We start from the raw sequence: 57,671 nt of genomic DNA on the forward strand, positions 1-57,671 counted from the left end.
GCAAAATACACGGTTTTCATGTATTATATTAAGTATTGACTAGCAAATGATTAATGTGGTGAATTGAATGAAAAAATATCGTAAATATCTCGGATTGGCTGTCCTCACGGTAACAGTCATGTTAGTTTTGACTGGTTGTGCGCAAAGTGGCAGTGCTGCTAATAAACCGCCTACAGATGTCTTCTATGGAACAATCTTCAGGTTCATTGGCAAACCTTTACAAAATATTATGCTTTATTTCTCAAGCGCCATTGGCGGCGCCAATGGGGCTGGCTGGGCCATTATTCTCATGACTTTTGTCGTCAGAATGGTGCTTTTGCCGCTGATGCTGAACCAGCAAAGAAAGTCAACAACTCAGCAAGAGAAGATAGCTCGTCTGCAGCCCCAGATGAAATTGATTCAGGAAACAATGAAACGCAAAGACTTGACCCAGGACCAGCAAATGACTTTGGCTGGCTGGCAACGTAGTCTCTATTCACAAAACAACCTGTCTATAACGGGGGGAATGGGGTGTCTCCCGCTGATTATTCAGTTTCCGATTATGATCGGGATATACCAAGCCGTAATGTATTCCAAGTTTTTGGCTAACTCTACCTTCTTTGGTATCTCACTGAGTGAGCGATCTATTGCCGTGACAATTGTAGCCACCATCTTTGCCTTCGTTCAAGGCTATATTTCCTTGATTGGAATTGCCCCCGAACAAAAGAAGCAAATGCAGTCCATGATGTTGCTGAACCCTGTAATGACCCTCTTTATTTCAATGTCAGTTTCGGGTTCAGTCGCTTTATACTGGGCCGCTGGTAACTTCTTCACAGTCATCCAGCAAGTAATCGTTACTTTCATTATTATGCCGAAGGTAAAGAAAGAGGTCGACGAAGAGCTAAAGCACGAACCAATTAAGGAAATTGTCTCCGCCGCCAAGATTGAGGCTCTGCTCAACCAGCAAACTAGTGCGCCGGAACCAGCCGAGCATGACCAAAAGGCACATGAAAACCTGCGCAACCGCAACAAGGGGAAACAAAAACGCCGGTAACTTAACAACTTAAATAAAAGACCTGCTTAGTGAATTACTTGGTTCACTGAACAGGTCTTTTTATCTTATTTACTTTGCGCGTTCCCCGTTGCTTCACGCTTACGCAAGCGCGCAGCCTGTGACTTAGTTAGGGCGGGGAAGACAATTACAAATTGACTACCTTGATCAACTACCGAGTCCACACTAATTTTGCCATGGTAACTCGTCACTAATTTTTGAGCAATCGACAAGCCTAGACCATTTCCGCCCTTTTCACGCGTTCTGGCTTTGTCCACCCGATAGAAGCGGTTGAAAATTTTCTTTTGTTCTTCTTTAGAAATACCTTCACCAAAGTCCTGAACAATAATTTGAACTTCTGCTTGACCCAAACCGGCGGAAATATTCAGCTCCTTGCGATCAGTGGAATACTTGATACCATTATCAATTAAAACCACCAATAGTTGTTCCAGGTGCCCCTGGTAAATTTGAATTTCTGTATCTTCTGGTAGGTCATCCATATCAAGCCTAATGACAAAGTCCTGGTGCACCATGGCCAGGTCTCCAACAACACGTTTGAGGACATCCGCAACCTTGGTAACTGCATTCGGATACTGCACATTAATCTGTTCGGCCCGGGTCAAGTCAAGCATTTCTTGAATTAAATGTTGCATCCGGTCCGCTTCTTGAAGGGAAGCCGTGATTGATTCATTCAAAATTTCGGGATCATCCTTGCCCCAACGTTCAAGCATGTTTAAATGTCCTTCAATGACTGCCACTGGTGTCCGTAACTCGTGAGAAACATCCCCCACAAACTCTTTTTGCTGGTCAATGTACCGCTGCATGCGATCAAGCATCTGATTAAACGAGACAGCCAGTTCTTGTAATTCATCGTGGCGATGAAAATCCTTAATTCTGGCCGTACTATTTGGGTCATCATTGACTTCAAGCGCCACCCGGGACATCTCCTTGAGCGGCTTAACTATTCCGCGCACAATAACAAAGGCCACCACCGCAAAGAAAACAATTGCTATTACTGAGATACGTGTCATCCAAGTTAGCAGCTCCTTCATCAAGCCGTTGTAGTATGACATTTTATTGGCGACAACAATGTAACCCGTCACTTGGCCTGTCCTGACTGACCTAACTTTTTGATAAGTTAGTAAGTATTGTTGCCTTTTCTGGTTTTTTTTCTCCATCAAGTAGTTGCCCTGAAAACTTTTGAATTTCGGAATTTCACCGCCATTATCAAAGACCACCTCTTTTTCCAAATTATAAACAACCACGTTCAAATCAGGATTAGTCAGCGAGGAAAGCAAGTCATCACTAAAGGCACTGCTACTATGCACATTTTCACTAATTGCTGGATCACCCTGCATAATTTTTCGAGCAGAAGGACTCAGTGCTGGAACAACATTGGCAATCTCAAGCTCAGTCGGGATTTGCTTTAAATTTTCATTGAGCTTAACCACCATTTCTTTTGATGTCTCCTTTTGTTGGATCATTGACTGTTGTCCCACAAAGGAGTAAATAACTACTGAGAATACAATAAAAGAGACCATAATCGTCAATGCCAACACACTTACCCAGTGCACAATCAATGACGTATGTTTGGTCTCTTTTTTGCTTTTAGTTCTTTTCATCGTCCTCATCTCTTACCATATATCCGGTACCGCGGACAGTCTTGATATATGATTGTCGACCCGGTATATCGATTTTGTTACGCAGGTAGCGCACATAAACTTCAACCACATTGGTTTCAATATTTGAACCAGGACCCCAAATTTTTGATAACAACTGATCGCGACTAACAACATTGTTCTTATTCTTGATTAAGGTCATCAGCAAGTTATATTCCCGCTTAGTCAAATCAACCGCCTTGCCGTCTCCGCGACGCACAATTCGATTAGCAGTTTCAATGGTCAGATCCTTAAACTTAACGACCTTCTTTTCAATCGTATCATCAGAGGCCTCTTTTTCAATCTTAACGCGTCGCAGAACTGCACGCAGGCGTGCCAAGAGTTCTTCAATCGCAAATGGTTTAACGATGTAATCATCAGCACCGTGATCCAAGCCAGAAACCCGGTCAATGACTGAATCTCTGGCGGTCATCATAATAATTGGCGTACTCTTAACTTGACGAACCCGACGGGCAATTTCTAATCCATTCAAATCAGGTAACATTAGATCGAGTAGAATTGCATCAAAATTCTCGTTTAAAGCTAACTCTAGGGCTCTACGTCCATTACTTTCAACAACCGTATCATACTTTTCATGCTTTAATTCCAATTCAACAAAGCGAGCTAAGTTCTTTTCGTCTTCAACAATTAAAATTTTTGCCATTTTATATCCTTTTCGTAATCAATAATTGCTAAACAACTTTAAATTCTTATTAATAAGTACAGCATACTTTAAAAGCGCTTTTAAAACAAGATTAAAGAGTTTTTGCTTTACCACAGATTTTTCATAATGTCTTGTCCTATTTATGTTTTGTCGTTAATATCCTGCTTTAACAACTCCTTAAGCTTGGCAAAAGCCGGATTAATCCGCTCTTTTCTGTCCTCAGCGTATTCTGCTTCCGAAATAACTGACCAGCCCGCACCACTTGGGTATTGCCCCTGTTCCTCCTCGGCTGCAGTGAGGATGGTAGTGGGTAGGTGCAATAGAATATTATCTTCTACTGCCGTTTGCAAGTCAATTGTATCATGGTCCACCTTGACCAGCGTAATTTCGCTCTCTTCAAGCTTTTTAGCCGGTATTTCGGCTTCAGTATAGTTTTCTCTGAAGGTAAAATCAGCTTGATAAGGGACCGGTTTTAAACTTCGGCTTGAAGGTACCACCAAATCTGCCTTAACCTGATAATTTCCGGTTACATACGGCTCCTCATAGAAAAACACGCCGGTCAATTGAATATCTTTCACCTGATAGATTAATTTCTGGCTTCGAGCCAAAAACTCAGGGCGGATTTCTACTTTGTCTGTTACTTTAATTGCTGCTGCAGCATTGTTTTTTACTTGAGAAAACTTAATTGCTAACATCCTAAACCTCCAACGGACGCCGACCAAAATTTTGATCAGTTGCTAATATCTGTTCGTATAGACGATCCACCCGCAATTGCAAGCACAAGGAGCCGCTCTTGGTATTCTTCTGATCAACCTTAGAAATAATATCAGCAGTAGTTTCCTTTCTGGTTTGTTTCAAGTATTTCCGGCCAAGTTTACTATATCCAAGTAAAAGCAACGATTCCTGATTAAAACTGGCAATCATATCTGTTTGTCTAACATTTAATAAAGTATACAAGCATAGCCTACGTAGCCTGGAATAAGTATAACGCTTTGATTTAACTCGACGCAAGAAATTTGTAAAATTCTGGGCTCGATGAATTTCTTGTTTCATTTTGTATTCCAAGCCCTCACTCATCTGATAGACTTCGTGTAGCTCCTCAAGGGAGGCCGATTCAATCCGATACTTTAAGAAAGGAAATAACAAATTCCAGTTGGGATAACTTTTTTGCTGGGATAATAACTGCACTTCTTGCGGAGGCATCCACTGCTCCAATTCATCACTTGTATGTTTATGTAAAATAATGTTACGGATTGCACTAGCACTCTGAACAATTTGCTTATTCTGCAACAAGTCATCGTGGCCTGCACCTACCCGGTTAATCGGATGAAGTGTCAGGGGGGAACCCAAGTTATGGTTAGCTACCGCATATGCAAGTGCTAAGATTGAGTTAGGTTCATTAACTTCATGGCCCACTTCACGCGCAACCATCTGGTTATACTGGGTTGAATAGGTTTGACTATAGTCACTAAAGTCCATATGACTATGCGGAATTTCAGCAATTTTACTGCCCAAATAAGCAAAATTCTGGGTGGCATCTTCAACCCCAAAGACCAGGTCACTAACCCCTAATTTGACCAACTGATCAATGCTGCCAAGGGCAAACAGGTCAGCTGGTTCAACCGAAGTCGAAAAAGGCAACTCAAAAACGAGGTCAGCGCCACTAGCAAGTGCCGCTTGGGCGCGCGACCACTTGTCCATAATTGCCATTTCGCCCCTTTGAACGTAGTTTCCCGACATTACAACAATGATTGGATCCTTACTGCCAGCTAAGTAGCGCGCTTTATTCATCAAAAATTCGTGCCCGCTATGAAAAGGATTGTACTCGGCTATAATTCCGACAACACTCATTCTTGGCTATTCTTCCTCTAATGCTAGCTTTTTGCCATCAGTCCATAGTTTTTCAACATTATAAAAATCACGGGCTTCCGCAGTAAAGACATTGACAACAACATCACCAAGATCAAGCAAAAGCCAGTTAGATTCACTATTCCCCTCAACCCGGTAGTTATAAAAGTCAGCCTTGTGCGCTTCGTCAATAATGGCATTAGCAATTGCATGCAATTGTCTATTTGAACCTGCACTGGTGACAACATAGTAATCCGCCAAAATGCTATAACCCTGCATGTCATAAGCAGTGGTATCCTCGCCGTGGCGGTCACTAATTGCTTTTAATGTGAAGGCTAAAATCTCTTTATTAGTCAATTTTTCTCCTTATTTATTTTTGATACTCCACACATTGTATGCATCTAATGTGCGGGGATAGATCTTATCTCTTTGCTTGATTAAAAAGTCAAGCGTGTGCGCCAGTTGGTAGCCCACGCCTTCGTCTAGGTCAGCATAAGTGACGGCGCTTGCCTCTTCCACACCAGGGAAGTCCCGGCCAGGTTCAATATAGTCGGCCATAAACACAATCTTGTCCAAGGTCGTCATTGTAGTGTCGCCCGTAGTGTGGCGGCTGACCGCCGTTAAAATTTCCTCATCGGTGATCTTGAGGTCACGCTTGATGAAGTAGGTGCCAACCATACCATGCCAAATGCGGCGCCCCCAGACCAGTAGGTCTGGATCAAAGCCCTGGGTCTTGATGACCTCGCGGTACTCCTCAACCGGCACCTGCTTGGCGTAGTCATGGACAAAGCCAGCCAGCGCTGCCTTGTCCTCGTCATAGTCATTCAGCTGCGCCAGTTTGCGGGACGTTTGACTGACCCGCACGCAGTGGCCAAAGCGGTCTTCAGCCATATTGCCCCTTTCTTGGGCAATCAGCTCGCTACTAGTCAGGGGTGAGTAGGTGTTTTTAAAGAATAAGTCAGTCATGATACAGCCCCTTTTTTTGAATATAATTGCAAACTGCTGCCGGTACTAGGTACCTAATTGAGCCACCACTTGCAATCGCTTGCCTAATTGCAGTTGAACTTAACTCAACTGCTGGCACATCTACCCAAATCATTGGTAATGGCGCCTGTTGAGGATAACCTGCCCGTTGCACGCCAACCAGAGTGGCCATTTGGGCTAGCTGGGTTGGCTCCTTCCATTTACCTAGTGCATTAACCTGGTCACTGCCCATAATCAAGTAATAGTGGTTGGCTGGCTGGGTTTTGCGCAAGTACCGCAAAGTATCAACGGTATATGAGACACCCCCGCGCTGCAACTCAAATAGCTTTACTTGAAAATGCGGATTATCCTGTGTTGCCAATTCCAGCATATTCGTGCGGTCTTGCACAGAAACCGTTGGGGCATCTTTCAAGGGCGGAATATTGGTGGGAATGAACCAAATTTCATCAAGATGCAACTTGATCAGCACCTGCTCGGCTACAATCAAGTGACCAATATGAATCGGGTTAAAAGTGCCGCCTAGCAGGCCGATTTGTCTTCCCTTATCTGCCACTACTGCTCTTTCTGCTGCCACTGCAACCGTGGGATTTTCTGCCAAACTTTTCGCTATCGCAATCATTTTTTCTCCTAAATCAATGCGCGTCTGATACCTAAACCAATTCTAGCAGGAGTGTAGATTTTTACTAAGCAATCTGCTGCAACCGTGACAAAGCCGATTCCACCAAATAATAGGTCACTTTTACTGCTAGTGTGAATTTCTTGCCCCTGCAAAGGTGGCAACTTATCCTCACTTGCAGGAGGCGCAAGCAGTTCACCTAGGTGTCTGGCATAAAAGTCGTCTGCCTGCACAGTTTTTGTCCGGTGGACGTAAAGTCCTCGAGCTGCATACACGGTGAAGCTCGTCGGTTCACCGTGTAAATAGTCGATCCGCCCCAACCCAGCCAAAAAGAGCGTATTGCCTGGCTTTAGCTGGTAAGTTGCGGGCTTTAGCGGTTTTTGCGGAGAAACGACCGCTAATTCCTGTGCATTTAAGCGCGTGGCCAACTGATTTTCTGTCATAATTCCCGGTGTATCTACCAGGTAGTGACCATTGTCGAGCGGAATTTCAATCTTGTCCAAAGTGGTTCCCGGAAAGCGTGACGTGGTAATTAAATTCTTCACGTCGCCCATTTGGTCAATAATTGCATTCAATAGCGTTGACTTGCCAACATTCGTCATCCCAACAAAGTAGGCGTCTTGGTTGCGAGTTCTCCGTTCCAAATAGGCGATTAAATCCGCTAGATTTTTTTTGTTTTTGCCACTAACTAAAAAAATCTTTTTGGGAAAGAGACCAACGCGGTTAGCCTCTTGTCTCATCCAGTCCTTAATCCGGCTTTGCCGTGAATTTTCTGGAAAAAGATCAAATTTATTGCCAACCAAAATGAAGTCATTATTACCAATAAATCGTTTAAGTGACGACAAGAGTGAATTGGTAAAGTCAAAGAGATCCACAACATTGACTACCAGTGCCTTTTTGGCGGCTAATGAGTTAAGTAAAGCCAAAAAGTCGTCGTTATTAGCACTGACCGGTATAATTTCATTATAATGGCGCAAGCGAAAGCAACGTTGGCAATAAACATCAATATCCTCTTCAGCGCTAGCCTGCTGCAGCCGGGCGGGCGGTAAATAACCCGCTTGGTCAGGCTGGTCTGCTTGCAAGACTGCTCCGCAACCAATGCAAATAATATCCTCATCCATTTTTTAACGTCTCCTTAAAAGTTACCGGGCGGAAAATCCCCAAAATGCCAAAAATGATTTTTTCAAAGAACCGATTAATTCGGGTATTCCATTTATCCGTCTCAACCAAAGGTTTAACTAAGACAGATTCGACGCCGGCCAAATTGCCAGCCTGAATATCAGTAATCAGTTGATCGCCGACCATCATCACTTGCTTTTTAGTTAAAGCTAATTCCTGCCGCTTGCGGCTAATCGCAAATGGTAATGGCTTACGCGCCTTAGCAACAAAGTCAATGTGGTACGGATTGAGAACCTGGCCTACTCGTTGAGCATTATTATTAGAAATAACAACCAACTTGATTCCGGCATCACCCAGCCGGCGATTCAACCGGTCCATTTCCTTAGCCGTTTCAACTTCATTCCAGGCCAAAAGCGTATTGTCCAAGTCCGAGAAGACTGCCTTAATTCCCATTTGCAAAAGCACCTCTGTCTTTAGATGGTAGATTGCATCAATCGTATAACGCGGTCTAAATAACATCCAACTTCCCTTTCGCTTACACTGCCTAGATTAATATATCAAACTAGGCCCTTTAAATGCTACTTTTAGCCATAAAAAATGACGCTTTTAGCGCCATCTTAAAGTTATTTTAAATTCTTCTTAGCTGTTGCAGCTAATTTTGCAAATGTCTCGGCATCGTTGTAAGCAATATCAGCTAGCATCTTGCGGTTAATGTCCACCCCAGCTAACTTCAAGCCGTGCATCAACTTCGAGTAAGAAAGATCGTTTTGCCTTGCTGCAGCATTGATTCTAGCAATCCATAACTTTCTGAAGTCGCTCTTGCGTCTTCTCCGGTCGCGGAATGCGTATCTGTAAGATACAAATAATTGGGTACTTGCAGCCTTAAACTGCAAATGCTTGGCGCCGCGGTAACCCTTGGCAAGCTTCATAACCTTCTTACGACGTTTACGTGTTACTGTTCCACCTTTAACTCTTGGCATTTAAAATTCCTCCTAAATCGTCTTTATTTCATGATTAACGCATTTGCGAGAGCATTTGTTTAATGCGCTTCAAGTCGCTACGTGAAACTAAAGCAGCCTTTCTCAAATGACGACGCTGCTTCTTAGTCTTACCATGGAAACGGTGACCAGTAAAAGCATGATGACGTTTCAGCTTACCAGTAGCAGTTCTTTTAAAACGCTTTGCAGAAGCGCGGTGAGTTTTCATTTTAGGCATTTTCTAATTCCTCCAAATTTAACTATTTACTTTTATCACTCTTGGGAGCGAGCATCAAGAACATTGAACGGCCTTCCATCTTGGGCTTGCTAATTACAGTAGCAATATCCGCGGTGGCTTCTGCCATTTTTTCTAGCACTTCGCGTCCTAATTCCTTGTGAGTGATAGCTCGACCCCTGAACCTAATCGAAACACGTACTTTAGCACCCTCTTTAGTCAGGAACTTTTGCGCATGCTTTAACTTCGTGTTGAAGTCATTGCCCTCGATTGTAGGACTAAGACGGATTTCTTTAACGTTAACCGTTTTGGACTTCTTCCGGGACTCTTTGACCTTTTTTTGCTGTTCAAAGCGGAACTTACCATAGTCCATAATCCGAGCAACTGGTGGCTTGGCATTGGGCGAAATCAGAACTAAATCTAAATTTGCACTGCTTGCTTGGCGCAAGGCTTCAGTCTTTGTTACAACACCAACTTGTTGACCATCTTCGTTAATTAAACGAACTTCGCGAGCACGAATTTGATCGTTTAATATCATATTCTTCGGTATAATTCTTCACCTCCATGATAATCGCGAGGACAAGAAAAGAGCGGGCATAAGTTACCCGCTCTTAATCAACAGAAAATATCGATTAGCCCAGAGGTTAACTTAACTTAGGCGAGAAGCGGGAGGCTCCTTCTTGTTCTCAACTATCATAATTATACACAGTTCACGCCGACCGGTCAATCAATTTAGTTAAAAGATCATCCCAGCTGACAGCAGCTGCTGGCTTTTACCGCTTTTTAGGAATAACTAACTTATTTACCCTGGTAGTACATTTTTCGGTAGTTAAAACCTGGAACTTTACTGAACCACTTCTTGATTAACTGATTGTACTCTCCGCTCCTCTGAATCTTGGCAAGGGCCCGATTAATGGCCTTAAGAAAGGCATCCTGATGCTTATTGACCGCAATACCATATGGCTCGTGGGTGAACGTGCCGCCGCGGACTGCTAAACCCGGATTTTGAACCGCTAAGCCGTACAGCACGCTATTATCACTAGTCAGTGCGTCCCCTTGGCCTGACTTCAAGGCTGAAACAGCCTGACCATAATCTTGCATAGTTACTACTTTGGCTTTGGGAACCAATTTTTTGATCATTTCAACTGAATTATCACCAACAATGCCAATGACAGTCTTGCGCGGGAGATCACGAATACCCCTGATTGGGGAATTACGCGCAACCAACAGAGACTGGCCGGCTTGAAAATATGGCCGCGAAAAATCAACTATTTTTGCACGGTCTGGAGTAATGGTTAACGTAGCAATAACCGCATCAACATTATGGTTCTTGAGCAAGGGAATACGCGATTGTGCAGTAGCCAGGACAAACTTAGCCTTGCCCTGCGAACCCAAAATTTCTTTCGTGACCGCTTTGGCCATATCAACATCAAAGCCCTTTTCAATATTATCCTTAGTGTCAGTCAAACTAAACAAGCGCTTATCACATTCAATCGCCCAAGTGATTGTTTTAGCTGCTTGAACGTTCTTTAATGTCGCCTGGTCTGCTTCTTTTTTTCCACAAGCAGTTAGCAAAATACTACAAAATATGATGATAGTTGGCCAAATCTTACTTTTCATGCTGCTTTCCTCGCTTAACCAAGTTATTAGTTGAATTCTATATCTACTTGGTCTTTATTACTCTCTTAGTCACCAGTCATCTAAACCTAGACTAATGGGCCGGATAAAGGCTTGAAAGAATATGTACTGTCAGTATTAACTCACTAATGTTTCCTTGAATATGCTTGAACGTCTTGAGCAATTTCTTGACTAAACTCGGTCAAACTCTTAGCCACTTCTTCCTCTGTGCCATAGCGGCGAACGTTGACTGAATTAGTCTTCATTTCCTTATCTCCCAGAACAAGCGTATATGGGATCTTTTGGGTTTGTGTCTCCCGAATCTTGTAGCCTAATTTTTCATTGCGCAGATCTGTCTCTGCCCGAAAGCCCTGCTTATTGAGTTCATCACGAACTTGTTTAGCATAATCAGAGTGAGCGTCCAAATTAACCGGAATAACTTCTACCTGAATCGGAGCCAACCAAGTTGGAAAGGCACCCTTGTAAATTTCCATCAAATAGGCAATGAACCGTTCCATTGTTCCAACAATACCGCGGTGAATCATCACCGGACGATGATCCTCGCCATCTTGTCCAACATATGATAGATCAAACTGTTCCGGCAACATAAAGTCTAACTGGATTGTTGACATTGTCTCATCTGCTCCCAGAGCAGTCTTAGTTTGAATATCGAGCTTAGGACCATAAAAGGCAGCTTCACCTTCAGCTTCAACATAATCGAGTCCCATATCATCCATAGCCTTCTTTAGCATTGACTGGCTGCGCTCCCACATCTCATCGTTGGCAAAGTACTTCTCAGTGTTCTTAGGATCACGATATGAAAGTCTAAAGTAGTAATCAGTAATATCAAAGTCTTCATAGACATCGGTAATTAACTTCAGCGTCTTGGCAAATTCCTTCTGTACTTGTTCCAAAGTAACAAAGGTGTGGCCATCGTTTAAGGTCATTTCGCGGACCCGCTGCAGCCCTGACAAGGCCCCAGACTTTTCATAGCGGTGCATCATGCCTAATTCAGCAATCCGAATCGGCAACTCACGATAGGAGCGGATGTGATGCTTGTAAATTTGAATATGGGACGGACAATTCATCGGTCGTAACTCTAACATTTCACCGTCACCCATATCCATCGGTGGAAACATGTCATCGCGGTAGTGCGCCCAGTGACCGGAAGTCTTGTAGGCATCCAGGTTCATTAGCACTGGCGTATTAACGTGTTGGTAACCAGCAGCCACTTCCTTATCAATAATGTAGCGCTCAACCACCCGGCGAATAGTTGCACCCTTAGGTAGCCAGTATGGTAAGCCTGCGCCCACTTTCGGGTCAACAAAGAAGAGGTCCAAATCGCGGCCAATCGTCCGGTGGTCGCGCTCCTTAATTTCAGCTCGGCGCTTGAGATCTTCATCCAAGTCTGCCTTTTTGAAAAAGGCAGTACCGGTAATGCGCTGCAGCATTGGATTAGACGACTGCCCTTGCCAGTATGCACCAGCCACCGACAGCAACTTAAATTGTTTGATTTTACCAGTATTAGGCAATAGGGCTTTAAAGCCAAAATCAACAAAGTCGCCTAACCGATATGCTTGCACTTCATCGGCTTCCTGGTCTAACAAGTCCAGCTTAAAAGGATCATCTTTGAAAAGTTCTGCTAGCTCTGCTTTTGGCATTAGTACGGCTTCAATCCGGTCGCCAGCCTTAATCGCTTTTTGAACCGCCTTTTCCAGTTCAGGTAACTCGCTAATCTTGATCTGATTTTTCTTATCAGTATCAACAAAAAAGCCCTCTTCATCTGCTGCATGTTCTCCCAAACGCATTTGCGGATATGCTTGCTTGGCCACCGCTTCTAACACGAATGCGACAGTTGCCCGCAAGACTGCAAGCCCGGCCTCATCTCGATCAGTAATAATTGCCACCTGGGCAGCATGCGTAATCTCAAAGTCAACTGGCCGCAATTTGCCGTCAACGGTGCCGGCAAGTGCCGCCTTACCTAAAGAAGTTGAAATGCTACGTGCTACTTCACCGATGGTGACTGCCTGGTCATAGTTCTTTTGGGCGCCATCTGGCAAAATAATTGAAAAACCCATAATTACCTCCAAAATAATCAAAAAAGCGTCCCAGTGCAATCTGCACTGGGACGCTATTAACGTGGTTCCACCCATAATTAGGTTAAACATGTAACCTATCTCATTACGAATTGATAGCGGAATTCACCCTTTTAATAACCATTACTAGTGAAATGAGTGGGGTGCGGACTCTTTTGAAAAACTTCCAGAAGCTGTCTCTCTCTCTGAGTTGAGCCGCATCATGTTCATTCATTGAATATCATTATACATAAAGAAATTACGAATGCAAATTATTTTTTAGGTTATTTTAATTTACCTTCGCCGGTTCTGACCCGAAACTGTCACTTCAGTTGCCAGTGTTCGCACCCGCTCTAACAGCCGCGCCGCCTTGACCGGATCAAGGGCATTCTTAGTTTCCTTGAAGTGTTCTTCCAAGTCGTCCATTGCCATATTTGCTGAAAAAAAGGTCGGAAGAACATTGTCCATGCGGCTCTGCAAAATAACTGCGAGTACCTCATCCCGAGACCACTGGCTAAGCGTTTCGGCACCAATATCATCTAAAATCAACACATCACAGTTAGAAATACGCTGAAGCTCATCTGGCAAAGAATTATCACCAAAGTGACTGGACAGCGTGGCGATAAAGGTTGGGACATGCAAGAACACCACCTTTTTGTTCCAAGCCGCCAGCTGGTTAGCTAGGCCAGCCAGCATGTAGGTTTTGCCGATGCCAAAATTACCATAAAGGTACAGACCCTTTTGGTGAACATTTTCCTGGTATTTGGCTAAAAATTGTCGAATTTCTGCTAATGCGTCCGTCCGCCCTTTTGTCACTTCCAGTTCGCTCAGGCTAACTTCATGTAAAGACTGCGGTAAGTTAATCAAGCTGACATTTTTCCTGGCCTTGAGCTCGGAATCATGAGCAATCTTACTAGCTTTCGGAGCATATTGTAAATCGATTGCATTACTATTCAAAATCAGCTGGGGCTGGTAGTCCCTGGTCACCGGATCCTGCTTATGCTGCTGCATGCAAAATTCATAGAGGTTGGACAAACTTTTTTCAATCATATCTGGGGTAATCTGGTCCGCATGGGCTTTAAGAAACGCTCGCACTTTAGGCTCTGCCAGAACCTGTTCCCGGATCGCTGCCGGATTTTCTTTTTGGGCTAAACTCGCAATATTTTTATCCATAAAGTCACCAATCGATTGCATCATATTCACCTAACTTAACCCGGTTTCGTCTTCAAGATTTTTGAAAAAGTTTTTCAAATCATCCGCCGAAACATCTGTCCTTTCCTTTGCCTGATGCTTGCTCCAATCAGTTCCTTTTTCAACCCGCTTCTGGGGCGCATAAAGACGCTGGTATTGTCCCTTATTCTGCTCTCTTTGGGCCAGATATTCAAGGGCTTGACGACCATCTTTGACCCCGTGCTGCAGCCAGTCATGCAAAATCTTATTGGCTAATCGATAAGAAATATTGGAACCACTCTTCAGGCAAGCATAAGTTAAGATGTTGAGCAGCTCCGCCGGAATACCCTTTTCATTATATAAACTATCAATTACCTTATACTCACTAGCATCTACATAGTCATTTTTAGCTGTTTTTAGTTTATACAAAAATTGGGCCGGCGACTTGGTCTGGGCCAACTGCAGAACCTTTTGTGCTTGCGGTTCTAAGCCAGCGCCACTGCTGGCGCGGTTAGCAGTTGTCGGCGTTGCTGCCTTCATTTGTTGGCGCGTGCGATCCGCATGTACGCTGGCTGCTATGGTCTGCTTCACCAAAGTCATATTAAGCTGGTAATCGCCGTGCAAACAAGGCAGCGCCTCATCTACGAATTCCTGCTCCGACAAGCCATAGGTCCGCATTACGCCGCGAATTGCTTCACGGTTGCGATCAATTTCAGGGCCAGCAATTTGATAAATTTCAAACTGCTGCTTCATAAAGTCCCAATCAATGTGGTCATCTTCATTAATTCTAGCTCTAGCATCCTTTTGAGGCTGGTTTTCGCGCGCGGCTTGCTTAACTTCAAGCGAAGGGTCAATTGCTTCTGCTGCCGGTAAGCGAAAAACTTCCATAAACGAGGCCGAAATGTCTTGGGCATTCTGCATACCGTTAACCTGATTTTCATTGCGCTTACTTTCACGAGCAAAGTCGCGACTCAATTTTTGAAAGGCAGTAACGCCCACCTTTTCCTTAAGTAGGCTGGCTAACAACGCGGTCGCAAAAAATTCACTGCTACTTGGCACGCTGGTCAGCTGAAAAAGTAAAACTTCACCCATAATTTCATTATTGGCCAGACGGGTCTGCACTAGCCCCACCGCTTCCAGCTTATGAAGGGCTGCAAAAAGACTCTTACCGTCACAGTCTAGTTGTTCAAACAATTGATAGATGGCCTGGGAGTCCGACAAAATTGCATCAGAACGGTAATCCTCGTTTAAACTTAGGTAAAGAGCTAGTGCCTGGGAGCCCACCAATGGTTGATAAAGCTTGACCAAGGTACGCAATTCTGGCGCGGACACCTCTACCCGGTTAGTAATGAAGAAGGGCTGCTTGGGATTAGGGGTCTTAGACACAGTTAATCCCCCTTCTCGCGCTTAGCCATCATATCTTCCATGGTCTTCATGAAGCTCGACATATCTTTGAACTCACGGTAGATCGAGGCAAAACGAATATAAGCAACATCATCAATATTAGCTAGTTCATCCATCACTAATTGCCCAATCTTCTTGGACGAGATTTCGCTAATGCCTTGTTGCCTTACCTTATTTTCAACGTGGTCAACGAGTTGCTCGAATTGGACGCTAGTAATTGGACGCTTTTGCCCTGCTGCCATCACACCATGGAGAATTTTTTTTCGGCTAAACGGTTCACGTGTTCCGTCATTTTTAATGACCAATAAGGGAGTCGTTTCAACCCGTTCAAAAGTGGTGAAGCGAAAACCACAATTTTCACATTCACGCCGCCGTCTGATTGCCCGATTTTCATCACTGGGACGCGAATCAATTACGCGTGAGGCATTTTGCCGACAATTAGGACATTCCATTTTAGTCCTCCTTCTTTAGTTCACCTAGCAATTTTTTTAGCTTGCTCTCTAATTCTTCTATTGTACCAGTATTAGCAATGACATAGTCAGCCAACTTAGCTTTTTGGGCTAGCGACATTTGACTGTGAATTCTCTCTAGGGCTGCTTGGCGGCTTAGCCGATCCCGCGCCATCAACCGTTCCAACTGCAATTGTGCGGGTAAAGCGATTAGCAAGGTGCGGTCACAGTATTTTTGGCCGCCAGACTCAAACAATAGCGGAGCATCAAAAACCACCAGCGGGACTTTAGCTTGCCTATTTTGCGTAATTTTAGTCTGAATTTCCCGAAAAATCAACGGGTGGGTAATATTATTCAAAACTTCCCGTTGCGCTGGTTTAGCAAACACCAACTGTCCTAGTTTAGCCCGGTTAATACTTTGGTCAGAGTTGACAATTGCTGGGCCAAATTGCTCTACTACCGCAGCATAACCGGCAGCTCCAACATTTAAAAGATCGTGCGCAATTTGGTCGCTATCAATCAGGGGAACCTGGTTTTGGCTAAAAAAACGGTCAGCAGTGCTTTTACCGCTCGCAATCCCGCCCGTTAGGCCCAAGACCAACGTCATTTGTACAACACCTGGCAGTGCGGGCAGTAGGTCGTCCCGCGTCCCGTAACTTTGATCTTCTCGAGGGGGGTACCACAGCGCTGACATGGTTCACCCTGGTGACCATAAACGCGCAGCATTTTCTGAAAACCACCGGTCTGTCCGTTGGCATCAAGATAAGTGTGGACGGTCGTCCCACGTTCCGCAATGGCAAGTGCAATCAGCGCGTTAATGTTGTCATGAAGTTGACCAAGCTTGTACTTAGAAATTTGGTTGGCCATACTCAAGGGATGAATTTTGCTTTCCCATAGGACCTCGTCGACATATATATTGCCTAGCCCCGCCACGACGGATTGGTCCAGCAGGGCATTTTTAATGCTCTTATTTTTGCCGGCCATGCCCTTGACCAGGGCAGCTTTGGTAAAGCCACTTGAATTGGGTTCCACACCTAGTTTACTAATCCCGGTTACGATTTTTTCCGTTCCCGTCTTCACCAACTGCATCCGCCCGAATTTACGCACATCATTATAGCGTAAGCCTGTTCCATCGGTAAAAACAAACTGAACATGATCGTGCTTCCCCTTCGGATCAGAAGCCCTTACTAAGCGATACTTTCCTTCCATGCGCAAGTGCGACACAATTGTTAACTGTCCACTAAGACGAAGCAGTAAGTACTTGGCATAGCGGTCAATCGTCACGATTTTTTTACCGGCAAGCTGACTAGTAAATTCCAGTGGGTCACTGGCAATAATCTTGGGATACCACAGCTTAACTTCTTTGATGGTTTTTCCTTTAATTAACGGCAACAAGGTGCGCCGAACCGTTTCAACCTCCGGCATTTCTGGCATTAGTTATTACTCCTTACTTTGCATCGAACCAATTATGACCATAACCTGAATCCGCTACTAGTGGAACATCGAGCTGCACCGCTGCCTGCATCACTTGCGGTACAATTTCCTTAATTGTAGCCAGCTCTTCTTTAGGTACATCAAAAATCAATTCATCATGCACCTGCACCACCATTTTGCTCTTCAGCTGCAGGTCGTCCAACTTCTTTTGCATGTTGATCATCGCAATTTTGATAATATCAGCAGCTGATCCCTGGATTGGCGAATTAATTGCTGTTCGTTCTGCAAATGAACGCACATTAAAATTCTTGGCATGGATATCTGGCAAGTACCGGCGCCGGTGCATAATTGTTTCGGCATAGCCCTTTTCTCGCGCTACTTGAACCGCCTTATCCATGTATTCCTTGATTTGCGGATATTGGGCGAAATAATTATCAATAAACTCTTTGGCTTGCTGCCGACTGATATTAAGATTTTTGGACAAGCCGTAATCCGAAATGCCATAGACAATCCCAAAGTTAACTGCCTTAGCACGTCGCCGCATCAATGGCGTAACCTCGTCCGGTGACTTTAAGCCGAAAATCTTCATGGCCGTATGAGCATGAATATCATAGCCGGTTCTAAAGGCCTCTTGCATCTGCTCATCCCCTGAAACCTGGGCCAAAACCCGCAATTCAATCTGAGAATAGTCGCAGGAAAAGATATAGCCATCAGCCTGACTTGGTACAAAGGCCTTTCTAATTTGCTTACCCTCTTCAGTTCTGGTTGGAATGTTCTGCAAGTTAGGATCAACTGACGATAAGCGGCCAGTTGCAGTCAAAGTTTGCAGGTAGCGGGTATGCACCCGTCCATCTGGTTGAATGACGTCTAAGAGGCCATTGACATAAGTTGACTGAATCTTAGCGATTTGCCGGTAAGTCAAGATTTGGGCAATAATCGGGCTTTGGTCCTGCAGTTGGTGCAAAACGTCAACTGAAGTCGAGTAACCTGTCTTAGTTTTTTTAATCGGGGGGAGGCCCATTTTTTCAAACAGGATGTGTCCTAGTTGTTTAGGGGAATTGAGGTTGAACTCTTCGCCAGCCTCCTGATAAATTTTACGCTTTAACTCTTTAAGCTCCACCGCAAATTCATTTTGCAACTCGCTTAAAGTTGCCGCCTCAACCTTAATACCGCTGATTTCCATAGTTGCTAATACTCGCGCAACGGGAATTTCGATACTGGCATATAAGTCATCTTGCTCGTGTTCTTTAAGTTGATCTAGCAAGGTCGGTTTTAATTCTGCTAGTGCTTTAACCTTACCGGCCAAGTGGTTGAACAAGACCTGGTCATCTTCTGGAATTTTGACACTCTTGCCCTTACCATAGACCGCGTAATCGCTTTTGACCGAATTTTCACCGTACATCCGGCAAACTTCACCCAGGTCATCAGAATTATTTTCATTATTAATTAAGTACGAAGCCAGGAGCATGTCATAATCAATCCCGCCAGCTTCAATTCCTAGCCGGTGTAACCCAACTACCGTCCGTTTCAAGTCGAAGACGTTCTTTTTAAGCTGATCATCTTCCAATAGCCGCTTTAATCCAGTTGTCTTTAACAGATTTACATCCCGGCTAACAAAGATTCCAGCTTGCGTTTTGATGGCAAAGCCAACAAAGTCGGCCAAGTGGTAATTAGCACCCAGTAGGCCAAGGTAAAAACTAATTGGCTGTTTTTCAGCTGGCTTAATTGCAGCAAGATTATTTTCGGTTAATTCGGTATAATCAACTTTCACTGTTTTCGTCTTTGCCTGGGTTGCGCCTGCATTATCACCTGCCGGATCCAATTCACCAAGAAACTTTTGAAAGTTCATCTTTTCATAAAAACGACGCAACTTCTGGTAGTCTGGCTTGCGCTTCTTAAGCTCCTTAAGACCAATTGTAACCGGTGTAGCCCGCTCAATTGTGGCCAGCTTTTGGGCCAAAAAAGCCTGATCGCGATCATTGCGCAAGTTCTCCTTCAGCTTGGATTCTTTCATTTCATCAATATGGTCATAGAGATTTTCAAGCGACCCATACTTCTGGATTAGCTGTGAGGCCGTCTTGGGGCCAACTTTAGTTACGCCCGGATAGTTATCCGAGTTATCACCCATGAGTGCTTTCATGTCAATAAACTGGGTAGGGGTAACCCCATTAACTTCTTTCATATGCTCAGGCGTATAGTTTTCTAAGTTCATCACACCCGACTTAGTTACCATAACTGTCGTCTTGCTCGTGGCAAGCTGGGTCAGGTCCTTATCGCCGGTCACAACTGTGACCTTAAAGTCTTTTTCTTCACCTAATCTGGCAAAAGTGCCAATAATATCGTCAGCCTCATAGTTTTCCAGTTCATAGGTTGAAATACCGAGATCATGGAGTAATTCTTGAATATACGGTAACTGCTCAAGCAATTCTGGCGGGGTCTTCTGGCGGCCGCCCTTATATTCGCCGTACATGGCCGTTCTAAAGGTTGTCTTACCAGCATCAAAAGCCACCAAAATATGGTTGGGTTTAACCTCAGCGAGCAACACGTCAAGCATATTTTTAAAAGTATAAATAGCATTAGTATGCAAGCCTTCGGAATTTTTAAAATTCTCAAGTTGGCGATACAACGCATAAAAAGCCCGAAAGGCAATGGAATTACCATCGATTAAAAGTAATTTTTGATCAGCCATTAAATCTCCTCATCCATCAAAGCAGTTGATTAACTCAACTACCATTTTAACAGTTTTTGCGGCTTGCTGCAGGATGTGGTCTCGGGTTCGCTTCTTCTATCTGCTTAACTAGAATTTTAAACGGAATAAGCAGGCAACCCAAAAGACCATTACCTATAAGGTAACAGTCTTTCTACTTGAACTTAGTTAGAGTAACTTTTCCAAGGCATCTTCATACTTCTGAATATCGCCCGCACCCATAAAGACAATCACACTGTCGTTATTTTTTGCCAGTTCAGTCATGTTATCAAGGTCAATATCTTCAGCACCAGGAATTTGGGCCACTAGGTCGGCACTTGAGATATCTCCGCCTGCTTCCCGCGCCGAAGCATAAATTGGCGTAATATAAACCTTATCAACTCCACGCAAGATTTCAGCAAAAGCGGCAGCATATTTCTTAGTCCGCGAAAAGGTATGCGGCTGAAAAACGACAACCAGGCGCTGGTGCGGAAACTTTTGCCGCGCTGCCTGAATGGTAGCCCGCATTTCGGTTGGGTGGTGAGCATAATCATCAATTATCTTAACGTCGCCAAAGTCTTTTTCAGCAAAGCGGCGCTTTGCTCCCTGATAATCAAGTAGTCCCTTTTTGATCTCGGCTAAGGGGATTTTTTCGGTATAAGCAACTGCAATTACAGCCGTCGCATTCAGGATGCTATGGTCACCAAAGAGATGAATAGTAAACTCCCCTAAGTCTGCCCCGTGGGCCACCACATTAAAAGTTGAACCAGTCGTCATTTTCTTCACGTTAACAGCTTGGAAGTCATCGCTATCATTAAAACCGTAACTATACTTGGCAACCTTGGTCTGTAATTGACGTAAGCGGTCATTACCACCCCAGACAAACAAGCCCTTTTGTGTCTGATCAGCAGCAGTCTGAAAGGCTGAAGTGTAATCATCCTGGTCCTTAAAGTAGTCGGGATGGTCAAAATCAATGTTAGTCATAATTTGGTAATCCGGGTGGTAGGCGAGGAAGTGGCGCCGGTATTCATCAGCTTCGTAAACAAAGAAGCGCGAATCCTTGATTCCTTTGCCTTGGCCGTCACCAATCAGATAGGAGGTCGGAGCTGCCTCAGTCATTACCTGGGCTAATAAGCCAGTTGTCGAAGTCTTCCCGTGAGTACCTGAAACGCCAATACTCGTATGCATTTTGACAATTTCTTCAACCGTATCGGGATAGCTCTGCCATGAAATCCCCTGCTCCTCGCAGGCGCGTACCTCGATGTTATCAGCCTTGAAGGCATTGCCCTTGACGATCACCTGACCGCCATGCTTAATGTTAGCTGCAGCAAAGGGCAAGACCCTAATGCCTGCTTTTGCAAGTGGTTCCTGGGTAAAGGTATATTTTTCAATGTCACTACCGGCAACCTCATAACCCAGATCATTGAGCAACATAGCCAGTGCAGCCATTCCGGTACCCTTAATTCCAATTAGCCAAATCTGCTTGTTCTTATCTAACATTCCCTTAGCTCCCCCAATATAATTCAATCGCTTACCATTCTACCATTTTTAGGTAAAAAGGGCAGCAGCACCACGCCAAATCAAATAACTTTGTCAAAAAAAGAACTTCCTCAACGGGAAGTTCTTTTTTTAGGCAAGCACACCACTTGCTAACAGCTCATCGCACTTCACTGGATCAAATGCTGCACCCACGGTAAAGTCATCGGGTACAACCAAGATGCCCCGCTTTTGTGGAGCATGCTTGAGCCCTAATTCGCGAGCCGAGCAAATCATGCCATAGGAATCAACCTGGCGTAGTTTTCCTGGCCAAATTTGTTGGCCATTAGGCATCAAGGTTCCTGGCAGAGCAACCACCACTTTTTGGCCTTGGTCAATGTTAGGCGCTCCACAAACAATCTGGTATTCCTCACCACCGACATCAACAGTTGTAACGTGTAGGTGGTCTGAATCCGGATGTTTTTCACAGGTCTTGACGTAACCATAAACTAGCGTTGGCTGGCCATAAGCAAGTTGATCAGCAAAACCAGCAGAAGTTAATTTTTGATTTAGGGCAAGCAATTGGTCGTCAGTCAATTTAACTTGACCATCCGGTAACTTGTCATAATCAATCACCTGGTCAACATTGAAAAAATTATAACCAATCGTCTTACCTGTTTCATCAGCAATCCGGGTTACCTCGCCCTGTTCCTCATACTTACTCAGCCCCTGGTCTTGCCCTAAAATAACAATCAAGGTGTTAGGATAGCTACGCTTATTGATACTAGTAATCATCTAAAATCCTCTTTCACTTAGTCAATCGACCGTAAAAAGTCTTCAACTTGGTCCTTAGTTTTGCGTTCCTTATTAACTAGTCGCCCAACTTCTTGACCATCTTGATAGACCACAAATGAAGGAATGCCCAAAATATCATGGTTCTTTGCGACCTCAACTGCTCCGTCGAGGTCGACTTGCACAAACTTGCTATCGGCAAAATCTTGCTCAATTGCAGGCATAAATTGTTCCAAAAATCGGCAATCTGGACACCAATCGGCAGAAAATTCCAGGACAACTCGTCCCTTGCCAGTAAGTTCAGTTAATTTTGCCTCATCTAATTGTTTAATTTGTTCCATAATAAAACCTCGCTATTAGTTTTGGTAGTTTATCCTTTTATTTTACCCTAAATCTGGCGTGAAGTGCATAAATCGGATTACCCTGGACCGCAAACTTGTGCTCATACTCCGTTTCTACGTTGGCAGCCAGCACTTTTGCAGCCTCATGATGCAGGTCGACAGAGACAAAGTCAAAATACACGCCATAGTTATTCATGCTTTGTAGTGAATAGGCAAATAGGCCCGCGTTATCTGTCTTAAATTCAACCACACCCCCGCTCGTTAAAATGGTCTGATACTTCTCTAAAAAGGTCTGATAGGTCAAGCGCCGCTTCTCATGCCGTGTCTTGGGCCAGGGATCACTGAAATTCAGATAAAGCACTTCGGCCTGGTGAGGCGGAAAGAAGGCATCGAGATTGACAGCATCCGCACACAAAATCTGCAGGTTGGTCAAGTTTTTTTCTAACTTGCTACGTAAAATTATGCCCGCAGCCGTTATTTGTAATTCAACGGCCACAAAATTCATTTCCGGGTGTTGTTCAGCCAAGCTGGCAATGAATCTGCCCTTACCCGAGCCAATTTCAATGGCCAGCGGCCGACTAAAATCACTGAAGCGCTGCGACCAGTCAATCTGCTTGGACGGGTCTGGTCGGTCAAGCACACTTTCTGGATGAGCCTGAACCAGGTCAACGGCCCAGGGCTTTTTTCGTAATCTCATTAATTAATCTTCCCTTTCTTTATTTTATATGGCAAGTAAAGGTTTAAAAGAACATTAGTCCAAATGACCAAACTACCAATTGCCTCCCACAACTGCAAGTTTATCGGTAACAGAACCAGCCAAAAGAGGCCGATAATTAGCCACTGCAGCAGTAAGGCAAGCGCCAAAACAGTTATTAAGTCTCGGCCCCGTTGGGTCCGCTCGATGGGATAGACCCTGTACATGATATTATCATCAAATTCACAAACGAGCGGTAATAGTTGATAGACTGTCAAAAAGACGACTAAACAGGTTAAGCCAAGGGCCCACCAAGTATTTTGCACTAACCAGGAAACTAGCACCGCAAAGGCGGTCATGCGAACTAACAAATTCAAGTATTCGGGATTACGCAAGAGGGCCCGCCGGTATAAGAAGCGGTTGGGAGTTTCACGGTCCAAATGCCGGGGTAGCAAAAAGTCTAGATAAGGCCGGCGACTAATACTAATTTGTTTTTCTTTCACGTCCGTAAACATCGAAAAGGCGGTGTAAACTCGATTTTTGCGCTTTTCTTCCTGGTCAACTGCATACGGCCAGTCAACTAACGGACTTGCCTGCGGTCTTAAAGTGAGCAAAATGATGCAGACCGCAACTAGCACAACCAGCCCATAGATACTATTAGGCTTGACCATTGCCACTGCCAAAAGCAAAAGCAAACTCAAGGTGACCGGCGCAAGCGCAAGCTTTCGTCCTGCAAAAAGGTTGTGTTCCTGCACCTTCAACTGCAATGTTTTAGCCAGTAAAACCAGCACAATAGCAAAAAGATAGTTCAAGGTTGGCAGTTGTGCCTTAAGCGCCGCAAAAGGAAATAAGATACCCGCTAGTAGTAACAAAATGATGGTGGGCACGATCAAACTGTAGCTAAAAAGCGGTTTTAAATATAGCCGCAAGCCATCATCTTGGGGTAATAAAAACTGCAAGTCGGCCGGTTTTAAGAGTGTTACCAACTTCCCGACTAGCAGCGGTGTGCCAAGCAGGAGGCCAACTAGCGGCCGATAAAACCACAAAGCAGTCGGCAGCTGCTTCATTGCTTGAGCATACCAAAACATTAGCCCACCAAACAAAAACATTAAGGCTAAAATAAAAAAGTCGTTAAAGACCAGCATTAGGTACTTGAGCGATTGCTGCACGTTCTTGCGCAACCTTGCTTGAGCCAGCTCACGCATTTTGCTGCTCCTGATTGAGAACCTGGTAAATGCGGTCGATCGGGTCCGCTTCCGTTAGGCCATAATGTGCGCGAATTGCGTTAAGGCTACCAACCATTTCGATGGTGCCATTGTTGAGCACAGCGTAATGGGAGATGGTCTGTTCGGCCCCAGTCAAGATGTGGGTCGACATGAGCACCATCTTGCCTGCAGCAGTCGCTTCATTAATTAATGTAATCAAGTTGCTGACCGCTAGCGGATCAAGTCCCGTGAAAGGTTCATCAATCACTAGTAGACTGGTATCGGCTAGAAAGGCACTGACAATCATCACTTTTTGCTTCATCCCTTTTGAAAAATGAATCGGTAACCATTCCAACTTGTCATCCAACCTGAATAGCTGCAATAGCTCTTGAGCTTTGACCCAGGCATTTTTTTCATTCAAGTGGTAACTCATCATAGTTAGTTCTAGGTGCTCCTTGAGGGTTAATTCGGAATAGAGCACGGGGGTCTCAGGAATGTAAGCAACCTGACGTTTAAAGTCGCTTGGTTGGCGACTCAAGTCGATATCATTCAACCTAATCTGTCCCTTTTGCGGACGCAAAAGACCCAGAAGATGCTTGATTGTAGTCGATTTACCGGCACCATTAAGACCAATTAGTCCCAATGCTTCGCCTGCTTTAATTTCCAAATTGATATCTTTAATGACTGGCACACCCGTGTACCCACCGGTTAAGTGCTCTATTTTCAGAACCATAATTCTCGTCTTTCTTTTAATGAATTTACTTATTTAATATGATAGCATGATATTGATAGAAACTAAATTTTGAAATAAGAGGTTTAAAAATGGCTGAGTTAGATAAGGAATGTTTATTTTGTAAAATTATTCAAGGCACTGTACCAAGCTACACCGTCTTTGAAAATGATGACGTTAAAGCCTTTCTAGACTTATCGCAGGTCAATCCAGGGCACACCCTGATGGTACCCAAAAAACATATTATTAATTTGCTGGATTATACTCCTGAGGATGCACGAAGGTACTTACAATACCTTCCAGCCATCGCCAACGCAATCAAGGAGTTTGATACTAACATCACCGGTATGAACATCACCACTAACAACGGAGCTAGTGCCAATCAAGTGGTTATGCACTCGCATGTTCATTTTATTCCTCGCTTTGAGGGTGACGGCTTAAAACTAGCAACCCGTAACAATGCGGAAAAGTATACCTCAGCTGATTACGAAAAAATCGCCACCAAAATCAAGGAACAATTTTAAGGAAGGAAAATTTATGAAAGAATTTAGTTTAGGACTAGCCGTCGGTGCGGCCACTGGGATTATTCTAGCTTTGGTCAAAGATAAAAACGGTCACCGGCTGGGCCAACCGATCCAAGCTCAGTTTGAAGCTGCCAAGACTGATGCAGGTGACTTAACTGCAGCCGTACACAAGTTGCAAGCAGCGGAGCAAGAGTTTGACCAGGCATTACCTAAAGTGCAAAAAACTATGTTTGAACTGGAAAATGAACTTGACTACTATCAGACCAGTACTGCCCGCTTGGTTAATAAAATGCAGCACCAAGCCGAACTTATTGACCAACACGCCCGCGCGCCTCACAAGGAGATAGATTAACAGTTAATCTTAGGAAAGTTTGCGTTTTGCTAAAAAATGGAAATTTAAAAAACTGAATGCGTCAGTTTATGTTATATTAGGTAACAGTGACTTAATTAATAGTGACTTATTTTAATAAGGATGTGGAGAATTTATTTTATGAATAAATATTTTAAGAAGGCAGCTGCAGCTGTCGTAGTTGCAGGTCTTGCTTTATCAACTGCTGCTTGTTCTAATAACGGCAAGACGGTTGCTTCATACAAGGGCGGTAAGATTACCCAGCAAGACTATTACGATGAGATGAAGGAATCGCAAGCAGGTAAGACCACGCTAGCAAATATGATCATCAATCGGTCTTTAGAGGAACAATACGGCAGTAAAGTTTCTAAGGATGAAGTAGACAAGCAGTTCAAAAACTACAAAAAGCAGTATGCTGGTCAATTCAATGCTGTATTGCAACAAAATGGAATGACTACGTCTAGCTTTAAGAAGAGCTTAAGAACCAACTTGCTTACAGAAGCAGCCTTAAAGGACATTAAATCAGTTTCTAAGAAACAAGAAGAGGACGCTTGGAAATCATACCAACCTAAAGTTACCGTTCAGCATATTCTTGTTTCAAAGAAATCCCAGGCCGAAGACATCATTAAGCAACTGAATGACGGCAAGAGCTTCAAGGAATTGGTTAAGAAATATTCGCTAGACACTGGAACCAAGTCTGATGCCGGTAAACTGCCAGCGTTTGACTCAACTGATTCAAGTTTAGATCCTGCATTTAAGAAGGCTGCTTTTAAGCTGAAGACGGGTCAAACCACCAAGGAACCAGTTAAGTCCCAATCTGGTTACCACGTTATTAGAATGATTAAGCACCCAGGTAAGGGATCATTTGCTTCGCATAAGAAGGAAATTGACAACCAAATTTACCGGTCAATGTCACAAAACCAAGAAACCTTACGCAGCGTAATTGCTAAGGTTTTGAAGAAGGCCGATCCGCAAATCAAGGATAAGGATCTTAAGGATGTCTTATCATCATACGTTGATACACCTGCTTCTAAGAAGTAATTCATAGATATCAACTAAAAAAGAAGTTTCAATGGAACTTCTTTTTTTAGTTTATTCTAATTTGCGTGAACTACTGAGCGCTTCATCGACTTTCGGCCGGTAGAACTTCCGACCGCCCTGGCTCATGATATTATCAGTAAAGTCACCCGGCCTGGTATGCTGCAATGCGTTAGTAATGGCATAAATTGATGCATCCAGATCGTCAATGCGGTGGAGTAATTCCGCTTCAAGCAGAGCCGGAAGTTTCGGCGAGCCGTACTCAAACTTGCCGTGGTGGGCCAGGACCATGTGTCTGAGTAGCAGCAAATCTTCAGATTCAGCGTCAATTTTAAGTTCCTGCGCGGCTAACATGATTTGTTCATCAATTAAAACAAGATGGCCGATTAAGTTACCCTCCGTGGTGTATTGCGTGGCGGCTGGACCAGTTAATTCCAGTACTTTACCCATGTCATGCAGTATACACCCCGCATAGAGTAAGGAACGATCAACTTGCGGATAGTTATTAGCTAACCCCTTAGCATCCCTTAGCATGGAAACGGTATGGTAAACTAACCCGCCTCGCACCGCATGGTGGTTACTCTTACCCGCAGGATAATCGAAGAAGCGCTGATCCCATTTTTTCAGTAAAAAGCGGACCAGCCGATTCCAAGTTGGATTCAAAATCTCAAACACGTACTGGTTAATCTCTTCCTTTAAGTCGGAAATCTTTTCAGGAGCGGACTTAATAAATTGCTTGAGGTCATACCCTTCTTCTGGTCCGACAACCCGCAAGCCATAAATCTTAATCTGTGGTTGCCCCTGGTACTCTTCCCGCTGGCCATCCAATTCAACGATTGTCCCGGCACTAAACGTGGCAGCGTCCTGATTGTTGGCATCCCAAAAATTACCGTGAATCTCACCGGAAGCGTCACCAAAGGTCATAGCCAGGTATAGTTTGCCCTTCTTGGTATGCCGCAATTGGGAGTTTTTGATTAAAACGACCGCCTCTAATTCCTCACCATCATTATAGTCCAGCAAGCGCTTATACATTTTTGGTTCCTTTCGTAAAAGTTAGTGGCTGCAACTGCAACTTATCTACCAAACTAGCTTGTGCCGTAAAAATCAGCACTTGGTTACTTGTAGCCACCTGTTCAAGCAACTGTTTAATCTGATCCGTTCTCTGGTCATCAAAGTCAACAAAAGAGTCATCAATCAGAACTGGTAGGTTGATTTGATTTTTGATTTGTTGAACAAAGGCTAACTTCAAGGCAAAATAAAGTTGTTCTGACGTTCCCCGCGACAGGTACTGCACCTTGATTTTCTTTCCGTCTGCTCGTGTAACCGTTAATTTTTGTGCAATTTCAATACTATTATACCGATTATTAGTCAGCAGCCGCAAATATTCTTTGGCCGCTGCCAACATCTTAGGAAAACGCTCGTTAGAGGCCAGGTCAAGTGCCCGCTCAATCCACCTGGCAGCAACTAAGTTAGCAAGATAGTCAGCTGACAGGTTTTGGAACTTAGTCTTGGTATTGGCCAAAGTTTGTTGAGCGGCAAAAACGGCGGTCGAGTTGGCCAAATTATTCATTTTGACCTTTATTTCAGCAATTTTATCCTGCTGAGACCGCACCTTGGTTTGATGATCCGCTATTGACTTAGCCAGGTCAACTAGTTGATTGGTCGCTTGCTCAGGATGCTGCTGCAATTGCGTTAATTGCGGCAAGTCGTCGTTAAGGGTAGCGGACATTATTGCAATTTTGGTTGACAGGGCCGCCTGGTCTTGCTGCTTGGACTGCAATTTTTGGTAATCAGCCATTGACTCGACCTGCGCTTGTGCCAAGGCAGCCTTTAGTTTAAGTCCTGCATCGTGCAATTTGGCAGTAGTTTGTTGCAGGTTACTGTGCAGGCTAGCCTGCTGTTCAAGCTGGCGCCGGTCCTTAACTTGCTGCTGCTCCAGCTGCTCAAATGCAGTCAAGACAGCAGCGAAGTCATTGGTAACCGGCTGATGCAAAACATGGCCTGTTGCAATTGCCACTTTATTTAGTTGGTCCAACAGGTCTTTTTCACGTTGCCGATTATGCTGCTGCTTTTGCTCCTGCAGCTGATACTGTCGCCATTGGTTCACTAAGTTGTGCAGGTCAAAATCTCCTTCAAGGCCATACTTGGCGGTAAAGGTAGCCCGCCTAGCGGCCACCTTTTTTTGTTTTGCCTGTTGGTCGTTTATGCTCTCTTGGTCCTGTTTTTGCCTAGCTAGTCCATAAGCTAAACTAGCAATTCCAGTAGCTAGAACTATTGCCCCACCAACTTTCGACACAGCTGCCAGCAGCACTAGTCCAACCACCACCAATGCGCCCCCAGCAAGTAGCATGATTGGGGAAATGTTTGACTGCGGTACTGGGGTTGCTGCTTTTTGAGGCAGTTCCTGGTATTCCCGTTGCAGATCGATAATCGCTGCCTGGTCCAGGTGGATAATCTTGGCCAAAGCTGGTTCAAGTGTCAGCAATTGCTGCTTTTCCTGTTCAATTTGCTGCTCCTGTTCGCGGCAGGTACGGTATTCTGCCTGCCATTGCAGTAGTTCCGGTTTTTTCTGCAGTAAGTTTTCTGCCTGGGTGTCGCCTGCTCGCTCTTGGCCGAACCGGTCAAGTTTTGTCTGCAGCTGCCGTTTATCTTCGCGCAGGCTTTCAACTTGCAAGGCAACAGTTTGCGTCGTCTGAAAGTGGTCTGGATCAAAGTTTACTTGCTCAACTTGGCCCTTCAAGTCAGTTAGTTTGCGGTAAGTCGGCAACAATTTTTTTAAGTGGTCGATCCGTTTATACTTTTTCTGTAAGTCTGCCAGTTCGCTTTCTAATTTGGCCAGTAGCTTTTTTTGCTCCTGCAGTTTCGCCGCAAGTTCTTGGTAGTCAGTAAATTCACCCGCGGACTCATTCACTTCCTCCTCCTCTGCTTTTAGTTGCTTTAACAAGCGATTAAGTGGCGGATTAGTACCACTTTTCTTGAATAGAGCGCTGGCTTTTTTGGCAAAGTCAGCGCGCAAATCAATTAACTGATCACTGTTGGACGCACCAAGGTAGTAAATTCGTTCGAGTAAGTCAGTCTGCTGCAGCTTGAAGACCTTAGCTAGCATATCCTGGTTGAAAATGAAACTGTCAGCATAAAAGTCACCATCAATATTTTTAATCTGGTCAAAAAAGACCGCCTCAGGCACTACCTGCCCGTTCCGCTTAACGGTCAGTGTTCCTAGCTTGGAACCCTTACCACTAGCATATAGACGCTCAAGCTCAAAATCATCACCGGTCTCACTTGCAAAAAACAAAGAACCGCCCATCGTACTGACGCGGGCCAGCGGCTGATAATCCTCAAAAAAGTCAGAACTATGCTTAGCCAAGTGGAAGCCAAACATTACCTGCTTGACAAAGGCCACTATCGTACTTTTACCAGCTTCATTAGCACCAAAAAAGACGGTCAAATCACCCGCAGTTAGATCAAAGGTAAAATTACTAAACTGACCAAAATTAATAATTTTTATCTTAGTTAATTTCATCGCTAATCCCCTTTAAGCGGCTGTTTAACTTGACCTCAGCCAAAGCCCTCACATCCTTTAAAAAATCAGGAGCTACTGCTAATTGGGCGGCAAAATCATCCTTTTTAGACCAGTCCCAACATAGTTGGGCAAAGTACTCTGGTGTAAAGATCTCATTTTCCGCTTCTTCAAAGAATACCCGATCACTAGCAGCGATCTCAAGGTGACTGCTTGGCGCAAAGCGAACATCAACTAACTGTGAGCCATGGTCAAGTTTGCTAGAAAGCAACTGCCAAAAATCACTATCTTCAACCAATTCTCGTTCTTGGTCATTCAAATACTCAGCACCAACCAGCTGCAAACTGTAGTAAGTGGTTACATCAGCCTGCAAAGTGGCCAACAGCCGACTTTGCAGTGCGGTTTGAGCAATTGGGCCCGCCAGTTCAACTTTAACCCGTTGCCAGACAATTGGGCCTGTTTGCACAAAATTAATTTCCGTTTGGCCTGTTTGTTCGTTGATCTCACCTAAAATGCAGCCTTTTGGTCCCAACTCATTAACATGGCGCCCCTGAATATTACCCGGATAAACAATCAATGGACTAGTCGATAGCATTTGACGCAGGTGAATATGACCCAGCGCAAAATAATCGTAATTGAGATTTTTCAGCTCACTCAAAGTAAAAGGTGCATAGACATTTTGGCCGTTTTGTCCAGATTGCTCTTGCGCATGCATCAGGCCGAAAGTATAGTGGCCACTCTTAGCTGGCAATTGCATCGCCTTGTTGGCGGTGATGTGGTTTTGCAAGTAAGAAAAGCCGTTGACCTCGTAAGTAAAGCCGCTTGCGGTCTGGCCCTTAATTCCCTCTATCTGCTCACCATCACCCAATAACTTGAAAAAGGGACTATCCGGCACTAGCAAGTCAGCTGCTCGCATGTGGTCGTGATTACCAAAAATCATCACCACCTGAATGTGAGCCGCAGTTAAACGCTCAATTTCACCAGCAAAAAACAGTTGGCTACTTGGATTGGGGCGCGGACTGTCAAAAGTATCGCCCGCAATCAATACCAAGTCTACCTTTTCCTGCAAAGCCAGGTCGACTATGCTAGTCAGTGATTGGTTAGGTGCTTGATGAATCTGCTCAAAGCTCTTAGATGGCAAAAAAGATAGCCCCAAAAATGGACTATCTAAATGCGCATCCGCAAAATGGATGAATTTCATGGTGTTTAGTCTCTAAGACCTTCATAAAGGTCATTAACTGGCTTAGTAATTGCCTTTTGAACCTCATCGAGTGTCTTATATAGGCCCTGCTCGGTCTGCAGTAACTTCATAATTAACGGGTCCTTTTGCAGACGTTCGTTCAATTGTTGGTAGCTGGCCTGTTGCTCCTTAGACAATTCTTTGCCTTGCGACTGTGTATCGATGATTTCAGTCTGCATCTTGTTCATTTCCGCAAACAAGGCAGAACTATCTGCGTTCCCTTTAACACCTTCAACCGCTTGTTCCAAAGCCTTGAATTCATCGACTTTTTGCAAATCAGCAGCTAGTTGATTAGCTGAGTCGTAAATATTTACCATTATCTTCCTCCTAATTAATGACCTAAAAGTCCTTTGACGTTATTATACCATTCATTCAGTTTTTCACCCGCGGAACCGATCCCTTTTTTGATCTCACCACCAATTCCTTTAGTCCAATCAGACCCAGCACCGTTATTTTTGATAATTTGTTGTGGTGGTTGTTCACTAAACTTATTCTGGGCAGTATATGGCAATATCCCCTCCATCTCAGCCTTGTAGAGCCGGGTAATCTCCGTTTCGGAAATACCATGCATGAAGTGATCTTTGTTAGTCCGGTCAAAGCCAACCCACGTAGCAACAACAACATCTGGTGTATACCCGACAATCCACTGGTCTTTTGTACCAAAGCCATACGAATTGGGCACTTCCGTTGAGCCGGTCTTACCAGCAACCTGATAGCCAGCCGGTTGAGCGGCCGTACCGGTACCACCAGTAAAGACTCCCAAGAGCATCGTGGTCATTTCCCTAGCCGTACTTTCCGAAATAATTCGGTGTTGACCCCGGTCATGGTTTTCTGCAATCACATTACCGCTAGCATCAGTAATCTTGGTAATAAAGTAGGAACTATTCGGCAAGTTGCCCTTGTTGGCAAAGGCCGCATATGACCGCGCCATCTGCAAAGGAGATACCCCCGTCGATAAGCCGCCCAAGGCCAGCGCAAGGTTTTGATCCTCGCTTGGTACTTTCAAGCCAAAGTTATTGGCAGACTGTACCCCTTTAGAAATGCCAATGCGGTCTAACAGCCAAACGGCTGGTACATTTTTACTCTGAGCCAGAGCTGTATACATCGGAATTTTATCGGAATAGCCGTTATCAACGTTATGGGGCTCGTAGCCATTTTTACCAAACCGTTGGAGCTTGTTAGACAGTTGTGAATCATAGTGGTAGCCCTGTTGGAGTGCCGGAGCATAGGTCACAATTGGCTTAATTGACGAGCCGGGCTGCCGCTTCATCTGCGTAGCCCGGTTATAACCCCGAAAGACATGCTTGCCACGTCCACCAACAACTGCCCGCACAGCCCCAGTTTCCGGATCCATCACCACGCTGGCCCCTTGAGTCTTGGTTCCGTCAGCTGCATTCTGCGGGAATAACCAGTCCTGCTCAAACTTCTGTTGAAGCTGACTCTGATAATTCTGGTTCAAGGTCGTATAAATTTTCAACCCCTTGTTCATGACGTCTTCTTCTTTAAGTCCATAGCGCTTAATCGCCTCATCAACGACCGCGTCAAAAAAGTATGGGTAGCGGTAACCATCCTTATTATGGTAAGTATCACGAATATCGAGCCCTTGCGTTTTAACCACTTTCGCCTGTTGCGGCGCAAGTTTTTGGTTGGCCACCATCAAGTCCAAAACCAGATTGCGGCGAGACAGTGAATAGTTCAGATGGTCAATTGGGTTATACTTGCTGGGATTACGCAAAATAGCGGCCAAAGTAGCCCCTTCACCGACAGTTAACTCGGAGGCATTTTTGCCAAAATACTTATGGCTGGCATCTTGAACCCCCCACACCCCATTGCCAAAATAGGCCTTGTTAAGGTACATGGTCAAAATGTCTTTTTTTGAATAAACGTGATTAATTTCAACCGCAAAAAAAAGCTCTTCGATTTTCCGTGAAAAAGTCTGTTGCTGGGTTAGCAGGGCGTTTTTGGCAAGCTGCTGGGTAATGGTCGAGCCACCACCAGCAATCTGACCGCGATGAAGCATCAACCCTAAAGCTGCGCGCCCCATACCTTTGACACTAAAACCCGGATTTTTCCAAAATGTCCGGTCTTCAGTTGAAATAACCGCATTTTTGACATTAGGCGAAATTTTATTATATTCGACAAAAGTTCCTTTTTGCGAGTACAGCGATCCCGCTTTTTGGGCCTTATAGTCGTAAATGCCCGTTGTTCTTGAAAGCGATGCTTTCAAGTTGGAAATGTTGGAAGTCTTTACTTTAACGGTATAATAAGTACAAACCAAAAGTGTTGTGCTGAGCAAGATTAAAATAATCCAGCGCCCGATGAAAAAACGGTTATCGAAGCGCCGCCAAAGGCTGCGTAACCCGTTTTTATTTGGTTCATTATTTTGCATTAGATCTGCTCCTTTTAGAAACACCTAGAATTGTACCATATTAGTGAAAATTACCCAGATTTTACCAAAAGACTTAATAAATATTTATGAGCTATTATTTTACCCTTAACTATCCCCCAAACCGTCAACCGGTCACTGTCGGTGACCTCCTGCGGGTATTGCTAGTGCCGCGCAAGTGGCGCCACTACCTAAGAATTGAGCAAAACGTGTTAGTCAACGGCCATTACCGCCACTTTAGTGACCTAGTCTATCCTAACGACCAAGTCGAACTGCTACTTAACCGCGTTGAACCCAACCAGCAACCCTACCCGGCCAGCACCCAGATTCCTGATATTATCTATGAAGATGACAATCTCCTAGTGATTAACAAGCCGGCCGGCCAAAAAACGCACCCCAACTTGGCTGAAACTAACACTGCATTGAATGATTGTGCCACCTATTTAGGGACAACACCCTTTATCGTTCACCGTCTGGATATGCTAACTAGTGGGTTATTGTTAGTTGCCAAAAACCCGGCAGTCGTCCCCAGCTTAAACCGGCAGCTGACGACCAAGACCTTTCATCGCGAGTACTTGGCACTGGTTACTGCTAGCAATGTGTTAAAAGATTCTGGCATCATCAACTTACCCATTGGCAAGGATCCCGATGATCAGCGCAAGCGGATGGTAGTCCCAAGCGGGCTCAATTCGCTTACGAATTATCAAGTTTTGGAACGCAGAGCAAACCAAACGGCCCTAGTTAAACTTAGTCTAGAAACGGGACGCACCCACCAAATCCGCGTTCACTTAGCCGCCCTTGGCTGTCCAATCATTGGTGACCCCTTATATAATCCAGAAGCGCTGCCCGGCCAGTTGCTGCATTTAACTGCCTATCAGATGTCATTTACGCAGCCCTTTTCATTTGAACGGAAACAGCTTAAATTGCCGTTAACCAAAGTTGGCTTTATTAAGTAAGGGCTAGCTTCACTTATTGTTCATACCAAAAACCCCCAAAATGATAATTTTGGGGGTTTTGCTTTTACTAACTTCTTCACTTATTAATCCAGATCCTTGACCAGGAAGAATTCCTCAACGTTGGCCTTTGAATGCTTCAGGGTAGCAAAGACCCGATATCCTCTTTTCTGATAAAGCCAGGGGCCTGATAGTCAAAGGTCTCAAGGTGGCACTGCGGACAGCCATAACGCTGTAAATCAGCTTCAACTTTATTCATCAACTGGCTCCCCAAACCTTGATGCCGATATTCTTGGTCCACCCATAAAGTGTCAATGTAGCCAATGAAGTACATCGACGAGTATGCTTCCACGCCGGCAATTATCTTACCAGTAGCATGCTTAATTATATATGCGAAGCGCTTATTAGCTTCTTCCTGGAGGATTGGCACAGCGGCTTCGTTAAATTCGTCAAGCTGATCATTAATCTTCTCCAGATCGGCACTGGTGGCTGTGGTAATTTTGAAATTCATTTTGCCCTCCTGCTGAAAACTGCTAGACTTGCTCCTGCTGAGCTACTCGCCTTTAAAAGTCCCACCTTCTACTTCTCGAAGGAAATCTGCCAGGTGTTTATAATACACATCAGGATTGTCGACCATGTGGTGGTGTCCCGCATTAGGTGTGGTGACCAGACGAGCATGCGGGATTTCTTTCTGCATGATTCTGGCCGTTTCTAACGGCATCGTATCCTCTTCGCCAAAGGTTAACAGCGTTGGCATCGTGATTTCCTTTAAATGTTCCCTGAAATGCCATTCTTTCAGCTTGCCAGTCACGACAAATTCATTATCACCTTGAAAAGTATGGTAGACTGGCAGACCACCAATACGCTTCAGATGGTATAACTTGCAAGGCTGACGACGATCCATAAAATTAATATTCAGAATCTGAATATCTTCCTGGTAACGTTTATTTTCATAATCATCATTGGCTTCACACTCATGCATGAAGTCAATTTCGGTCTGGGGGAAAATTTCCTGGCGGCGCCGGTTAATCGAGTCAATATAATCATCAATTTCATCAACCATCGAGGAGACAATTGTTCCCTTGAGATGCTGGCCATATTTAACCGCATATTCTTGGGCCAATACGCCACCCCAACTTTGACCAATCAAGTAAAAGTTATCGAGGCCCAATTTAGCTCGCACCTCATCAACTTCATCCAAGAAGTATTCGTAAGTCAAATATTTCTTGGCAATCTCAGGATCCGTATAGTCAGGTTGGTCCGAATAAAGGGAGCCTAACTGGTCGTACATAGTTACTTGGACCTTTAATCCCTGCTTTTGCAGCTGATCTGCCGCATCCTCCCAATATTCGTGGTTGCCGCCAGGGCCGCCGTGCAAGGCTAAAAGGTGGATGTCACCCTCACCTTGGGTGCTGGTCCAAAGGTGGTAACCATTGTCTAAAGTAATTATTTTGCTTCCTGTGCTCATCTAAGTATTCTTTTCCTTACTAATTAATTTTTTACGTTATTTGGCATAGCCCACTTTGTACCAGAGTGGTTGCTGATTATTGTTTTCTGATGGTTTCATGGACAGACCGGTTAACTTCTTATTGACCGCTGTAATTTGGTATGAATTATCCAAAGGAATCACGTAAGCTTGCTCATTCATGTATTCTTGCCATTCATGGAATTTTTCTACGCGATACTTATGATCGAAGGCCTTTTGCGAGTTCATTTCATCTAATAACTTATTATTTTTAGTCGTTACAAAACGCGCCATATTAAAGGGAGCACTCTCACTGTAATAGGTGTGCGGTGACGGTTCAGACGGCATTGACCAACCAGCAATAAACATGTCAATCCCCTTATCATCGTTTTGCACCTTGTCATAGAAAGAATTGTGTTCGATTAAGCGCCCAGTGGCTAACTTGACGTTTAGCCCAACTTTATGCCACTGCTGCAGGTAATTTTGGATAATCGGTTCCTGCGTTGAATCTCCACTCATTGCGGCCAAGTTAATGGTCAACGGTTTGCCATTAGGCTGCACGCGCCACTTACCCTTCTTCTTATAGCCTGCCTTGTCCAAAAGTTCATTAGCCTTCTTCAAGTTGTAAGTATAGCCTTTGGCGTTCTTATCAAAGAAGTCACCAAACTGTGAAGGAACTAAGGTTGGTACTCTGAAGCTCAATGAACTGGTGTAACGCTTGTCAACTTCGTTAACATTCATGGCATAACCGATTGCCTGCCGCAGTTTCTGATTGTTCATCTTGGCATTAGGATTTTCAACGTTTTTGCTCTGAGCCTTGTCCCACTTACCAACTTTAAAGGCTAAATAGTGGTAACTAAGCGGAATCTGCGCAATAAAGTTAACGCTCTTTGTTCCCTTAACCTGATCCCACTGGGTATTAATTACACGGGCCACGTCGAATTTGTGACTCTTAATGGCTTGTGAAGCGGAGTTAGGTGAAACAACCGAAATCACAATTTTGTCAAGCTTAGTTTTGCCGCGCCAGTAATACGTATTTGGTACCCAAGTAACGGATTGACCACGCACCACCTTCTCCACCTTAAAAGCACCAAAGAACAGCGGCTCTTTTCTAACCTTGTCTGAAGACTTAAGCTTCGTCAGCGGAACATCCTTTAAGTAGTGGTAGGGTTCAGCCGAAGCCCACATGAAACGGTTACCAGCATTAGACATGCTTGGATTCAGCTTGCTAAAGTGTAACACCACCTTGCGACCGTTTTCGCCATCTGGTAGTTCAATACCTGAAATTGTTTTTGCCTTGCCTTCATGGTATTCTTTCAAACCCTTCAAAATCTCAAATTGGCTGCTATACCTAGGACACATCGTATCCTTATTGGCTAAAATTTCATAGGCAAATTCGTAGTCCTTGGCTACCACTTGCTTGCCATCAGACCACTTAACCCCTTTTTTAATTTCAACGGTTATCGTTTTACTTTTGGAATCCAGCTTAAAGGTCGCCGGACCCTTATTGTTGATCTTATACTGATCATCGCTGTCAAACAGCGCTTCCTGTCCCGGAGCACCTACTTGCGAATCCATGTCTTCGGAAGATAATTCTGGTGAAAAGACTCCCGCAAATGGCGTATCCGTTTCAACAGCAATTTTAACCGTTCCGCCCTGTTTAACGTCTTTTTGCGGTGTCGCCATTGGAAACTTGGCTACCGACTTAGTTTCATCATTATTGGTTGAACCTTTTCCACAGGCCGCTAAGGCTACCGCCGATAAGCCCAAAATTCCCAATGAGGTAAGCAATTTATCTTTTTTCATCTTCTTCATCCTTTTCAATCTATTTTCTAATGCATTTACAAATATATCATGTATCTTAAATTTTTTCATCATAAACTTTGAACAAATTGTTCATTTAGTGAAAGAACGTGTAAAATGTAGACAAACTACCGATGTTTTTTCTAAAAAGGAGTAACCATGAATCACAAAAAAATCGACCAATTAGCCCAAACCGTGCTTTCCCGCTTTGACCTACCAAGTCTAGGTTTTGGAGTCTACCAAGGCGGCACTAGCTACAGCAATGTATATGGTGACGCCGCCAAAGATAGTTTGTATCCCTTGGCATCAATCTCAAAGACCTTTTTTGCAACGGCAGTCTGCCAACTTGCGGACGAAGGTAAAATCAATCTGGATGATCCCCTAAAGAAAGCTTGGCCAGACTTTAATCTAGTCGATCAGTATGCCCAGGACCACCTAACCTGGCGCGACGCCCTTAGCCACCAGAGCGGGTTACCAGCACATGATTTAATGCGGTTTACGAATATGAATGGCCAGGACTTGTCTTTGCGAGAAAAGGCTGAACGAGTTGGTTACTTAGAACCAACCCATGAATTGCGCTACAAGATGCAATATAGCAACCTGATTTTTGCAGCCGCAACTTATGCAATGGAACAGGCACTTGAACAAGACTATGGCAGTTATGAGCGCGACCGTTTGCTTAAGCCGCTAGAGTTGAGTAATACTTTTATCAACCACCAGGAAGCTCCACGCAAACGTATTGTTAAGCCGTATATTAACGACAATAACGTTAACCAGGAAGTTCCCTTTATTGCTCCTGGCAAAGTTGGCGGCGCCAGCAGTATGTTAGCGACCATTGCGGACTTGCTTTCATGGGCGGAATTCCAATTAAAAACTCAGCAAACCACCAACCAAGAAATAACCGCCCAGCGCTACTTGCCACAGTCCATCATGCAGCCTAATCGAGCTTACGGTGGGGCTAATTTTGCCGCCTATGGCTTAGGCATGATGATGGAAGATTACCGCGGTCACAAGTACTTCTACCACAGTGGTTCCTATATTGGCTACTGCTCCTTCTTAGGTTTTGTACCTGACCTCGACCTCGCCTTTGTAGTTACCACCAATATGGATTCGACTGATGCCATTTTTGCGCTGGCCTATCAGACTATTGATGATGCACTTGGCACTGATGATACTGACTGGGTAGAAAAGGTCTTCAACGTCATGCAGCAAAAAAACCGCCAAAAAGAAGAGCGACTAGGCCAACTCAAAGGCAATTCAGCTAAAGCCGTCAAGGCCAAGCCTGAATATCTAGGCGATTATCACAATCCTGGTTACGGGTTGATTTCATTACGGGAACAAGCTGGCAACCTAATGGTCACCCTAGGGAAATGGGACTATCAGGTCATTATTAACGACCAAGGCGCAATGTTTGTTGAAGAACGCTTGTACGACCACGGCCTCTTACCAATTACTGTAGCCGCCAATAAAGTTGAACTTTTGACCGAGCCCGCACTAAAAAAGCCAACTGAATTTATTAAGCTAGCTGATTAATCTTAAAACGAGCAGCCAGCGCAACAACTTCGTCTTAATGGGCGAAGTTGTTTTACTTTGAATTTAGCACAAAAAAATAAGACGTTATCTGGCATAAGAAACGTCTTATTTTCTATGAATTTTACTTAGCCTTATCTAGAGCATCTTTAACGGCTTCCTTGATTGCTGCGCTAGTCTGCGAAGCACCTGAAACGGCGTCAACATCATAAGAGTTAGCTTCAACCATTCTTTGTGGCAACTCCTTGATAGCTTTAAGACCGTAATCATCACTTTCGGTTTGCTTCAAAATCTCAACATTTTCAAGTTTACCATCAGCACCAAGCGTCGTTCGCACCACAACGCCGTCACCCATGCCTTGATTACTGTAGCCGAGGTACTGGTTATCACCAGTTGAGTACTGGTTATCGCCTTCATCACTGCTTGCATCAAAGTTTTCATTGACACTGGCATTAGCTAAGCTAGCACCGCCAGACAGCGGCAAATCGGACTTATTGGTGGCCGCATTTTCACCGGCAATCTTACCTGAGATCAAACAATCAGCAACATTACCACCGGTAGTGTACTTATTGACAAAAGGAGCACCTAACTCACCGGCTTCATACAAGTGCGGAATCGTATTACCATCTGGATCAAGCACTTGTGAATGTCCATCCCGGCGGCCACCACCTTGCGTATTAAGCATGTTCTGTCTCAAGGCAATTGCGTAATACGGACCATGGTCACTAAATTCGCGCAAGGTCTTAGGATTACGGTGGAAGGCATAATCCTTACCCTGCTTAGCCATAAAGTTGAATTCAGCAATTGTATTAGTTAAACTGTCTGCTTTTTTACCAATCTTTTCAGCTAATTCTTCAACTGTCGCTGCTTTAATTGCATGGTCTAAGAACCCTGGCACCTTTAACCCATCTTCAGGTTCATGCTTGAGTTCATCATATTTTTTTTGATCAAAAATCATGTATGGGCGATTTTGGTTTAGCGGTACGGTCCAGTCGCCATGGTTGTATATGTGACCATGGCGGTTCATCTCCGCCTCGTTAAAGTAACGGCTACCATCATCACCAACAACAATGACACTGCCATTAGAGCTCTCTTGCCAAAAGACATTTAACGCGTAGGTAGAACGAACGCCTTTCTTTTGCCGCAACGACAAGCCGTGGAATTGACCGAGTGATTCAAATGACCGCATATTCCATAGCTGGGCGTTCACTTCTTCAAGCATTTTAATGCCGTCACCCTTATTGTACAAAGTACCAATTGGCGATAAATAGGATGATTGCAAGAAAATTTGAATCATTTCTTTGTTGTTTTCAAAACCACCAGTGGCCAATACAACACCATTTTTTATCCTGATGTTTCGCAAGACATGGTCGCGCTCAATTTGAACACCGATCACGGCCTTGCTTGCGTCATCCTGAATCAAGTGCTTAGCTGGTGAAGAATACCAAATATCAATCTTGTCAGACCGGTCCAAAACCTTTTGTCGCAAGATCTTCCATAGTGCTGCATCGTCAACACCGTTGTGAACTAAATAAGCATCATAGGAATCAGCGTCAGGTAATTCAGGATATTCAGTTACATAAGCAATTGACGGCGTACCTGCCACCAACTGCTTCATGCTGACCGGTTCTACATCAAGATATTTTCTGAAGTAGTCACCCATGTTAGCCATTCCCTTGACAAAGGCATCGAATGCACCCTTATCAGGTTTTAACGGTGCGGCTAAATGTTCATGATAATTTTTTAAGGCATCATGATCAGTACCGGCACCAACCATTTGACCAGAATAACGAGTATTGCCACCTTCGTGGCCTTCCGGAGCACTGTCCACCAAAAGGACCTGGGCACCATTATCAGCCGCAAACCTTGCAGCAGAAGCGCCAGCACCACCAAAACCTAAGACAGCAACGTCATAGACTGCATCCCATTGAAATTTTTTTGTATTCGTCATTTAAAAGTTCCCCTTTCAACAATTTATCTTGTCTACGCTTTCATTAAACACTATAATTAGAAGTATGTGAAATGCTTAATTATTTAATTTGCTATTACAAAATAGGCATAGGTGAGATATGGATAATCGGTTATTGACTTTTTTAGAAACCTTAGAAAACAGTAATTCTGTGTCTGAAGCTGCCAAAAAGCTTTATTTAACGCAACCTTACCTTAGTCGAACAATTAAAAAATATGAAAAAGAGTATAATGTCTTACTGGTCAAGCGTGATACCTATCCCATTCAACTGACTCCCGCTGGTCAACTTTTAATTCGTTATTTGCGAAAAGATTTACAATTAAAAAATCAATTACAAGAAGAAATGAAACAATATAAAAAGAATAATTTTTTGACCCTAAGGATGGGCGTTACGCCGCCTTTGGGACAAAATTTCAATTTAGTGGTACTGCCACAGCTGCTGGCCAAGTATCCTCATCTAAAAACCAAAACAAGAGAGTTAAGCACAGCCGATGCGGTTAAGGCTTTTAAGGATGAGCAGCTAGACCTTTTTGTTGGCAACACTATCCGTCTTCCCAACATAGTTAATGAAAACCTGCATGCTGATGCCCAAGTTCTGGTGCTTAGCCGAAAATCAGCTTTATACCAATCCGGCAAACGAAAAATCGAATTTAATGCCAAAGACCTACAAGCACTTAATCATGAAAGCTTCATCGTTGTTGATGGACAGCGGGGATACCAAGATCTTATCAATGATTTTTTTAGTAATATGGGCATTAACTTCTATCCTCAAATTCATGTGCGCGACTCTTATACTGCTCTTAAACTTGCTGACTTGGGCTTAGGTGACATGACAACCAGTATTGAAGCTGTTAACCGGGAAATTTACCATCATATCAATTACATTGTCTTACCGCCCGATAAGATAAAAGTTGACTTTTCAATTTCGACCATTAAGTCCGGTGGGCGTTTGGCAACTGAAATAGCTTACGCTAAAAAAATCCTAAAGAGTGTGTTCACTACAGAAATTTTGGCGCACTAACTTTAAATAAGAAAAAGCAGGAGTTGATTTGAAATTCAATCCCAGCTTTTTGTATTAGTCGCTTAATTAAGGCTTAGCTATTATCTGATAGCTTGCCACCGAACACCGGATAGTGACTGGCTGAACCGTAATCAAGCGCCTTGATTTCTTTTAAGATCGCCATGTCCGCTGCAGAAATAGTAAAAGTAATTTCTGCATTCTCTTTAATATGGTCACGATGAGCCGCCTTCGGCAATACCACGGTGTTGAGTTGCCAGTCATAGCGGATACAGAGCTGAGCAACAGATACTTGATACTTGTCTGCCATCTGTTTACTAATTGGGTCGTTCAACGCTGCTCCATGGGCCACCGGCGAAAATGATTCAACCACTATACCCTGGTCTTGTGAATAATCAAGCAATTCTTGTGGAGTAGCTCCAATATGACACAGAATTTGGTTAACCATCGGCTTGGTAGCACTATTGTCAATCAAGTTACGCAAGTCTTCCGCCTGAAAGCTGGAAACACCAATTGCGCGTAATTTGCCGGCCTTTAAGGCATCTTCAAGCGCGCGCCAAGTTTCCAAATTGCCTTCAAAGTGGCGGTCATCTGACTGATTGACCTCTTTCCAAGGCTGCGGATTATGAATAATCATCATATCTAGATAATCCAAACCCATCTTCATCAAGCTCGCATCAATTGATTTTTTAGCTTCAGCGTAATCTTTGATTTCAGCGACAACTTTCGAATTAACAAAAATATCCTCACGCCTAATGCCAGACTTTTTGACACCTTCACCAACTCCAGCCTCATTAGCATAAGCTTGGGCCGTATCGATGTGCCGGTAACCGAGGCCTAATGCCGTTTCAACCACAGCAGACACCTAATTATTGGGAATTTCCCAAACGCCCAAGGCTAGCTTGGGAATTTTAACGCCGTTACTTAAGGTCATTGTTTCGTCTACAATCATTGTCTTTCCTCCATACTTAATTGATAATCTGAGTCTAACCCTTTAAGTGAACTTTAAGTCAAGGAAAAGCTCACTTTTTTATTTTTCAGCCAAAAAAGACCAGCCCTACAGGACTGGTCTTTTATCTTTTAAACAAAATTATTCTAAGTTCAATGAGCTCTTATCAAAGGCAACCGACTTGATCTTGTCATCAATTGATGGAGTTCCAAGCCACTTGATCATTTCCTTCATTGAAGCAGTGATTGCTTCAGTACCAGGAAGCAACAGCTTACGTGGATCATAACCCTTGTTGGCCTTATCTTCATCCTTGTGCGCTTCGAAGTACTTACGTGTTGCTTCTTGGAACGCTAATTGGAATTCAGTATTAATGTTAACCTTTGAAATACCCAGCGAAATGGCCTTCTTAACCTGTTCTTCAGGAATTCCGGAACCACCATGTAAAACAAGCGGAACAGAAACAGCATCAGCAATTTCCTTCAAGCGGTCAAAGTTCAAGCCCTTCCAGTCAGCTGGATAAACACCGTGAATGTTACCAATACCACAAGCCAGCTTGTCGACACCAGCTTCAGCAAAGGCCTTGGCATCTTCAACAGAAGCAAGTTCACCACCATCAGCACCCTGGTTTTCACCAATTTTACCGATTTCAGCTTCAACGGAAATGCCGCGCTCATGTGCCAACTTGACGATTTCCTTGGTCTTAGCCAAGTTTTCTTCAGTTGATAAAGCATGACCGTCAAACATCACTGACGAATAACCAAGTGCAATACATTCCTTAGCAGATTCAAAGTCACCATGGTCCAAGTTCAAAACAACTGGCACAGAAATGTCCATTGCATCGATTTGATCTTCAACCAAGTCCTTAGCTACTTTGTAGCCACCCATGTACTTCGCAGCACCCGTTGATACTTGAATTAAAACGGGGGTTCTAGTTTCCTCAGCCGCCTGCAAAATTGCCCGCGTCCATTCCAAGTTGTTAGTGTTATAAGCACCTACTGCATAATGGTTTTTACGCGCATCTTGAAAGATTTGATTACCATTATCTAAATATGCCATTAAAAATACCTCCTATTAAACTTACATCAACATTGTACCGTATTAATTAAAACTTGAACAATCTTTTATCTGATGTAAACGCTATTTCAGCAAAATATTTGTCAATTACATTTCCTTAGGTGCATTCACTCCAAGTAGCCGAAGTGCCTCGGTCAAAACATATGAAGTCGCCTGTACTAAGGCCAGGCGAGCATTAATTTGCTCATCTTCGTTCAAAATCTTGACGTTAGCGTAGTACTTATTAAACTTCTTAGCTACTTCTAGGGCATACTTAGCAATTATTGACGGTTCAAACATTTGGCTACTACGAGCAATAATGCGCGGAAAATCGGCTAAGGCCTTAGCTACACTAAAGGCCCAATCATCTTCCATAACTGCTCCAGTTACGTCAGGCTCCTGGCCGAGCTGCTCTGCCTTGCGTAGTACACTCTGGGCCCGGGCATTAGTATATTGGACATAAGGGCCAGTATCCCCTTCAAAGCGGACGACTTCTTCTAAATCAAAGTCAAAGTTTTCCACCCGGTCATTCTTCAAATCATGGAAAATCACCGCACCAACTCCTACGTCATGGGCCACCTGGTCCTTGTCAGCCAGGTCCGGATTCTTCTGGTCAATTTGCTGACGAGCCAGTTTCACCGCATCCATTAGAACTTGATCAAGAAAGATTACGTTTCCCTTTCTAGTAGATAACTTCTGCCCATTCTGAGTAATCAAGCCAAACGGAATGTGATATATGTCGTCTGACCAATCATAGCCCATCTTCTTCAAGACAGCCTTTAGTTCAACGAAGTGATTAGCCTGCTCATTCCCCACAACATATAGCATCTTGACAAAATGATAGGTCTTCATCCGGTAAATTGCAGCAGCCAAGTCACGAGTTAGGTATATACTACTACCGTCTGACTTAACAATCATCGCCGGCTTTTTATCCTCTCCCAGATCAACCACTTGAGCTCCCCGCGACTCATGTAGCAAGCCCTTGTCTTTTAGTTCATCAATTACCGGTTGCATCTTATCATTGAAGAAAGCCTCTCCTTTATAAGAATCAAAACTTACTCCGAGCTCCTGGTAAATACGGTTGAAGTCAGCCAAAGAAACATCACGGAACCATTGCCAGAGCTCGACTGCTTCTGGATCATTGTCCTCTAATTTTTTAAACCAGGCCCGGCCCTCGTCGTCAAGCTCTGGATCTTTCTCAGCTTCAGCATGGAACTTCACGTAATACTTGAACAGACTCATAATCGGGTCTTTTTTCACATCAGCTTCTACCCCCCAATGCTTATATGCAGCAATCAGTTTACCAAACTGCGTTCCATAATCACCCAGATGGTTGATCTTAATTGGACTGTAACCAACCTTTTTGAGGGTTTCAGCGATGGAATTACCGATTACCGTTGAGCGCAAGTGTCCCATTGACATAGGCTTGGCAATATTAGGACTAGACATGTCAATTGGAATATTACCGGTGCCGAGAACCTGGTCACCAAAGTGGTCTTGCTTGGTCAAAACAGTTTGTAAAGTTTGACTAATCAACTTCTCATGGTTGATGGCAAAATTGACGTAGGGGCCGACGGCTTGGATGCTGGCAAAGTCTTCACTGCTCAAGTTAGTCGCAATGGTCTGAGCAATTTCAGCCGGATTTTTATGCATAGTCTTTGCCAAGATAAAGGCTGGAAAAGCATAATCCCCCAGTTTTTCATTCTTAGGTCGTTCAATTAGCTGGTTAATCTTGTCCTTAGATAAATCAACCTGACTTGCTATTAAGTCAACTACTTTACTTTTAAAATTCATTTTTTGCCTCCTCAGCAATCAATAAAAAAGTCTCTTCCTTCAATCCTGAAGGAAGAGACGAGTTTTCACCCGCGGTACCACTCTACTTGATACAAAGTATCCGCTTTTAAAGTTGTTAATTTGCTAGTTAGACACGCCTTCACCATGCTCCCAACCTGTCTCACACCACCTGCAGGCTCGCTGTCTTAGGAAAAATGACTACTACTTCTAACTACGGTATACGCTTGATTATAACAGGAAAATAAGTCAACGCCAACCCCTTTACTTGTTTTTGATAATTACCTCAGTGCCTGCTGGAATGTGTTCAACCAACCAATTTGAGTCAGCCACACTGAGTCGAATACAGCCGTGTGATGCAGGCTTGACCCCCAATTTTTGAGCTTCTTTTTTATGATATTGGCCATTACTCTTGGTTGGTACAGAGTGAAATAGGTAAACGTTCTGCTCATCCCAACTCACCCAGTTGCTTGCACCCTCATTTAGGTTGGGATTATAAAATGCCGCCCCACGATCATAACGAATCTTAAAGGTACCAGTTGGTGTTAACGACTTACCTTTTTTGAATACGCCACTACTAGCCAGCATCGTATATACGCGCTCATGGTCACGCAGAATATAGACGCGGTTACCCTTCAGGGACACCCTAATGGATAGGTCATTTTCAAGGCGTTTAAGCTTAGGATAAGGTGTCGTTTGGCTGGGTTTATGCCAATCATATGGTTTTCGCAAACTAGCCGGATCTTGGTATGGTCGGTAAGAAGCAGCCGTTTTTTTCATCACCGTTTTTTGCTCAGCTTCATGCTTTCCCGCTTCTTTCGTGCTATGCGGCATGTAGACTCGGGCAAGGCTAACTACGCAAATTATCAAAATAAAGAAAATTGTTAGTGACTTTAATGGACCTTTTTTCATACTGAATTTTTCTCTCCCAGACAAGTTAAGCTAATTTTACCTTATTTATGGGCTAATATCCCCCATATTTTTTCATTAATTTTGGCAGCAGCGCACTGACTTTAGTTGGCCTAACCGTATAATCCGTTTGTGCAAGCAGATCGCCAGCCAACGAATGAAGATAAACCGCAGCCTGCACAGTCGCCAAGTCACTGCCGAACTGGGCAACCAGACCGCCAATAATACCAGCCAACGTATCTCCCATGCCACCCATTGCCATTCCCGGATTACCGCCCGGATTGACACTCACTTGTCCATCAGGATCGTATATCTGAGTGTGATTGGACTTCAAAACTAAAATTGCATTATGGTCAGGAAAAAGTTTTGCTAAGGCAGCAGCGTTGGCGCTGGCAGACTGATAGGGAATTTGAATCTGACTGAGCCGCTGCCACTCCATTTGGTGGGGTGTCAAAATTATCCGGACCGCAGTTGAAGGAAGCAGTGTGTTATCCAATGCAAGCAGGTCTAAAGCACTGGCATCTAACACCAGTGTTTGCTCCGGAGTTATTGTTTGACCGAGCATTTTCAGTATTTTCTGGGCAAAGGGACTGGTGCCTAGCCCCGGACCACAGACAATGACATCCATCTGCTTGATCAACTTGGACAAGCCGTGATCGCGCCAGTCAATATACATCGCCTCAGGATTACGGGCGTGAAGCGCAGCTGCATTGAGCGAGTGCGTTGCTACAGCAACCAGCCCGGCCCCACAGTTAATAGCCCCTTCAGTAGCCATGATAATTGCGCCACCGTAATTCTCACTCCCACCGATTAGCAGGACGCGGCCGTAATCACCTTTATGAGTGTTACTTGCACGTTTTTTTATTACTTGCTGCAAAATTTCTGGTGAAATTTCATCCATTATTAGCCTCCAAACAACCAGCGCCAAAGGCGAATCAGAAAGTTAACCTTCTTAGTTGACTGCATAGCTTTTGCCGGCAATTCCACATCGTTAGTGCCTTGCACTGCTAGTAACTTGCGGTCGCCTACGCGAAAGCGATAATAGCTTGCTATTTCCCCCACTTCGATTGGAGCCTCAACCCTATTATTAGTCAGATCCACTGTTAGTTTTTGACCACGGGGAAGCCATAGTTCACTCGCGGTTTTCATTCCAATGTTAATTTCAGACGCCTGACCGTTATGAACCTTTATACTTGTGTTACCAATAATTGCTTCATTCTTTTTAAAAATTATGGGATGGTAGCTTTGAAAGAGGTAGTTAAGCAACTTACTCGTCTGTTCAAAACGGGCCGGATCTGTTCCGTTCACATGCCGAGCTCCCATCACCACCGTGATTACTCGTGCTCCCTGGTGTTTAGCAGTCGCAATGAAACAAGCGCCAGCGGCATCGGTTGTCCCCGTTTTGAGACCGTCTATTTCTAGACTAGGCCGATGTTGCGGTAACCCTTTGAGCATCCAATTAAAGTTGGTCATGCTAGTTTTTTGTCCTTGATCAATAAAATCAAGTCGCGCAATCCTAGTTGTCCTGACTACTTCAGGATAATCAGCTAACAAATTCTTACCAACAATGGCCATATCTTTAGCCGACATTTCATTTTCAGCATTTTTGTCAGCAGCGGGATCTGAATCACTACCAACACTTTTATTCGGTAACCCACAAGTAGTGTAGATACGGGCATCATCAATCCCCCATTTTTCTAACTGTGCACGCATCTGCCTGACAAAATCTAGCTGCGAACCGCTCACTGCCTGAGCTAACATCATTGCAGCGCCGTTAGCCGACTGAATCAAGGTTGCCTGATAGAGTTGCTTAATTGTATAGGTATGGCCTGCTTTCAGCGGCACATTAGAAAAGCCTCTGTTAGCTGAGACTGCAACGATCTGCGCCGTCGGCTTAACTTTTGTGTCCCAACTAATCTTATGTTCTGCAATTGCCTGGTGAGTTAGATAGACCGTTAACAGTTTAGTCATCGATGCGATTGGCAAAGCCTGATTGATATTCTTTCCGTATAATAACTGACCAGTTTTGCTGTCAATGGCAATCGCAGACTTTACCTCAAGACCTAATTGAGCCTGATGGTAATCATCGGGTAACCCAGCAGCGTTGACATGGGTCGGGATAAGCAACAGTAATGCTGCCATGCCAACCAAAATCAGCCTTTTTAACCTTTGTTCAAACATGACGAAACTCCTTTTGGGATAAATTTTCAGATATTTAATCTTTTATGCTTACATTTTACCAAATTTTTGGTATTATTATTACTGTATTAAAAATCATTGGCCCCGATGGCGGAATTGGCAGACGCGCAGCGTTCAGGTCGCTGTTTAGGCAACTAAGTGAAAGTTCGAATCTTTTTCGGGGCATAGTTGTTAAGACGCTAAGCTTAAGTGATTAGCGTTTTTGATTTAAATTTTAAAGAGTTATTATGCAAAAACAATTAACTAAATCAAAAGATAAAATTGTGGCTGGCGTTTTAGGTGGAATTGCAGAATATTTTGACTGGGACAAGGCGTGGACTCGAATTGGTGGTGCCGTGTTAATTTTTGGTACTGGCTTTGGGCTACTTGTCTATATCGCTGCAGCAATTGTGATACCTGATTCACCCCATCATGACAATATTTCAAATGGTGATTATTATAAGCCGTAGTTGTATTGTCATGGTGTAACTGATAAAATAGGATTCCTTGGCAGGGGCAGGCAGAGTCTGACTAGACATCGATTCTGCGACCATAGTAAAAGACGTCATCATTATTAAATGATGACGTCTTTTTAGGCTTTAAGATGTAATTTTCTCAAAATAGGAATAATTTTGTCACCCAAAATTTTTTGAGCCAGATTTGATTTAATAGCAGCAAATCCATAAACCAATCCACCAGCAATTACTGATATAAAGACAATTGCAAGGGCTTGCCAACGCTTGGCTGGATTTAAAAAGTTTCCTAATCCCTTCTGCAAAAGCAACACCAGGGCAAACATTATTAAAGAAAAACTAGTAATGCCAATAAACCGGCGGCTGGTGCGGTCTAAATTAAAATGATAGCTAACCCTCAAGTGTTTAAGGGCTAGGTAGATAATCGCCAACATACCCACATTGGTGGCAACAAGCGGTCCAAATACCTTGAAAAGATAAATCATGGGATACTGGATAAGGAGCTTGATCACGATTCCCAAAATCAAATACTTGATTGCTAAATTATTTTCCGATAATCCTTGCAAAATTGCCATTAGGACGGTAAACAAACCCAAAGTAATCGAAGTAAATGATGAAAAGTATAGGATATTCGAACCTAATTGATCAAAACCATAGAAGATGGTGTAAACCGGTGTAGCAATAGCAGCCATCCCAAAGGCGGCCGGAATCATCACAAATAAAAATAAATCAAGTGTGTTGCTAACTTGCTCCGAAATTTCATGAATATTATGTTTAGCATGCGCTGCCGACAAAAGCGGAATAGCCGTCACGGCCATTGCACTAGCCAGTGATACGATAATCATAATTAGCTTATTAGCATTTAGCGCAAATAATGCATACCACGTTTCAATCGTGTTATAGTTGGCATTCATCACACTAGCAATGATTGGGTGAAAAGTGTATTGGTCGACCAAGTAGAACAGCTGAATACCTGCATCAATAATGATGAAGGGAATCGCCTGCTCGATAATTTCACCAAACAGCGAGATAGTTGAAACTTGGATTTCATTTGCCGAATTTTCAACCAAATAGTTCAGTTTTTGGCGTCTTGACAACAAAAACCAAACTAAGATAGCAATCCCAAATATCGCTCCAATCGCGGCCGCTAAATTGGATTGGACAACCGCATCGACAAAACTACCGTGCTGGACCTGCATGATAATGAAGGCTGTCAGCAACATCCAAATGACCCGCGCAAGTTGCTCAACAAACTGCGACATGGCCGACGGCATCATGTCCGCATAGCCCTGAAAATAGCCCCGCATGATACTCAACACAGGAATAATCAAAATAGCATAGGACAAGCTGCGCATAACTGCAACCTGCCTGGGATCACTACGTGAACCATTAGATGCCAAAAAGGGGGCAGCCAAGTACATAATTGCAGCCGAAACGATGCCCAGCATGACCATCAGCGCAAGACCCCGGCGGAATAACTTACGACCAACGCCATACTCATTCAGTGCATTATATTTGGCGACTTGCTTGGCCACCGCTCCTGGAATCCCGGCAGTTGAAATCAGAATAAAAATACTATAGATATTATAACTTCTAGCGGTTAGGGCATTGGCAATATTACCGTATGGTTCCATCCAAATAAACCATGGAATTATATACAGAGCACCCAAAATGCGTGAGGTAATAGAGCCGAAAGTCATCCACGCACTTCCCCTAATAAAGGTGTCGTGCGAATTTTGTTCTGTCAACTTATTTTCTTTCATCAATATTTCCTAAATCTAATGTACTCAACTACCCTATTTTGAAGCAAAACCGCTAATTAACAACAAATATAATTTCATTTTAGGAAAAATTAACTTTATTTGGCAACAATATTAACTATCTTATTAGGCACCACAATAACTTTCTTGACTTCCTTACCCGCCAAAAATTTCTGAACATGAGGCAAAGCGAGTGCCTGCTTTTGAAGCTCATTTTGAGTAGAATCCTTAGGAGCATCAAAATTGCCGCGTAATTTACCATTAACCTGTACCATGATATCAACCGTAGACTCAACTAACTTGGCCGGATCATAAGTCGGCCACTTGGCAAAAGTAACCGATTCAGCATGGCCAAAGACCTGCCAGATTTCTTCCATCATGTGCGGTGCAATTGGTGCCATCAAAGTAATAAAGCCTTCAGCATATTCTCTTGGAATCAACTTCACCTTTTGCGCAGCATTTATAAAGACCATTAGCTGCGAAATGGCTGTATTAAAGTGAAGACTGTCAAAGTCTTCGGTAACCTTTTTGACTGTTTCATGGTAGACCTTATCTAAAACACCATCATTTTCACTAACAATGTTGGTCTGTGGGATTGCCTTCAGATCAAGGTCGTTAACCAAAAGACGCCATACACGATCCAAAAACTTCTTAGTTGAGGCCGGACCATTATCATCCCAATCAATTGAGGCATCAAGGGGTCCCATGAACATTTCGTACATTCGCAGACTATCAGCCCCGTAATCATCGATGACGTCATCTGGGTTAACCACATTGCCCTTGGACTTGGACATCTTTTCGTGGTTTTTGAGAATCAAGCCCTGATTATAGAGACGTTGGAAGGGTTCTTCATTAGGCACAACTCCTAAGTCATAGAGTACCATGTTCCAAAATCTAGCATAAAGCAGGTGGCGCACCGCATGTTCGGCTCCGCCGATATACAAGTCTACTGGCAACCATTGTTTGAGTTTATCCAGATCAGCTAGTTGATGATCATTGTGCGGATCAATGTAGCGCAAGAAGTACCAGGATGAGCCGGCCCAGTTAGGCATCGTATTGGTCTCCCGCTTACCTTTGCGACCATTCTTGTCGACCACATTAACCCAATCTTTGAGGTTAACCAGTGGGCTTTCTGGGGTCCCTGACGGCTTAATGTCTGTTGCATGCGGCAGAACTAACGGTAACTCATCTTCTGGCACCAGCGTAGTTTCACCGTCTTCCCAGTGGATGACCGGGATTGGTTCACCCCAGTACCGCTGACGACTGAAGTCCCAGTCTCGCAGCTTATAGTTGACCTTCTTTTGTCCCACATGGTGATCTTCAAGCCATTCCACTATGCTTTGCTTGGCATCTTCAACGTTAAGCCCGTTTAGAAATTCGGAATTAATATGGCAGCCATCCCCTGTAAAGGCTTCCTGGCTAATGTCACCACCCTCAATAACTGCTTTGATTGGCAAATTGAACTTTTGCGCAAATTCGTAATCGCGGGTATCGTGCGCTGGCACCGCCATAACTGCACCGGTACCATAACTAGCTAGAACATAGTCAGCAATCCAAATTGGGATTTCCTCATTGTTGACCGGGTTGATCGCATAAGCACCGGTGAAAACGCCAGTCTTAGTTTTGTTCAAATCTGTTCTTTCCAAATCCGACTTAGATTCGATCTGCTTAATGTATTCTTCGACTTCAGTTTGATGACCTGCAGTTGTTATTTTTGCTACCAGCTTGCTCTCCGGTGCCAGCACGGCATAGCTTGCGCCAAACAGGGTATCTGGCCGCGTCGTAAAGACATCAAAGGCCTCGGCCGAATCTTTTACCTGAAAGGTTACCTGTGCACCGACCGAACGCCCAATCCAGTTGCGCTGCATCTCCTTAATATTCTCAGGCCAATCTAACTTATCTAGGCCGGCCAGTAGACGGTCGGCATACTTGGTAATACGCAGCACCCACTGCTTCATATTGCGCCGGTAAATCGGATAACCACCGCGTTCTGTCTTGCCATCAACAATATCTTCATTGGCAACAACAGTACCCAAATCTGGTGACCAATTAACTGGCACTCCTGCCTCATAGGCCAGGTCATGCTTATACATCTGCTCGAAGGTCCACTGGGTCCACTTGTAAAACTTGGGATCCGCGGTCGAAATTTCCCGGTCCCAATCATAAGAAAAGCCCAGCTTGTTTAACTGTCGTTTAAAGTTGACAATATTTTCTTGGGTAACAACTGCTGGATCCTGCCCGGTCTGCAGTGCATACTGTTCAGTGGGCAGACCAAAGGCATCCCAACCCATTGGATGAAGAACATTGTAGCCCTGGCTGCGTTTCATCCGCGCAACAATATCTGTTGCCGTGTAGCCTTCAGGGTGACCAACATGTAGCCCCTTACCCGAAGGAAATGGAAACATGTCTAACACGTAATAAGTTTTCTTCTTGGGGTCGCTACCCGTCTTGAAAGTTTGATTCTTAGCCCAATATTTCTGCCATTTTTGTTCAACAACTTTGTGATTGTACATCCCTTTAACCTCATAAAAAAAGTCCTATGAAACTCTTCATAGGACGAATAATCGCGGTACCACCTAAGTTTCACGCTTCTCAGCGCGACCCTCCAACGCCCCTTAACGCGGTTAGCAAACGATTAGCTTACATCAGGCTCAGTTCACAACTTATTTTTTAAGTCTTGCACCGACCGACTCTTCTCTAAAAAAATAATATTGTTACTAGTTCCTGAACTTTCTTTTTTGCTCGATAATGATTATAATTTACCACAAATACTAAAAAAATCAAAGGGAGAAGTTATTTGGATACTACATACTACCATTACAAAAGAGATACGATTGTTCCAGCAACAATCTTCACCTTGCTATACGCAACCTGGGCAATATTGGTTTCCTCAGGTAGCCAGCTGATACGCAACTTCGACAAGACTGTCATTAATGCTATTTGCAACCATAATGCAGCCAGCGTTAAATTTACCACTGCCTTCACCAATCTAGGCAATACCTCTGTTATCGTGGTTGAAACAATTATTATTTGCGTCGTCTTGGCCTTTTGCCGGAAATATGCTTTTGCCTTCTTTACGGCTGGGACAATGATAACTGCTAATGGCTACAATTGGCTCATCAAGCATGCAGTTGAACGTCAACGTCCTCTGACCCACCACTTAGTTGATGCTCACGGATACAGTTTTCCGTCGGGGCATTCTGTTGGCAGTGCCGCATTGTTTGGCGTGCTCATTGTTTTAACAATTTTATTAGTCAGGAATTGGACCGTTAGGTCACTTCTTTGCTTTATCTGGGCACTTTTTCCCTTACTGATTGGTTATACGCGGATTTTTAGCCATGTTCACTACCCCTCTGATGTAGTTGGCGGTTTCCTGGGTGGGATCGCCTTTGTCTTGATTGGATATACCTTTTTATTCCACTACTATTTAGAGGAATAAGTTAACCAATAAAAAGTACTCGCTTGGCTTTTTATCCTGTTGATAGTGCTTGTCGTCTTTTTTCTACGACTTGCTATTAACAGGATTTTTTGTGCGAAAAATCCTCTTCTTAGCCTGCCTAAAATTAGTCAATCAGGTCTAATAAATCACGTTTTAAATGCTTCTTCAAAATTGTCCGCAACTGGGTTAATCGTTGCTGATAATCTGGACTGAAATTTTGGGGACTTTGATCATTAACAAAACGACCAGCGTTGGTTGCCCCCCAGAACTGGGCGGTGTCGTCGTCAAAGACCTTAAAGGCCTTCATGTACTGATCCCATAATTGATCATTTCGACCAATGCCATCTCCAATATAACCCTGACCGCCACCCAAGTAACCACAATTCATAATGGTATATAGGTATTTGCCAGTCAGCAATCCAACAGGTCCTTGTGCTCCTTTTTGATAGGCAAAGCCAGAAGCGAACACTTTTTCAATGTAACCCTTCACAATGCTAACAGGAGCATCGTGCCAGTTAGGATAAGCAAAAAGTAAAACATCTGCTTGACGCACTAAAGCTTGCTCTTGAGCTAGATATGCCGGTGTTTGACCCAAGCCATCTTTGACGTAATAAAATTCATCTGGACGTAAAACTGGGTCAAAATTGAGGTCATAAAGATCACGTAACTCAATCGACCATCCTTCCTCTTCCAAGTATCGCATTGCAGTATTAATTAAGTCGTAAGTCAAGCTGTACTTGCGCGGTTCACCTACGACTACCAGCGCCTTAGTCTTGTTTTCGCCCTTTTTAAAGCCACTTGGCTGGTATGGGTTTTGCAATTCCGGCGGTACAATTGTGCCCGAAGTTTTTATTTCACCAGCTAAAATTTTTTGAATTACTTCCATTGTTTTCTCCTTCAAATTTTTACTTTTAGGCCAGCACAAAAATTATTGTTTTTATTACTTAAAACGGCCTGCAATTTCTCCTAGTCGGTTAATTACCGGCTAGGCTGTATTCTCAATGTTGCACAATAGGGCTCTAATACAGTTCGGGCCTAGTGGAATTTTTATGCTTGCTTTTTTTCTTTATAAATATTGTTGAAAATCAAGGCCAGGATAATTGCTACCAGTGAGACTACAAATACCCCTCTCAAGGCACTGAATAATACCTGACGCAGCTGCGGCACTAAGTTAGTAGCCAGCTCTTGGGCCTTCGCTGACGAGACAATCTTGTTCATCATGCCTTGGTTGAGCTGCGGATGCTTGGCCAGTTGACCGGCAACCACAGTGTTAAAGGTAATACCATAGATTGACATCATCATGGTTTGCCCCATGAACCGCATCAAGGTATTAAATGAAGTTGCCACACCAACATTACTTGGTTCTACCAGGACTTGGGACTGCACTTGGGAAGCGGGGATGATGACCCCAAAGGAAATCCCGTTGACTGCAGAAATAAGATAGTAGACCCAGATTGGTGTACTTATTGGGAGGAATAAGATCACACAATCAATCGCCAAAATTACCATCAACGTGCCACAGAAGCTCTTGCGTACACCCCAGCGTTTTAGCATTCTACCAACCAAGAAGGAACCGGCAACCCACATAAGCGAACACGGCGTGACTGCAAAACCGGCCACCGTAGCATTGGCACCCTTGATACCTTGCATCCAGGTTGGCAGGTAAAATTCAAAACCGGCCACCACCCCACCAATTAGCAAGGTGGTCATGTTCATCGCCAAAAACTGCCGGCCTTTAAGCATCGTCAGTGGCATTATTGGATCCTCTGCTTTCCGTTCTTCCCGGTAGAAGAGTAATGCACTTACAACCGCTACTGCTGCTAATCCAAGCAAATAGAGCGGGCTGAGTGTGCCCAGTTGCTGCAGAGCAAACATCAACGTCAAGAGTAAAACCATCAACCAGAATGTCCCTTTTACATCTAACTTAGCTTTCTTCTTAGCCCTTGACTCGTTCATGAAAACTAGCACCAAAACTAGGGCAATTATGCCGATCGGCACGTTGATGTAAAACACCCAATGCCAGGACAGGCGCTGAATAATAAAACCACCAAGTAGTGGAGCAATGATTGAAGCCACTAACCAAAATCCAGAATTAAGACCTAACATCTTGGCCCGTTTTT

54 protein-coding genes, 1 tRNA gene, 1 pseudogene and 1 other annotated feature (2 of these 57 running past the window's edge) are annotated in these 57,671 nt (G+C 43.9%); of the genes and pseudogenes, 11 read left to right on the plus strand and 45 right to left on the minus strand.

The features are described 5' to 3' along the window. Positions 1 to 32, plus strand: the final stretch of a protein-coding gene (locus tag R8389_RS05170) for an acylphosphatase (protein ID WP_317636979.1). The gene continues 295 nt to the left of window position 1, outside the view; 32 of the gene's 327 nt are visible here — the last part of the coding sequence; the start codon falls outside the window, past its left edge; the stop codon is at positions 30 to 32. A 35-nt stretch (positions 33 to 67) separates the two neighbouring features. Further along, positions 68 to 1,033 carry a membrane protein insertase YidC gene (yidC, locus tag R8389_RS05175; RefSeq protein ID WP_317636980.1) on the plus strand — a complete coding sequence of 322 codons (966 nt, stop codon included), beginning with the start codon at positions 68 to 70 and terminating at the stop codon, positions 1,031 to 1,033. 65 nt (positions 1,034 to 1,098) lie between these two features. On the opposite strand, the gene R8389_RS05180 is transcribed toward yidC, so the two are convergent. From R8389_RS05180 to R8389_RS05305, 26 genes are all read right to left on the minus strand, one after another. Beyond that, on the minus strand, positions 1,099 to 2,661 hold the full coding sequence (locus R8389_RS05180; RefSeq protein ID WP_317636981.1) for a HAMP domain-containing sensor histidine kinase: 1,563 nt from the start codon (positions 2,659 to 2,661) through the stop codon (positions 1,099 to 1,101). Then, positions 2,639 to 3,352, minus strand: a complete 714-nt coding sequence (locus R8389_RS05185; RefSeq protein WP_317636982.1) for a response regulator transcription factor — start codon at positions 3,350 to 3,352, stop codon at positions 2,639 to 2,641. The genes R8389_RS05180 and R8389_RS05185 overlap by 23 nt, the downstream gene beginning before the upstream one ends. Positions 3,353 to 3,492: 140 nt before the next feature. Then, a complete protein-coding gene (locus R8389_RS05190; RefSeq protein WP_317636983.1) occupies positions 3,493 to 4,047 on the minus strand; it encodes a DUF177 domain-containing protein in 555 nt (184 codons plus the stop codon). A gap of 1 nt (position 4,048) precedes the next feature. Next, positions 4,049 to 5,203 (minus strand): nucleotidyltransferase, encoded by a 1,155-nt coding sequence (locus R8389_RS05195; RefSeq protein ID WP_317636984.1) that lies wholly within the window; start codon positions 5,201 to 5,203, stop codon positions 4,049 to 4,051. A gap of 6 nt (positions 5,204 to 5,209) precedes the next feature. Next, complete coding sequence (rsfS, locus tag R8389_RS05200) at positions 5,210 to 5,557, minus strand: ribosome silencing factor (protein WP_317636985.1); 348 nt, start codon at positions 5,555 to 5,557, stop codon at positions 5,210 to 5,212. 9 nt (positions 5,558 to 5,566) lie between these two features. Continuing rightward, positions 5,567 to 6,166, minus strand: a complete 600-nt coding sequence (yqeK, locus tag R8389_RS05205; protein ID WP_317636986.1) for a bis(5'-nucleosyl)-tetraphosphatase (symmetrical) YqeK — start codon at positions 6,164 to 6,166, stop codon at positions 5,567 to 5,569. After that, a complete protein-coding gene (locus R8389_RS05210) occupies positions 6,159 to 6,803 on the minus strand; it encodes a nicotinate-nucleotide adenylyltransferase (RefSeq protein WP_425604620.1) in 645 nt (214 codons plus the stop codon). Before R8389_RS05210 ends, yqeK begins: the two co-directional genes overlap by 8 nt. A gap of 8 nt (positions 6,804 to 6,811) precedes the next feature. Then, complete coding sequence (yqeH, locus tag R8389_RS05215; RefSeq protein WP_317636987.1) at positions 6,812 to 7,921, minus strand: ribosome biogenesis GTPase YqeH; 1,110 nt, start codon at positions 7,919 to 7,921, stop codon at positions 6,812 to 6,814. Beyond that, a complete protein-coding gene (locus R8389_RS05220) occupies positions 7,914 to 8,438 on the minus strand; it encodes a YqeG family HAD IIIA-type phosphatase (RefSeq protein ID WP_317636988.1) in 525 nt (174 codons plus the stop codon). The genes yqeH and R8389_RS05220 overlap by 8 nt, the downstream gene beginning before the upstream one ends. A gap of 104 nt (positions 8,439 to 8,542) precedes the next feature. Beyond that, a complete protein-coding gene (rplT, locus tag R8389_RS05225; protein WP_317636989.1) occupies positions 8,543 to 8,899 on the minus strand; it encodes a 50S ribosomal protein L20 in 357 nt (118 codons plus the stop codon). Positions 8,900 to 8,933: 34 nt separating this feature from the next. After that, on the minus strand, positions 8,934 to 9,134 hold the full coding sequence (gene rpmI, locus R8389_RS05230) for a 50S ribosomal protein L35 (protein WP_317636990.1): 201 nt from the start codon (positions 9,132 to 9,134) through the stop codon (positions 8,934 to 8,936). Positions 9,135 to 9,156: 22 nt separating this feature from the next. Further along, positions 9,157 to 9,669, minus strand: a complete 513-nt coding sequence (gene infC, locus R8389_RS05235; protein WP_317636991.1) for a translation initiation factor IF-3 — start codon at positions 9,667 to 9,669, stop codon at positions 9,157 to 9,159. A gap of 38 nt (positions 9,670 to 9,707) precedes the next feature. Then, positions 9,708 to 9,819 (minus strand) — a sequence feature (ribosomal protein L20 leader region). A gap of 110 nt (positions 9,820 to 9,929) precedes the next feature. After that, on the minus strand, positions 9,930 to 10,751 hold the full coding sequence (locus R8389_RS05240; protein ID WP_317636992.1) for a transporter substrate-binding domain-containing protein: 822 nt from the start codon (positions 10,749 to 10,751) through the stop codon (positions 9,930 to 9,932). Positions 10,752 to 10,894: 143 nt separating this feature from the next. After that, complete coding sequence (gene thrS / locus R8389_RS05245) at positions 10,895 to 12,826, minus strand: threonine--tRNA ligase (protein ID WP_317636993.1); 1,932 nt, start codon at positions 12,824 to 12,826, stop codon at positions 10,895 to 10,897. Positions 12,827 to 13,117: 291 nt separating this feature from the next. Then, positions 13,118 to 14,017 (minus strand): primosomal protein DnaI, encoded by a 900-nt coding sequence (gene dnaI / locus R8389_RS05250; RefSeq protein WP_317636994.1) that lies wholly within the window; start codon positions 14,015 to 14,017, stop codon positions 13,118 to 13,120. 9 nt (positions 14,018 to 14,026) lie between these two features. Further along, a complete protein-coding gene (locus R8389_RS05255) occupies positions 14,027 to 15,379 on the minus strand; it encodes a DnaD domain protein (protein ID WP_317636995.1) in 1,353 nt (450 codons plus the stop codon). A gap of 2 nt (positions 15,380 to 15,381) precedes the next feature. Next, entirely contained in the window at positions 15,382 to 15,849 is a 468-nt protein-coding gene (nrdR, locus tag R8389_RS05260; protein WP_317636996.1) for a transcriptional regulator NrdR, read from the minus strand. A gap of 1 nt (position 15,850) precedes the next feature. After that, positions 15,851 to 16,453: a dephospho-CoA kinase gene (gene coaE, locus R8389_RS05265; RefSeq protein ID WP_317636997.1), complete on the minus strand. Its 603-nt coding sequence runs from the start codon at positions 16,451 to 16,453 to the stop codon at positions 15,851 to 15,853. Further along, positions 16,450 to 17,280 (minus strand): bifunctional DNA-formamidopyrimidine glycosylase/DNA-(apurinic or apyrimidinic site) lyase, encoded by an 831-nt coding sequence (gene mutM / locus R8389_RS05270; protein ID WP_317636998.1) that lies wholly within the window; start codon positions 17,278 to 17,280, stop codon positions 16,450 to 16,452. Before mutM ends, coaE begins: the two co-directional genes overlap by 4 nt. A 13-nt stretch (positions 17,281 to 17,293) precedes the next feature. Beyond that, a complete protein-coding gene (gene polA, locus R8389_RS05275; protein ID WP_317636999.1) occupies positions 17,294 to 19,969 on the minus strand; it encodes a DNA polymerase I in 2,676 nt (891 codons plus the stop codon). 186 nt (positions 19,970 to 20,155) lie between these two features. Then, on the minus strand, positions 20,156 to 21,466 hold the full coding sequence (gene murC / locus R8389_RS05280; protein ID WP_317637000.1) for a UDP-N-acetylmuramate--L-alanine ligase: 1,311 nt from the start codon (positions 21,464 to 21,466) through the stop codon (positions 20,156 to 20,158). A 129-nt stretch (positions 21,467 to 21,595) separates the two neighbouring features. Next, on the minus strand, positions 21,596 to 22,237 hold the full coding sequence (gene ytpR / locus R8389_RS05285) for a YtpR family tRNA-binding protein (RefSeq protein ID WP_317637001.1): 642 nt from the start codon (positions 22,235 to 22,237) through the stop codon (positions 21,596 to 21,598). 17 nt (positions 22,238 to 22,254) lie between these two features. After that, complete coding sequence (locus R8389_RS05290) at positions 22,255 to 22,575, minus strand: thioredoxin family protein (RefSeq protein ID WP_317637002.1); 321 nt, start codon at positions 22,573 to 22,575, stop codon at positions 22,255 to 22,257. Positions 22,576 to 22,612: 37 nt separating this feature from the next. Then, positions 22,613 to 23,272, minus strand: a complete 660-nt coding sequence (gene trmB, locus R8389_RS05295; RefSeq protein ID WP_317637003.1) for a tRNA (guanosine(46)-N7)-methyltransferase TrmB — start codon at positions 23,270 to 23,272, stop codon at positions 22,613 to 22,615. Next, on the minus strand, positions 23,272 to 24,474 hold the full coding sequence (locus tag R8389_RS05300) for an ABC transporter permease (protein ID WP_317637004.1): 1,203 nt from the start codon (positions 24,472 to 24,474) through the stop codon (positions 23,272 to 23,274). Before R8389_RS05300 ends, trmB begins: the two co-directional genes overlap by 1 nt. After that, positions 24,467 to 25,207, minus strand: coding sequence for an ABC transporter ATP-binding protein (locus R8389_RS05305; protein WP_317637005.1), 741 nt, complete (start codon positions 25,205 to 25,207; stop codon positions 24,467 to 24,469). The genes R8389_RS05300 and R8389_RS05305 overlap by 8 nt, the downstream gene beginning before the upstream one ends. A gap of 89 nt (positions 25,208 to 25,296) precedes the next feature. On the opposite strand from R8389_RS05305, the gene R8389_RS05310 reads away from it, so the two are divergent. From R8389_RS05310 to R8389_RS05320, 3 genes are all read left to right on the plus strand, one after another. Further along, positions 25,297 to 25,728 (plus strand): HIT family protein, encoded by a 432-nt coding sequence (locus R8389_RS05310; protein WP_317637006.1) that lies wholly within the window; start codon positions 25,297 to 25,299, stop codon positions 25,726 to 25,728. A 13-nt stretch (positions 25,729 to 25,741) separates the two neighbouring features. Beyond that, positions 25,742 to 26,080 (plus strand): hypothetical protein, encoded by a 339-nt coding sequence (locus tag R8389_RS05315; RefSeq protein WP_317637007.1) that lies wholly within the window; start codon positions 25,742 to 25,744, stop codon positions 26,078 to 26,080. A 138-nt stretch (positions 26,081 to 26,218) separates the two neighbouring features. Further along, complete coding sequence (locus R8389_RS05320; RefSeq protein ID WP_317637008.1) at positions 26,219 to 27,118, plus strand: peptidylprolyl isomerase PrsA; 900 nt, start codon at positions 26,219 to 26,221, stop codon at positions 27,116 to 27,118. Between the two features lie 51 nt (positions 27,119 to 27,169). Here R8389_RS05320 and R8389_RS05325 read toward each other — a convergent pair whose 3' ends face one another. From R8389_RS05325 to R8389_RS05345, 5 genes are read right to left on the minus strand one after another with little or no spacing between them, the layout of a single operon-like run. Next, positions 27,170 to 28,147 (minus strand): 3'-5' exoribonuclease YhaM family protein, encoded by a 978-nt coding sequence (locus R8389_RS05325; protein ID WP_317637009.1) that lies wholly within the window; start codon positions 28,145 to 28,147, stop codon positions 27,170 to 27,172. After that, positions 28,140 to 30,638 (minus strand): ATP-binding protein, encoded by a 2,499-nt coding sequence (locus tag R8389_RS05330; RefSeq protein ID WP_317637010.1) that lies wholly within the window; start codon positions 30,636 to 30,638, stop codon positions 28,140 to 28,142. The genes R8389_RS05325 and R8389_RS05330 overlap by 8 nt, the downstream gene beginning before the upstream one ends. After that, the gene (locus R8389_RS05335; protein WP_317637011.1) at positions 30,625 to 31,836 is read right to left on the minus strand and encodes a metallophosphoesterase family protein; all 1,212 of its coding nucleotides are present in this window, start codon (positions 31,834 to 31,836) and stop codon (positions 30,625 to 30,627) included. Before R8389_RS05335 ends, R8389_RS05330 begins: the two co-directional genes overlap by 14 nt. A gap of 5 nt (positions 31,837 to 31,841) precedes the next feature. Next, positions 31,842 to 32,192 (minus strand): YlbF family regulator, encoded by a 351-nt coding sequence (locus tag R8389_RS05340; RefSeq protein ID WP_317637012.1) that lies wholly within the window; start codon positions 32,190 to 32,192, stop codon positions 31,842 to 31,844. Between the two features lie 14 nt (positions 32,193 to 32,206). After that, complete coding sequence (locus R8389_RS05345; protein WP_317637013.1) at positions 32,207 to 34,264, minus strand: PBP1A family penicillin-binding protein; 2,058 nt, start codon at positions 34,262 to 34,264, stop codon at positions 32,207 to 32,209. 86 nt (positions 34,265 to 34,350) lie between these two features. Between R8389_RS05345 and R8389_RS05350 the strand changes: the two genes are divergently transcribed. Next, on the plus strand, positions 34,351 to 35,217 hold the full coding sequence (locus R8389_RS05350) for an RluA family pseudouridine synthase (RefSeq protein ID WP_317637014.1): 867 nt from the start codon (positions 34,351 to 34,353) through the stop codon (positions 35,215 to 35,217). A gap of 136 nt (positions 35,218 to 35,353) precedes the next feature. On the opposite strand, the gene R8389_RS05355 is transcribed toward R8389_RS05350, so the two are convergent. From R8389_RS05355 to R8389_RS05365, 3 genes are read right to left on the minus strand one after another with little or no spacing between them, the layout of a single operon-like run. Further along, positions 35,354 to 35,725 (minus strand): GNAT family N-acetyltransferase, encoded by a 372-nt coding sequence (locus R8389_RS05355; protein WP_317637015.1) that lies wholly within the window; start codon positions 35,723 to 35,725, stop codon positions 35,354 to 35,356. Between the two features lie 42 nt (positions 35,726 to 35,767). After that, a complete protein-coding gene (locus R8389_RS05360; protein WP_317637016.1) occupies positions 35,768 to 36,682 on the minus strand; it encodes a proline-specific peptidase family protein in 915 nt (304 codons plus the stop codon). A 36-nt stretch (positions 36,683 to 36,718) separates the two neighbouring features. Further along, positions 36,719 to 38,485, minus strand: a complete 1,767-nt coding sequence (locus R8389_RS05365) for an oligopeptide ABC transporter substrate-binding protein (protein ID WP_317637017.1) — start codon at positions 38,483 to 38,485, stop codon at positions 36,719 to 36,721. 156 nt (positions 38,486 to 38,641) lie between these two features. Here R8389_RS05365 and R8389_RS05370 point away from each other — a divergent pair, with 156 nt between their 5' ends. After that, positions 38,642 to 40,015 (plus strand): serine hydrolase domain-containing protein, encoded by a 1,374-nt coding sequence (locus R8389_RS05370; RefSeq protein ID WP_317637018.1) that lies wholly within the window; start codon positions 38,642 to 38,644, stop codon positions 40,013 to 40,015. A 121-nt stretch (positions 40,016 to 40,136) separates the two neighbouring features. On the opposite strand, the gene R8389_RS05375 is transcribed toward R8389_RS05370, so the two are convergent. After that, positions 40,137 to 41,963 carry an FAD-binding protein gene (locus R8389_RS05375; RefSeq protein ID WP_317637019.1) on the minus strand — a complete coding sequence of 609 codons (1,827 nt, stop codon included), beginning with the start codon at positions 41,961 to 41,963 and terminating at the stop codon, positions 40,137 to 40,139. Positions 41,964 to 42,081: 118 nt separating this feature from the next. On the opposite strand from R8389_RS05375, the gene R8389_RS05380 reads away from it, so the two are divergent. Then, on the plus strand, positions 42,082 to 43,002 hold the full coding sequence (locus R8389_RS05380) for a LysR family transcriptional regulator (protein ID WP_317637020.1): 921 nt from the start codon (positions 42,082 to 42,084) through the stop codon (positions 43,000 to 43,002). A gap of 73 nt (positions 43,003 to 43,075) precedes the next feature. On the opposite strand, the pseudogene R8389_RS05385 reads toward R8389_RS05380, so the two are convergent. The 6 genes and pseudogenes from R8389_RS05385 to R8389_RS05410 all read right to left on the minus strand — a co-directional run bounded on the left by R8389_RS05385 (position 43,076) and on the right by R8389_RS05410 (position 49,882). Further along, positions 43,076 to 43,951 (minus strand): annotated as a pseudogene (locus tag R8389_RS05385) (aldo/keto reductase). 138 nt (positions 43,952 to 44,089) lie between these two features. Continuing rightward, positions 44,090 to 45,004: a class II fructose-1,6-bisphosphate aldolase gene (fba, locus tag R8389_RS05390; RefSeq protein WP_317637021.1), complete on the minus strand. Its 915-nt coding sequence runs from the start codon at positions 45,002 to 45,004 to the stop codon at positions 44,090 to 44,092. A gap of 105 nt (positions 45,005 to 45,109) precedes the next feature. After that, positions 45,110 to 46,795, minus strand: a complete 1,686-nt coding sequence (argS, locus tag R8389_RS05395; protein ID WP_317637022.1) for an arginine--tRNA ligase — start codon at positions 46,793 to 46,795, stop codon at positions 45,110 to 45,112. Positions 46,796 to 47,056: 261 nt separating this feature from the next. Continuing rightward, positions 47,057 to 47,704: a L,D-transpeptidase gene (locus tag R8389_RS05400; protein WP_317637023.1), complete on the minus strand. Its 648-nt coding sequence runs from the start codon at positions 47,702 to 47,704 to the stop codon at positions 47,057 to 47,059. Positions 47,705 to 47,756: 52 nt separating this feature from the next. Further along, complete coding sequence (locus tag R8389_RS05405) at positions 47,757 to 48,602, minus strand: NAD(P)H-hydrate dehydratase (RefSeq protein ID WP_317637024.1); 846 nt, start codon at positions 48,600 to 48,602, stop codon at positions 47,757 to 47,759. A 2-nt stretch (positions 48,603 to 48,604) separates the two neighbouring features. Continuing rightward, complete coding sequence (locus R8389_RS05410) at positions 48,605 to 49,882, minus strand: D-alanyl-D-alanine carboxypeptidase family protein (RefSeq protein ID WP_317637025.1); 1,278 nt, start codon at positions 49,880 to 49,882, stop codon at positions 48,605 to 48,607. 99 nt (positions 49,883 to 49,981) lie between these two features. Between R8389_RS05410 and R8389_RS05415 the strand changes: the two genes are divergently transcribed. Beyond that, positions 49,982 to 50,065, plus strand: a tRNA-Leu gene (locus R8389_RS05415). 62 nt (positions 50,066 to 50,127) lie between these two features. After that, a complete protein-coding gene (locus R8389_RS05420) occupies positions 50,128 to 50,349 on the plus strand; it encodes a PspC domain-containing protein (RefSeq protein ID WP_317637026.1) in 222 nt (73 codons plus the stop codon). A 122-nt stretch (positions 50,350 to 50,471) separates the two neighbouring features. On the opposite strand, the gene R8389_RS05425 is transcribed toward R8389_RS05420, so the two are convergent. Continuing rightward, positions 50,472 to 52,118 (minus strand): putative polysaccharide biosynthesis protein, encoded by a 1,647-nt coding sequence (locus tag R8389_RS05425; RefSeq protein WP_317637027.1) that lies wholly within the window; start codon positions 52,116 to 52,118, stop codon positions 50,472 to 50,474. 92 nt (positions 52,119 to 52,210) lie between these two features. Continuing rightward, on the minus strand, positions 52,211 to 54,625 hold the full coding sequence (gene leuS, locus R8389_RS05430; RefSeq protein WP_317637028.1) for a leucine--tRNA ligase: 2,415 nt from the start codon (positions 54,623 to 54,625) through the stop codon (positions 52,211 to 52,213). 284 nt (positions 54,626 to 54,909) lie between these two features. Between leuS and R8389_RS05435 the strand changes: the two genes are divergently transcribed. Further along, positions 54,910 to 55,551 carry a phosphatase PAP2 family protein gene (locus tag R8389_RS05435; RefSeq protein ID WP_317637029.1) on the plus strand — a complete coding sequence of 214 codons (642 nt, stop codon included), beginning with the start codon at positions 54,910 to 54,912 and terminating at the stop codon, positions 55,549 to 55,551. Positions 55,552 to 55,675: 124 nt separating this feature from the next. On the opposite strand, the gene R8389_RS05440 is transcribed toward R8389_RS05435, so the two are convergent. Together R8389_RS05440 and R8389_RS05445 are read right to left on the minus strand one after the other, a co-directional pair. Then, positions 55,676 to 56,437: an NAD(P)H-dependent oxidoreductase gene (locus R8389_RS05440; protein ID WP_317637030.1), complete on the minus strand. Its 762-nt coding sequence runs from the start codon at positions 56,435 to 56,437 to the stop codon at positions 55,676 to 55,678. A 161-nt stretch (positions 56,438 to 56,598) separates the two neighbouring features. Then, positions 56,599 to 57,671: the 3' portion of an MDR family MFS transporter gene (locus tag R8389_RS05445; RefSeq protein ID WP_317637031.1), read on the minus strand. The gene runs 379 nt beyond the window's last position; 1,073 of the gene's 1,452 nt are visible here — the last part of the coding sequence; its start codon lies off the right edge, out of view; its stop codon occupies positions 56,599 to 56,601.

The organism is Lactobacillus xylocopicola, assembly GCF_033096005.1.
GTDB lineage: Bacteria > Bacillota > Bacilli > Lactobacillales > Lactobacillaceae > Lactobacillus > Lactobacillus xylocopicola.

Coding starts and splice junctions, on each gene's coding strand:
- yidC (WP_317636980.1), top strand. CDS start 68: ATGAAAAAATATCGTAAATATCTCGGATTGGCTGTCCTCACGGTAACA.
- R8389_RS05180 (WP_317636981.1), bottom strand. CDS start 2,661: ATGAGGACGATGAAAAGAACTAAAAGCAAAAAAGAGACCAAACATACG.
- R8389_RS05185 (WP_317636982.1), bottom strand. CDS start 3,352: ATGGCAAAAATTTTAATTGTTGAAGACGAAAAGAACTTAGCTCGCTTT.
- R8389_RS05190 (WP_317636983.1), bottom strand. CDS start 4,047: ATGTTAGCAATTAAGTTTTCTCAAGTAAAAAACAATGCTGCAGCAGCA.
- R8389_RS05195 (WP_317636984.1), bottom strand. CDS start 5,203: ATGAGTGTTGTCGGAATTATAGCCGAGTACAATCCTTTTCATAGCGGG.
- yqeK (WP_317636986.1), bottom strand. CDS start 6,166: ATGACTGACTTATTCTTTAAAAACACCTACTCACCCCTGACTAGTAGC.
- R8389_RS05210 (WP_425604620.1), bottom strand. CDS start 6,803: ATGATTGCGATAGCGAAAAGTTTGGCAGAAAATCCCACGGTTGCAGTG.
- yqeH (WP_317636987.1), bottom strand. CDS start 7,921: ATGGATGAGGATATTATTTGCATTGGTTGCGGAGCAGTCTTGCAAGCA.
- R8389_RS05220 (WP_317636988.1), bottom strand. CDS start 8,438: ATGTTATTTAGACCGCGTTATACGATTGATGCAATCTACCATCTAAAG.
- rplT (WP_317636989.1), bottom strand. CDS start 8,899: ATGCCAAGAGTTAAAGGTGGAACAGTAACACGTAAACGTCGTAAGAAG.
- rpmI (WP_317636990.1), bottom strand. CDS start 9,134: ATGCCTAAAATGAAAACTCACCGCGCTTCTGCAAAGCGTTTTAAAAGA.
- infC (WP_317636991.1), bottom strand. CDS start 9,669: ATGATATTAAACGATCAAATTCGTGCTCGCGAAGTTCGTTTAATTAAC.
- R8389_RS05240 (WP_317636992.1), bottom strand. CDS start 10,751: ATGAAAAGTAAGATTTGGCCAACTATCATCATATTTTGTAGTATTTTG.
- thrS (WP_317636993.1), bottom strand. CDS start 12,826: ATGGGTTTTTCAATTATTTTGCCAGATGGCGCCCAAAAGAACTATGAC.
- dnaI (WP_317636994.1), bottom strand. CDS start 14,017: ATGCAATCGATTGGTGACTTTATGGATAAAAATATTGCGAGTTTAGCC.
- nrdR (WP_317636996.1), bottom strand. CDS start 15,849: ATGGAATGTCCTAATTGTCGGCAAAATGCCTCACGCGTAATTGATTCG.
- coaE (WP_317636997.1), bottom strand. CDS start 16,453: ATGACGTTGGTCTTGGGCCTAACGGGCGGGATTGCGAGCGGTAAAAGC.
- mutM (WP_317636998.1), bottom strand. CDS start 17,280: ATGCCAGAAATGCCGGAGGTTGAAACGGTTCGGCGCACCTTGTTGCCG.
- polA (WP_317636999.1), bottom strand. CDS start 19,969: ATGGCTGATCAAAAATTACTTTTAATCGATGGTAATTCCATTGCCTTT.
- murC (WP_317637000.1), bottom strand. CDS start 21,466: ATGTTAGATAAGAACAAGCAGATTTGGCTAATTGGAATTAAGGGTACC.
- ytpR (WP_317637001.1), bottom strand. CDS start 22,237: ATGATTACTAGTATCAATAAGCGTAGCTATCCTAACACCTTGATTGTT.
- R8389_RS05290 (WP_317637002.1), bottom strand. CDS start 22,575: ATGGAACAAATTAAACAATTAGATGAGGCAAAATTAACTGAACTTACT.
- trmB (WP_317637003.1), bottom strand. CDS start 23,272: ATGAGATTACGAAAAAAGCCCTGGGCCGTTGACCTGGTTCAGGCTCAT.
- R8389_RS05300 (WP_317637004.1), bottom strand. CDS start 24,474: ATGCGTGAGCTGGCTCAAGCAAGGTTGCGCAAGAACGTGCAGCAATCG.
- R8389_RS05305 (WP_317637005.1), bottom strand. CDS start 25,207: ATGGTTCTGAAAATAGAGCACTTAACCGGTGGGTACACGGGTGTGCCA.
- R8389_RS05310 (WP_317637006.1), top strand. CDS start 25,297: ATGGCTGAGTTAGATAAGGAATGTTTATTTTGTAAAATTATTCAAGGC.
- R8389_RS05315 (WP_317637007.1), top strand. CDS start 25,742: ATGAAAGAATTTAGTTTAGGACTAGCCGTCGGTGCGGCCACTGGGATT.
- R8389_RS05320 (WP_317637008.1), top strand. CDS start 26,219: ATGAATAAATATTTTAAGAAGGCAGCTGCAGCTGTCGTAGTTGCAGGT.
- R8389_RS05325 (WP_317637009.1), bottom strand. CDS start 28,147: ATGTATAAGCGCTTGCTGGACTATAATGATGGTGAGGAATTAGAGGCG.
- R8389_RS05330 (WP_317637010.1), bottom strand. CDS start 30,638: ATGAAATTAACTAAGATAAAAATTATTAATTTTGGTCAGTTTAGTAAT.
- R8389_RS05335 (WP_317637011.1), bottom strand. CDS start 31,836: ATGAAATTCATCCATTTTGCGGATGCGCATTTAGATAGTCCATTTTTG.
- R8389_RS05340 (WP_317637012.1), bottom strand. CDS start 32,192: ATGGTAAATATTTACGACTCAGCTAATCAACTAGCTGCTGATTTGCAA.
- R8389_RS05345 (WP_317637013.1), bottom strand. CDS start 34,264: ATGCAAAATAATGAACCAAATAAAAACGGGTTACGCAGCCTTTGGCGG.
- R8389_RS05350 (WP_317637014.1), top strand. CDS start 34,351: ATGAGCTATTATTTTACCCTTAACTATCCCCCAAACCGTCAACCGGTC.
- R8389_RS05355 (WP_317637015.1), bottom strand. CDS start 35,725: ATGAATTTCAAAATTACCACAGCCACCAGTGCCGATCTGGAGAAGATT.
- R8389_RS05360 (WP_317637016.1), bottom strand. CDS start 36,682: ATGAGCACAGGAAGCAAAATAATTACTTTAGACAATGGTTACCACCTT.
- R8389_RS05365 (WP_317637017.1), bottom strand. CDS start 38,485: ATGAAAAAAGATAAATTGCTTACCTCATTGGGAATTTTGGGCTTATCG.
- R8389_RS05370 (WP_317637018.1), top strand. CDS start 38,642: ATGAATCACAAAAAAATCGACCAATTAGCCCAAACCGTGCTTTCCCGC.
- R8389_RS05375 (WP_317637019.1), bottom strand. CDS start 41,963: ATGACGAATACAAAAAAATTTCAATGGGATGCAGTCTATGACGTTGCT.
- R8389_RS05380 (WP_317637020.1), top strand. CDS start 42,082: ATGGATAATCGGTTATTGACTTTTTTAGAAACCTTAGAAAACAGTAAT.
- fba (WP_317637021.1), bottom strand. CDS start 45,004: ATGGCATATTTAGATAATGGTAATCAAATCTTTCAAGATGCGCGTAAA.
- argS (WP_317637022.1), bottom strand. CDS start 46,795: ATGAATTTTAAAAGTAAAGTAGTTGACTTAATAGCAAGTCAGGTTGAT.
- R8389_RS05400 (WP_317637023.1), bottom strand. CDS start 47,704: ATGAAAAAAGGTCCATTAAAGTCACTAACAATTTTCTTTATTTTGATA.
- R8389_RS05405 (WP_317637024.1), bottom strand. CDS start 48,602: ATGGATGAAATTTCACCAGAAATTTTGCAGCAAGTAATAAAAAAACGT.
- R8389_RS05410 (WP_317637025.1), bottom strand. CDS start 49,882: ATGTTTGAACAAAGGTTAAAAAGGCTGATTTTGGTTGGCATGGCAGCA.
- R8389_RS05420 (WP_317637026.1), top strand. CDS start 50,128: ATGCAAAAACAATTAACTAAATCAAAAGATAAAATTGTGGCTGGCGTT.
- leuS (WP_317637028.1), bottom strand. CDS start 54,625: ATGTACAATCACAAAGTTGTTGAACAAAAATGGCAGAAATATTGGGCT.
- R8389_RS05440 (WP_317637030.1), bottom strand. CDS start 56,437: ATGGAAGTAATTCAAAAAATTTTAGCTGGTGAAATAAAAACTTCGGGC.